Source organism: Chryseobacterium barbadense, from assembly GCF_042849955.1.
Lineage (GTDB): Bacteria > Bacteroidota > Bacteroidia > Flavobacteriales > Weeksellaceae > Chryseobacterium.
In genome coordinates, this window is record NZ_BAAFHL010000001.1 from 402,338 (window position 1) to 460,008 (window position 57,671).

Sequence of the window (57,671 nt, forward strand, 5' to 3'; positions counted from 1 at the left end):
AATATTTCGAAGGCTCCTAAATCTGTAATAGCGGTAAGTACAATAGCTGTTAAACCTGCAGCTGGCCCTGAAACTGAAATATTTGAATTACTGATAGTACCTACTACCAGACCGCCTATAATGCCCGCAATGATGCCGGATAATGGCGGAGCTCCCGATGCTATGGCAATTCCTAGACATAAAGGAAGTGCTACTAAAAATACAACGAGTCCTGAAGGGAAATTTTCTTTAATTCCTCCTATTAATGATGTTTTTTTCATGATTGTTGAAAAATACTTATGATTATAAATGATTGATAAAGAAGCTTTACCATCAATTATAAAAGATTGGAAATTTAATTGTAAGACACACCCATCCGATATCAGATCTGATATGAATGATTATAAATCGTGAATAATAAAATTAAGCTTCCGGAGGCGGAGAAAATATGGTGAGTAATGGTGACAGATGAAAAGAGTCATCGATCAGCATAAAAGACCTGCCTTCCAAATCAGGAACAAAAAACCTCAGATAATCATAAACATCCAAAGTTTTAGGAAGAGTCTTTTCATAAACAGTAAAAGAGGTGGGGTGAGAATGCGGTTCTTCTTCGTTCACTATTACATTAGTCTGAGGTATATCCCAACCGGCAACCGTAGCAATGCCCGGTAACGCCGTAAAGTTGAAAAAGATCAATAATGTAATAATACTCCAAAATTTCATTCCAAAAATGTTTAAGAAGATTACTTCTTTCTACTCATCACCCAATCAGATTCCGTAAGGTTATAGATTTTCTGGATATCTTTCAAAAGTTTCTCGAAATCGATTTCCAAATCAATAATCTTTCCGGTTCTAAGGTCAAACACCCAGCCGTGAACAATAGGAAATTCTTCTAAAATATATCTTTCCTGTACACAAGCCATTTTAATCACGTTGATGCACTGCTCCTGAACATTCAGTTCTACAAGCCTGTCATAACGTTTACTATCATCTGTAATAGAATCTAATTCTGTCTGATGCAGCCTGTACACATCGCGGATGTTTCTCAGCCACGGGTTTAATAATCCCAGATCCTGAGGCGTCATTGCTGCTTTTACACCCCCGCAATTGTAATGTCCGCAAACAATAATGTGCTTTACTTTCAAATGTTCTACAGCATACTGAATAACAGCTGTTGAACTCATATCCAAAGTATTGACAACATTGGCAATGTTTCTGTGGACAAACACCTCTCCCGGTTTGGCTCCCATCAGTTCCTCTGCAGTTGCCCTGCTGTCTGAACATCCAATATATAAATAATCAGGATGCTGCGTCTTAGCAAGCTCTTCAAAGAAATTTGGGTTCTGTGCTACCTTAGATTCTACCCATTTTTTATTGTTTTCAAAAATAACTTCGTACGACTGTGACATAATTTAAAAATATATAATTATTTATTTCGTTAAAATTATTTTCAAATTCAATAGACCAAATCAATAATTGTGCAAAAATATAATTTTTGCCGAAAAGTCAGCTACTTTTAACAAAGTTTAATAATGCAACATGCGTAAAATCATATCAACATTGAAAATTGGGTCATCAAAAAATAATTTTAATGCTGTTTAAAAGATAAAATTACAAACTAAAAATCAGGAAAAAAAGAATCAGAAATTAAAATTTTATTAATATTGAAGGGTTGCCTAATCAATCGATAGGTTTAAATTTTATGATTAATATAACCTTCTGTAGCGTTTTCTTTTGGAAAAATTGTAGCGGGATTTCCAGATACAACCGAGTTTTCAGGAACGTCAAAATTAATATAAGAGTTAGGTGCAATAAGAACATTCCTTCCGATAGTTACCGCGCCTACAATCACAGCATTTGCGCCGATCCATACTTCATCACCGATCACCGGGTACCCTGCATTTTTACCCCGGTTCTGCTGTCCGATAGTGACTCCCTGCGCGATATTGCAGTTCTTTCCGATTTTTGCCTTCGGATTAATGACCAAGGCGCCCCAGTGTCCCAGATACAAGCCTTCCCCGATCTCCGTTTCAGGGTAGATCTGAAAGCCATATTTAATCTGATGCCGTCTTAATACCAGCCTCCAGAAAATTCCCGGTAAAGATTTTTTCCTATATTTTTGGGTCTGCCTCAGAATATAGATAAAATGAAGGTTCGGATTAACACATTTTGCCCAAATTTCGAATGTTGAGAGCCATTGGCCACTTTCTCTGTAAAAATCCTTCTGAAGAATAGAATGCTGATCTGCCATACAACAAATTTAAAAATCACAATTTAATTACCTGTTACAACTCATCTAAAATGGAAGTAATCTTGTTTACGGAATTTTCGAGATTGAAAGGCATCTCATAATCTTTCAGTCTTACCGAATATTTTTCAAATGACTCCGGTTCAGACAACGCCTTTTTCATCCCTTCATAAATCCCTTCTTCTGAATTTTCTACCACAAGCCCAAGCTCGCCGTTATTTAGCATTTCATTGGCTCCTGAAACCTCGGTAGCAATTATCCGCTTTTTTAAGGTAATGGCTTCAAACAGTACTGTTGGAAAACCTTCATATCTCGAACTTAATATATAATAATCCGCATTTTTAAAATAAGGATAGGGGTTGTCTGTAAAGCCGAGCATGGCAGCAGTTTCATTGACGCCAAGATCTGATTTCAGTTTTTTAATATTTTCAAAATCATAACCGTCACCAATAATCAGCACTTTATGTTTAAAACCCTCATCCAAAAGTCTCTTATGAACCTTCAGCAGCCTGTCAAAGCCCTTTTGGGGAAATACGGTTCCTACGGAAATAAAAGTCGGAGCAGTTATGTCAAACGTATAATTTAAAACAGGCTGGTTTGCTTTTGTAACGAATTCTCCCGTATCTAAAGGATTGTAAATTTTTACGATTTTCTGTTTTTCCGAATCATTTTGGGCCAGGCCATGAAAAAGCTGCTCAATTTTTTCAGAAATCACCATAATTTTATCGAAGCCAAAAAACTTGCGGATTTCGGTATCTGTGTAGCCTTTTACCTGAGAAAGATCATTATGAATCCATACGATTTTTTTAGAAGATTTTAGTGGGGAACCCAGAATTTCATCTCTCATCCCATGAATAGCGGCAAACTCAATATCGTATTGTTTGTTTTTTAATTTGCCTTTATAAAGAAGATTCGGAAATTTTTTTAATATTTTTTCATGAATTACCCTCGCTGCCTTTCTTGGAATATCTTGTGGGCGGTTAGTGGTGATCATTTCACCTTGATGAAGGTAGATAATATTGATCCAATCCGGAATTTCAGAGAGGTATTTCCCGGAATGTAAATTTAAAAGTAAATCAATTTCGTAATAATGTTGAGGGATATTTTTCAGAAAAGTTGCCAATACTTTTTCAGCACCTCCGTGACGCAGAGAGCCGATACGGATCAGTATTTTCTTTTTTTCAGCCATTTATTTTTTTACAGGTTTATAAATATGAGGGAGATGTTCTTTGATGTAAGCGTCTAATTTGGAACGCGTAGGTTCTAGTTCTCTGGGGTAAATGGTGTTATTTTCCAACGCTTTATCTCCATACTGTTCAATGGTGCATATGAATTTGGCAGGAACGCCTGCGTACACCGAATTGTCGGGCATGGAAGAGTTAAGAACAGAGCCTGCACCTAAAATACAATTATTCCCCATTTGCGAGCCGGGAAGAAAGGTGCAGCTGTTTCCTACAAAACAATTTTCACCAATTTTAATTCTGCCGAAATTTCTTGCATCTTCATATTTTTCCATGCTTCTGATAACATACATGGCTCCGTCATGGGTAATGAAACGGCATCCTGCGGTAATTTTTGTCCTGTTTCCGATCTCTATTAAATAAGGTTCAGAGCCGAAATCGGGTGCTTCCACGAAGATCACATCATTTCCTACTTTCATTCCGCGTTTTTTGGATACTTCAATATAAGCCCTGTCATAAATATTTTGGGAAATAGTGTGCAGCTTTAAAATGATTCTGTACAAGAATGTCATCATAGAGTATAAATGTAGGCTTAATTTTTTACTAAGTTAGTAATGATATTTTCAACAGCATCAAATATTTTCTGATTATCGAATTGCTTTTCAATATCCGTCAGATTATTTTTTATTTCAGAAATCAATTGCGGTTCTGTTAGAAACTTTTTCATCGCGGTATACATTTCATCTGTTTTATAATTGATGAGGTATCCTGTTTTGCCATGAGTGATCATTTCCGGAATTCCACCAACATTGGTAGAAATGATAGGCTTTTGAAGGATCAGGGAGTCTGCAATAATGAGAGGCCAGCTTTCGGATTCGGAAGGAAGAATAAAAAAGTCGGCATTTTTTACATATGGATAAGGATTCATTAAAGATCCCAGAAATTCAAAACTATCGGTAACGTCTAATGCTTCCGCCTGCTTTTTTAAATTTTCCTTTTCTTCACCGTCTCCAATGATAATGATGTGGTGATCAAATCCGTCTTTCAACAAACGGGAATGTGCTTCCATCAGCTTATGAAATCCTTTTCGGCTGTGCAATCTTGCCACGGATACAAAAACGGGTTTTTGAGGCAATTCAGGTATGAAGGCTAACGCTTTCTGTTTCAATTCCTCTATCGGAATGGCATTCAGGATCACCTGGTTTTCCGGAATAGGAAGATCAGGATAGGTTTCAAGCAGAATATCTTTTGTCTGCTGCGATCCGAAAATAAAATAATCAAACTGCGGAATCTGCTTTAAAATTCCAGGAACCAATGGTTGAAGCTTCGGTAATGTAATATCTGAGTGAAACCAGCCTATTTTCTTTGATTTGGGATTGGTAGAATTTAAAACGGAATCAAATGCAGCATAAGTCGGTGCAATTTCCACATCATAGCTTTCATTCAGCAATTTATCGGCAATCGACGGATTTTTCTGTGCCTTTTGAAGTCTGAGTCTTCTTTTGGCTAATTGTACTTTTTGGAGGATTGTGTTTTTGGAAAAATCTTCTCTTCCATCGGTAAGGTAAACTTTTCTTACATATTTCGGGAATTCATTACGAAGTTCACCCTGGTTCATATTTAAGCAGATCGTCATCTCAAACTTATCTTTGTTGAGGTGATTCAGCATACTTAAAATCACTTTTTCCACGCCGCCCATTTCCATAGAACGATGCCTGAAAAGCACTTTGATCTTTTTGAATTCTGCCATTACCCGAAAAGTGTTTGAAAAGAGATGAGGATTTTTTTCTTTATTCTAAAGGTAATGCTATTTTGATATTCCAACAAATCGTAGATTTCCTTAGGATTCTGATAAGATTCCGGAACAGGTTTTCCATTGATGGTTTTTAGATTCCTTCGTTTCATGGCATTAAAAATCACCTGGGCAAAATACTCGCGTGATTTCGGTCTGTTGTCGTTCTGGGAAATTCCTCCGGAATGAATTCTATACAGGTAATTGGGTTCGTCGATGAACTGAACTTTTCCTTTTTCATACATTTTCAGGTACAGATCCTGATCTTCTGCAATGCGCATGGAAGAATCCATTTTGGTAGTCTGTTCATAAATGTTTTTTCTGAAACATACAAAATGGACAATATGAACCGGACAGTTGAAAAAGTAAGGCGAGTTGTTTAAAACCTGCATCGGAGCCGTGGAAACTTCAACCGGATTAAGGTTTTCGTCACATTTTACAAACCTGGAATAGGTGAGAACTACTTCTTTACTCTTTTTGAAAATATCAATACTCGACTGTAAAGCATTCGGTGTAATGGCGTCGTCCGGATCTACAAAACCACAGATTTCTCCGGTGGCAAGCTCTATCAGTTTACTTTTGGTAATCCCAACTCCGCTGTTCACTTCATTTTGGTAGATCCTGAAGCGGGAATCTTCTCCAATGATCTCTTTAATAATTTCGAGAGAATTATCCGTAGAAGCATCATCAAGGATCACAACTTCCCAATGATTATATTTTTGTGCTATGATGGAATCATAACACTGCCTGAAAAATCTGCCGTTATTATAATTGGCAATTAAAATGGAAAACGTCATCATTTGTTGTGTACAAATTTATGCAAAGATAATTATTCTTAAAAAGTTAGGGAAAAATCTTTATTTTTGTGGCTTAAAATTAACACAGTGAGCGAAATAGTACGAGTTCTCAAAACATTAGTGGCTTATCTCAAAAGGCCCGATCTTTATCCCGAACTGGGAAGGAAAATCGTAAAAAACACCATCAACAGAGGCAATGCTTTTAAAGGTAAAGAAAAAACCAATTCATGGGCTTCTTCTAATGCCATTTCCCAACAAGAAGCAGTTTCCCGGCTTTTTGGATTAGATATAGCTCCTTTTCAGTCTAAGTACCAGGATATTCTCAGAACATCCGCGCAAAAAGAAAAGGAATGCCCTATAAAAATGGGGGGAGCAGGAGCATTAGAGCTGATCTATTATGCATGCGAATTCACCAATGCCCAAAATGCAGTGGAAACGGGGGTTGCATACGGTTGGTCATCGTTAGCGGCTTTGCTTTCCCTTGAAAAGAGAAATGGAACGTTGTACAGTTCAGATATGCCCTATTTAGCACAGGATGGAGATCAATATGTAGGATATGTGGTTCCTGAAAACCTTAAAAAGTTCTGGAAATTGTTCCGTTTTGCAGATAAGGAATCCTTACCAAAAATTTTTGCAGATCAGTCTGATTTTGATGTGGTACATTATGATTCGGATAAGAGTTATAACGGGCGATATTGGGCCTATAATGAATTGTATAAGCATTTAAGAGGTGGGGGAGTTTTCATCAGTGATGACATTGGAGATAATTCCGCGTATCAGGATTTCTGTGAAAAGAATAATATAGCAACAACCGTAGTGGAATTTGAAGGTAAATACGTAGGAGTCTTCATCAAATAAACTAAGATTTTCAGTGAAAATAAGTCAGATTACCTTTACCCGATTTGTCGCGGCGATTGCCATTGTCATTTCGCATTTTAATAAAGACTTGTTTTTATATCAGATCGATTATATTTCGGATATTTTTCTTCGCGCTAATGTAGGGGTAAGCTACTTTTTTATCCTTTCCGGATTCATTATGATCGTAGCTTATCACAAAAAGGATAAAATTGATTATCTTGATTTCTACAGGAACAGGTTTGCGAGGATTTACCCATTATACATTGTAGGATTATTATTGTATCTCATTACAAAATCATCTAATTTCAGTGTATACAAATTGATGCTGTATTTATTCGGCATTCAGAGCTGGATTCCGGGAGAAGCTTTAGTCCTGAATTTTCCGGGATGGTCTATTTCTGTAGAATTCCTTTTTTATTTATTATTTCCATTGTTATACAACCGATATTATTCCCAACAGAATAAAAGTATTTGGGTTATTGTGATTATCATTTGGGTGATTACGCAGGTTTTTTCCAATTTTTATGTGGGTTCTTCATGGTATGAAGGTCCACATACCAAAAGCCATGAATTTGGATTTTATTTTCCGCTCATGCACCTCAATGAATTTTTAGTGGGAAATTTAGCAGGAATGTTTTTTGTAAGGCATCATAAGCAAAGAAATTATGATCTTCCGGTTGTCCTACTTTTTGCAACGATATTGCTTGCTCTTATTTTCATTCCGCTTAATTTCCATAATGGTCTTATGGCGGTGCTTTTTATTCCTCTGATTATATTGATCTCATATAACAATGGACTGCTCTCCAGGATATTCTCTTTAAAGCCTTTGGAATATCTGGGAGAAATAAGTTATGCAATCTATATCGTACATATCCCGGTTTTGTACATCATAAGGGAAATTCTGAAATGGCAGCATCTATTGCCTGATATCAATATAGTTTTCAGTATCTATATTGTTGTTTTATTGATCGTCTCTGCATTATTTTATCAGGGCATTGAAAAGCCATTAAGAAATTGGCTGAAAAAAATCAAGATAAAATAAAATATTTTATTTTTGTAACAAACTTAAACACTAACACAATGAATGAAATTATGTTTTCCAAATCACAGGTTACCCGTGTATTTTTTATTGAAAATACAAGTTTTCTGAAGATTTTCAGCAGAACATATTAGCAGAATACAACTACTTTTTTTAATCCTTAAACATTTTTTATGAAAAAAGTCTATTTCATTATTTCTGCATACAATGAAGAGGAAAATATTGGTATTCTGATTAATTCCCTTGAGACTGAGCTTACTAAAATTCAGTTCGATGATTATGAGTTAGTATTTGTTAATGACGGATCTAAAGATAAAACCATTGATATTTTACTGGAATCTCAAAAAAATAATGACAAAATCACAGTTATTAATCAGTCTAAAAATTTCGGACATGAATTGGCAATGACTGCCGGGCTCAATTATGTAGTATCCGAAAATAAGAGTAAAGATTTCAGTGTTTTGTTCATGGATGCCGATATGCAGCATCCACCTGAAATTGCAGCTTATATCATTACCCTTTGGCTGAAAGGTGAGAAGTTGATCCTTACCAAAAGAATCAATAATGAGGATACAGGTATCAGATATAAAATAATGGGTAACTTTTATTACTGGATGCTTAATTTTCTTTCAGATATAAAAATTCCGAGGAATATGCCTGATTTCAGATTGCTGGATAAAAAATATGTTCTTTGGATGAACGGGCTGAATGAAACCGACAGAATGTTTCGGGGAATGCTCTCCCTGATTGGGCTCAGAGATGCCCATATCATAGAATTTGAAGCTCCTAAAAGAAATGCGGGAAAGTCGAAGTATAACTTTCTGAAGCTCTATAAATTAGCTATAGACAGCGTGATCCAGTTCTCTATAAAGCCTTTGAGAATTGCTACTTTTATTGGATTGATGGGGTGTCTTTTCTCATTCTTATTTCTGATATTTTCCATTTACAGAAGCCATATCAATCATGAGCCCAAAACAGGTTTCCTTACCTTACTTTCTGTAACGATTTTCTTTAGCTCACTCACCATTCTTTTTCTGGGAATTATTGGGGAATATATTGGAAGAATCCACATTGAAGTAAAAAACAGGCCATTGTATTTCAACGAAATCATAAAAAAGGATGAACAGTAAATACCTTTCATATTTTGTTCTTGCATTTATCAATATCTGCTTTATCCTTTCAGTTGTTTTTTACCCTCCTCTGAGAGATGAGCTTTATTACCTAGCGCCTGCCAATCTGAATGTTTTCCAGGAATATTATAATGCTTATTTAGCCGGAAATCCCAGAATAGGACAGTTTTTTTGTAATGCAATATCCAGAAATATGGTTTTTAAGGTCATATTCGAGCTTGCTTTATTTAATGGTTTTATAACGGGTCTTTTTTTATTGGTTTTCAGGAAGCTTCCGGCTTTGGGAAGCAAAAATGACCTGGTAAAACTTATCATTATGACGGGAGGGTTTGTATTTCTTATCAGGTATTTCGGGGAAATGTTTTACTATACTCCCTTTAGTACAAATTATTCCTTTTCGGTTATTATTTACATGGTGTACATCTATATAATGTCTGAATATTATTGGTATGAGAATAATATTTTGAAAAAATATTCTGTTAATGTGCCTGTCATTATTCTTTTTGGCATTTTTACCGGGATGTGTAATGAACATGTTCCGCCGGTACTTATAGGAGCTTCGTTATTAGCTGCGGGATGCTATGTATTGGTTAAAAAAAGGATGGTGAACTATAAAATCCTTATAGCTCATATCTCATTGATCATAGGGTACTTACTGTTGTTCTTTGCTCCGGCCAATAGAGTGAAATTTAAAGTGGTAGGGAAAGAATCTTACGGATTTAATATAGCGGATTACCTGAATAATTTCAAAAGCATTCTGAATTTATACAGGTATTATAACCCTGAGCTTGTTGCTCTGACAATTCTGTCCGTCATATTGGCTGTACTATTATATCGCAAAAAAATTATTGGAAGAGATTTTATCATAAGGACGAGTATCTTGCTTATATTGGGTTTGCTGTGCGTTCCTATCATAGCATATTCTCCACTATTGGGGACAAGGTTGCTGTTTTTTACGAATACGATGCTTTTTGTTGTTGTTTTTTCAGTGTTTTTCAAATGCATAGAAGTATATCAAGCGGAAAAGATTAACAAGGGTTTTTATATATTTACAACATTATTTTCAGTTATATTCTTTATGATAAGTGTAATATTATCATATAACGGAGGCAATAATTATTTGCTGATCACATCACAGATTGCAGAAGCAACAAGGTCTTCTAAGAGTGTGGTGATCCAGGAATCTTTTAATTTCCATACTCCTGCTTTTGGACATTTCAACAGAAGGATTTTTTTGGAAAACGGAAAAGAATATATTGATGACGATGTTCAGACGGATACCAACGAAGAAAAGAATTTGAAAGGCTTTTATCAATTAAATAACCTGGGGGTAAAGAAGCGCTAATCATGAAAAAAAGGATAATTGTAAATGCAGATGACCTGGGATTTACGTTAGGAATTAATGAAGCCATAAAAAAGTCTCATTTGGAAGGATATTTGTCCCATGCAAGCTTAATGTGCAATACAGATTTCTTTGAACATGCCATAAAGGAGATAATACCAGCTTGCCCCGATCTTAAGATTGGGCTTCATGTAAACCTTACCTGTGGAAAATCGTTGTATCAGGGAAATGTTTTGGCAAAAAATGGCAGATTGCAATCCAATTTTATCAGACTTTTGTTCATGAGAAAAACCAGAATGGTTTTAGACTCCCTGGAAAAAGAAATTGAAAGCCAATTATTGGAAGCCAAAAAAAATAATATACCCTTAGGTCATATTGACGGGCATGAACATGTACATGTTATCCCCTCCATTAATAAAATTGTGGTTAAGCTAGCTCAAAAACATTCAATAGGAAGAATCAGAGAAATCAATGAGAATCTTTTTACCAGTGCTAAGTTTAATTTGCGAACCGCCAGTGCGGCCAATATCATCAAATTGTTATTATTGAAATTTTTAAGTCTTTTCAATAACAATAAAAAGAAAATTAAGTTTTACAGCATTCTGAATACCTGTGAGATTAATGAAGAGAATCTTTTTAAATATCTTGAAAACAGCAAAGATGATAACATAGAAATCATGCTTCATCCGGGAATTGTAGAATTGGATAAAGATTATAATGGATTGGATGAGAGGTTTTTGAGTTTTCTGAGATCAGAATTCAGAACGCAGGAATATAAACTATGCTTTAACGAAAAATTTAAAAACTATGAAACATTGGTTTAAGTTTGCTGAAAAAGAAGATTGGAAAAACATTGTTTCTAAAACCTACCGTCTGGATATTAAAACAATGAATGTTCAGGGAAATACAGTCAATCTGTATGGGAATGGCTCTTTATACTCTAATTCACCGTACATCACGGATGGAGGCTCGTTTGATTTCGGAAAACCATTATCCAAGAATGATTTTGGAACCATTGACAAGCCTATTTTGATCAAAACCAGAAGCAAGATAGAAGTTTCTAACGATTTTGATCACGTTCTTGTTCAAGATTACTTCACATATCTTTTGGACCTGAGCCAGGGAGAAGATTTTGTATGGAACAACAAAGTAAAATCAAAAACAAGAAATCAGGTAAGAAAGGCAGAAAAGCTGGATTATACAGTGAAAACCGGTAAAACAGAACTATTGGATGACTTTTATAAAGTGATTTCAACGGCCTGGAGAGATTTGGGAACCCCTACGCACAGCAAAGATTTTTATAAGAATATCGTAGAAGGATTCACAAAAGAATCGGGATACAATGCGGAGTTTATGATTATGTATCTCAATAAAGAACCTGTTTCCGTAGCCTGTCTCATTTATGATGATCATGCTATACACCATCCTTACGCCGCTACATTGAAGGAGTATAATAAACATTCTCTGAACAATGCCCTTTATTGGAATATTATCCGGTTCGCAATCCGTAAAAATATTCAGTTTTTTGATTTAGGAAGAAGCCGCAATGATCAGGGAACGGCTATCTATAAGCTTTCGTGGGGAGCAGAACCTGTTCAGCTTTATTACTACTATTTTAATAAGACCACCCATAAAAATGATGAAGACGGAAAATTGGTTAATTTCCTGATTGACATGTGGAAAAAGCTTCCTCTTTCTCTTGCCAATTTTATGGGGCCAAAGATTATCTATAAAGTTTTAAAATAATGATCATAAAACTGAACCAAAGCCATATTCCACAAATCGCAAAAATCCAGAAAACCAATCTGCCCAGTTTTTTGTCTGCCTATCCTTTGAAGTTCATCGAAACATTCTACGAATTTCAGCTGAAGCAGAACGATTATATTTTATTGGGAGAAATGGAAGGTTCTCAGCTTTTGGGATTCGTTTTCGGAACTTATGATGTAGAAAAGCTTTATGATACGTTTATTGACCGGAAGAAGGGGTATTTCATCTGGAACACATTCATCACGCTGATTTTTAATCCTAAATATCTCTTGCTGATCTTTGCCAAATATTTCACGAAGCAGTATTCTTCGGATTGTAAGACACAGCTGGTATATATTGCTACAGATAAAAGCATGAAAAATAAAGGAATAGGGAAGAAGCTTTTACAGGCATTTGAAAAAGAACTGAAAAATACAGAATACTACGAACTCGAAGTTGAAAGTAATAATGATGCGAACCATTTTTACAACAAAAACGGTTTTTTTATCGTGCATACGTACAATAACTTTTTTGAAAAGAAATATTTAATGGGAAAGAAAATTTCAGCAGAATAAATAATTCCTGAAATTAATATTATAAAGACCGGAGCGGATACTCGGATAGTCTGTAACGAGATATTTCAGAATCATTCCCCATTTTTTAAGTAAGGGAGCATCGGCAATCTCAAAGCTGCGGTGCATTCTTTTAATATGAAGCTTTATATCCGCAGGAATTGTATTTTCTGTTTCTGACCAGTCTTTCACCTCTTTCCAAAGTAAAACTCTCGTCGTGGAAGGTTTTATTTTCTTAGAATCTACTTTAGTAATTCGATTGTCTTCATGTACTCCCCTTACCGCAACGGCTTTATCCAAAATACCTGGGTAAAGATCAAGGTAATACGATAAACGGAATAAAAACTCAGTATCCTGATGCAGCCTCAGGCTTGTTTTAAACAAAGGCTTAACCTTACGCAGTAAAGATTCTTTCCTTATCGTTAAAGCATCAATACTGAATAAACCGAAGCTTCCCAGCATATTCATCTGCCCCGGAAATACATTTTTGGGATCATGGATTTTGTAAACAGTCGTCAGACGATCCTGAAACAGTTTGTAATACTGTTCTTTCGCTTTTTCTGAATAGTAATGAACACCAAGAGCCCCGTAAACACCCTCCACTTTGGGGTTTTTGAAGAGTTCTTTCTCAGCATCAAATCTGTTGGGAAGATAATAATCATCGGCATCCAGAAATGCAATAAAATCTCCTGTGGACATCTCGATTCCCAGGTTTCTCGTAGGCCCGGCTCCATGGTTTCCTTTATCAGGATGCTGGTACAATTGTACACGGTCATACTTCGATGCAAGCTCTTCACAGACCTGCAGAGCATTATCCGGAGATTTGTCCTCTACTAAAATGACTTCGTGCACTTCTTCAAACTGAAGAGCAGATTCTACAGCCTGAGAGACATATTTTTCAGCATTATACACGGGAATTATTACAGAAATTTTCATAACATCAAATAGGGTTTAGTTTCGTCCGTAAGAAATCGGTCACTTTTCTTTCCACAAAATAATAAAGAATAGCAGCTACGAGTATAACAACCACAATAAGCAATACAAAGTAAAAGATATTCCCAGAGGTTTCAAATTTTAATTTTTTGAATAAGATCCCTACAAAAGGATGAGAAAGATATAATGAATAAGAGATATCTCCTAAAAAAACTAAAAACCTATTACCATTAAAATGAAAATTATAATCAAAAAGTAAAAATGAAAATACAAATAAAGATACAATTATCAGAATCAAAAATAGATTATTAACATGAATCACATTAAAAAGCATAAGAATAAAAGCTAATATTCCCACACTGGAAATGATGAGAGCAATGTTTTTAGGTATAAGAGGTATTTTATTTAATGCAAGGCCGAATATAATTCCTACCACAAAATATAAGTTTAAATTACTCGTTACCATTTGTAAGTAAGCATTTTCAGGCTTAAACACTAATCCGAGACAATAGGTTGCCATAAAAAATGTGATAACCAAAAAATACCTCTTGTTCTTAAAGAATATAAAAAGGCCAAATACCAGGTAGAAAAACATTTCATAATTCAGGGACCATCCCAGGTAAACTACCGGGAAAACACCTTTCTCTGGCAGAAATAATAAAGAATGTATGAGTCTTGAAAGACCTTCCTCTTTGAAATAATACATCACACTTCCCCCAAGAACAATCCAGGCGAAAGTAAGCAGGTAATAAAGCGGAACAATTCTGATGATCCGTTTTTTAAAGAAAGAGATGATATCTTTGCACGGGTCTTCCGTCATTTTCTGGGAGGTAAAATACATGATAAAACCACTAATGACAAAAAAAACAGGAACTCCTATACTGCCTCTTTCGAATAAAATATCACCTAATTTCAAATCAGGGAAGTTAAGGTATTCCCTAAAGTGAAAGCAACATACCAGCAATGCTGAAATTCCCCTTAATATTTGTAAGTTATTAAGCTTCATGGATATTGATGGTGCTATTGAATTGGGATGTGTTTTTTCTCATTGTTTTATGTTTTTTATATCTTTCGGATCAATATCGGCCTTAGGATTTTCGTTAGAATTTTTTTGATTAATTTTTACGAACTGTGTTTATTTAGAGCGTGGAAACGATATCTTGTTTTTAAAAACTCAGGATATAACAGGCTTATTTTTAAAAAGGAAAGCCATTTTTTCGGGATATCCTGGTTGGCTATTTTAAAGCTGAGATAAGTCAGTTTTATTTTTTTTGAATATAATGAATCAAGGGGTAAAGATTTGCTCCATTGATATAACGATTCATGTAAGAGAAGATTATTCTTATAAAATTTGGCTGAATAAGGCTTAATCTTAGTAATTCTATTGTTATCATGTACACCTCTTACTGCGATAGCTTGATCAATGATTCCCGATTTCAGATGGCAATGATAAGCCAGCTTAATGATGAAATCCGAGTCCTGATGTACACGAAGACTTTCGTTGAAACGTAAGCTGTTTTTAATAATGGATTCCTTTTTGACGGTTAAAGTATTCAAATGAAAGAATGTGCCGAACGTCTTAGGTGTTAAACCCAATAATCCTTTGAAAACCTCTTCCCCTTCTGCCGGGTAATTGACAGTTGTAAGTGTTGAGTTGTTGAATTTGGTCAGATATTCTTTTTTCCCTCTTTCTGAAAGATATTCTACTCCGATAGCTCCAAATGTCCCTTCTATCTTAGGATTATTAAAAATGGTTCTTTCCCCGTCGAAACGGTTGGGAAGATAGTGATCATCAGAATCAAGAAACGCTATGAATTCACACTGCGCTTTTTCCAATCCTAAATTTCTTGTGGCACCGGCTCCATGATTTTCTTTATCGGGATGCTGGTAAAGTTTAATTCTTGAATTTTCAGAAACCAGTTTGCGACAGATTTCCAAAGAATTATCCGTGGATTTATCTTCAACTAAAACCACTTCCTTCACTTCTTCAAACTGTAAAGCAGAATGCACTGCTTTTTCCAGAAATTCAGAAGCATTATAAACAGGAATAATAACAGATAGGGTTAAATTCATAAAGTAATTCTAAATTTTTGTATGGCTTTCTGCTTTCATTCATTTACTTTTCGTTCTATCGTTATAAATATTTGCTGTTATTTTCAGCCCAAAGAGCCAGCTGTAATATATTCCAGTGTTTCTGGCCCTTATCCAGGAATTTTTGCGAAGCATTAAAATCAATGAAATCAAAAACTTTATGATGCGGATTTTTCAATAGATCATCGGAAAGACGGATCAGGCTCTCTTCTTCAAACCAATTTGAAACACTCATTCCAAAACCTTGTTTATGCCGGTTCCTGATGGTTTCCGTCCAATAAGAGCCCATCGCTTCACGAAGAATGATCTTGTCATTTTCGTTATTGAGCTTTAATTGTTCAGGCAACTGAATGCAAAATTCTGCAAAATCGATATCTAAAAACGGAGTTCGTACTTCCAAAGAGTTGGCCATTGCCATTCTGTCTGACTTCACCATCATATTACCCGGCACGAATTTCTCTAGATCCACCCTCATAATATCATTCAGGGAATCCGGATCAGGAGTGAAGCTATAGGGTTGCTGGTATTGTGCTGTTATTCCCAATAGCTTTTTATCTTCCTCTGTAAAGAAATTCCTTACAGAATTTTGATGAAAATCCAGGATATCGGGGTGTTCTATATTCTTTTGGGTAATATAAGAAGTCTGCCTGATATTCTGATAAAGTCTTAAGCCAAACTTAGCAACGGCATTTTTATAACTGAAATGGTTTCTTAATTGGTTTTCAGTGTTATAAAAACTGTATCCACCGAATAATTCATCACCCACATCACCAGAAAGTACTACAGTTAGACTTTTTCTGGCATTTTTACAAATTTCATAATGAGGGATACATGATCGGTCTGCAAACGGCTCGTCTAAAAATGGCGTGACTTTTAGTAAAGAAGTTACGAGATCTTCTTTTTTTTCATGGATCTCAATATGGTGAGTCTTGTATTTTTCTGCAATTTCTTTGGCATATTTCAATTCGCTGTCCTCATGGTCATATCCAAAGCTGATGGTGGTTTGATGAGGTAGAAACTCATCTACAAGGGCAACAATAGAAGAGGAGTCCAGCCCGCCGCTTAAAAAGCTTCCTACTTCCACATCCGCAATCAGCTGTTTTTTTACTGCATTTTTAAGCAGATAGGTGAATTCTTCTTTTGCATCGGATAAACTGATGTTTCTGTCTCTGACAGGAAGACTGTAATATCTTGAAACCTCCGGTTTACCGTTTCTTAAGATGAGCTGGTGAGCAGGGGGTAAAGTGAAAATATTGCTGTAAATACTTTGATAAGTGCTTACATACCCATATTGCAGGTAGTGGGAGAGGGCTTCCTGACTTACCTTCGGCTGAATTAAGCCTGAAGCCAGAATCGCTTTGATTTCCGACGCAAAAATAAATTCATTATTAGGGCCGAGAGCATAGTAGAACGGCTTTTCCCCAAACCGGTCTCTTGCGCAAAACAATTGCTTTTTTTCTTCATCCCAAATGGCAAAAGCAAACATTCCCGGAAGCTCATGAATCAGTTTTTCCTGTTTTCTCTGATACATGGCAAGAATCACTTCCGTATCAGAAGTTCCGCGATAAGGGTATTCCGGATATTGGCTTTTAAGGGCTTGGTAGCCATAAATCTCGCCATTCAGAACAATACATTCATTTTTATTACCGGAAAACATAGGCTGTTTTCCATTTTCCGAAAGATCTATAATGGAGAGTCTGCGATGGCCTAAAGCAGCATTTTCATAGAATTCATGATGTGAAGAATCCGGACCACGATGCGCAAGGGCATCGGTCATCTTCCGTATTTCCTCCTGATAATTTTCTGCATTATTGGTAATAATACCAGCTATTCCGCACATAATACTGACTTTTTAATGATGATTACCCGGCTTTTCACAGAAGAAAAGGTCTTCTTCGGGATTCACTCCGAAATTTTTATATTTTTCTGAAATATTAATTCTGTGTACGATAAAGCCTACACTTTCTAAACGGCTGACATAATCCTGTCCGTAAATTCTCACATGATCAAATTGTCCAAAAAGCTCTTCTCTTTTTTTACGGTCAGAGATCGTGAAATCTTCATGCGTAACCTGATTGTTGGCGGAAATAGGAACCTGAAGGATTGCTTTACCGCTCGGTTTCAAAACCCTGAATATTTCTCCCATCGCTTTGGTGTCTTCCGGAATATGTTCTAATACGTGATTGCATATCAACAGATCAAAATGATTGTCTTCATAAGGAAGGTTTAGAACATTCATATTTTGAACGTAGTCCGGATATTCATAACCTTTGGTAAAAAGATCTCCACAGATATATTCTTTGAAGTTCTTTTTTAACAGAACCTGTGATAATTTAGGCTCGGGAGCAATATGTAGGATGCTGCTTTCTTTAGGCAGTTGTAATTCTTCCACAATAAAAGCATATAAAAGTCTTTCCCGGTCTCTTGAGTGGCATTGATAGCATCCTGCAGCTCTTCTTCCGCCACCGATCACATGTTTTTCCCTTAATACGGGCAGATCATGACCTACAACTTCAAGATCTTTGGAATTATAGTCACAGAAAGGACAGTGATAAGCAGTTCCTGAATGGGAGTATAGTTTAATTTTATTTCTAAGTCTGTTTATAATAGACATTCTATTTGTGTTTTAAGTTATTTTATAAAAATACGGGAATAAATTTATACTTTCAAAAAGGTGGGACCGGTTTGCTTTACCTGATTTTGAATTTCGAGTAGTTTTTTCTCCTCTCCGGTGATCTTTTTGTATTTTTTCGACAGCCTTTTGGAGTTTTCAAAATTTCCGGTCAATGTATTTTTGAGGATACTTTGCCTGAGCGCTTTTTTCTCGTTCTGAAAAGCATTCGGAAGATTAGGATTTAAAATATTGGTTTCCACACTTAGGTCTTCATATTTGTTATAATCTACCTTGTTCAAGAATTGTTTGCCGTCATGAACAACCCTGCTGCCCGGAACCAAAATTATTTTCTTTCGATGAAAGTGTACGCGGTTAGCATACTCAACATCTTCTCCGTAATGGAAGAAGTAAGGATTAAAGCCTCCTACCATTTCTATGGTATGTTTTGGGATGAGCCAATGGGCTGCGTTAATGAATTGTACTTCATAAAATGGCTTTAGATCCTGAAAATACAAATCTGAAATCAATCTCGTTTTTTCAAAATTGATGGCAATGTATTTATCAAGGAAAATATCGAGCTGCTTCTCCGTTCCGTTGATGTGCATCGGGCTTAGTATCCCAATTTCTTCCTGAACCGGATATTTTTCATACACGTTCAGTAGGGTTTCTATACTATCCGGATAAAGCCAGGCATCCTGGTTCATCAGATAAAAAAAATCGGAATTGTTTTTATAAGCTTTTTCAATACCGATATTATTGGCTTTGCCGAAGCCTAAATTCTCTTCGGACTGAATGAAATCTACTTCGGGAAAATGAGTTTTTATATAGTCTTGTGTGCCGTCTGTGGAACCATTATCAATCACAATGCCATGTATCTGAACGGTAGACTGTCTCAAGCTGTTAAAACATCTTTCTGCCCATTTCATAGCGTTGTAAGTAACGATAATACAAGAAATTTTCGGCATAGGTTATATATATTTTTGGGCTAAATTATGAAGATAATCATTTGGACTTATCCCTGAAAAGAATTGAGCAATGGTATCATCAAAAGCTACCTTATAGAAATCCCCTTCATTAATTTCATTGTAATGAGCCTGCCTATTAATCTTCTTCTGGATTGCTCCAACGATTTCTTTCAGATCATAATAGTACGGATATGCCAGATTAATAGTTTCATTGGTCAAATGGGTACAATTTGAATCAATGAACCTGGAAATATCATCAATATCCAATAAGAGCCTTCTGGCTTTCTGATGGATTACAAATTGGTTGTCATTGGATATCTGAGTTTTAAGAAAGTTAAACAGGGTATTCGGATTTCCTCCGTTGCCAACAATATTTCCGATTCTCAGTATCAAATATTCCGTACAATTGTTTTTGATATAATTCTCAATGTTCAGTTTATGCAAAACGTAATGGCTGTTTTGTTTAGACTGGTCATGGATACTCAGTGTTGAGAAATACACGAGTTTTCCGTCATTATTTTCAAGGGTATTTCTTAAAAGAGAAAATTCCCTTTCAAATTCTGAACTTCTGGTTTCAAGTGAATTAGAAACTCCGGAAGCGAAAAACAACATGTTTTCCGAATCAATATTTTTTAATGAATTGGCAATAAGCCCATTTCCTATAATCATATTAAAGTCTTGTTTATATTTTAGACAAAACTATGCTTTTGTTTTTTAATTTCATATTTCTGTTTGATGGTATATTGAGTCCATTTCAATACAGAATATAATTTTAGCGGATTTACTGAAAATTTAGACAAAACGTTATAGAAAAAATATCCCGTGCCTGCCTTGAAAAAGTTTAATCTGGAGATAACGGTAGGGTAAGACATCAATGTATAGTAAAAATACATTTTAAGATTAGCTGTTTTATATTGTTGGCCATACTTTTTAATAAAAGGGATAATGGAAAAATCCTTTTTCATGACATCGTAGCTTACATTTTTGGAAATGCTTGCGCTGAATTGTCGGTATGCGCTGGTTTGATCGGGAAGTACTTTTATCTTACCATAACAACCGGCTAAAAGATAAAGGCATCGGTCTGCAGATATAATATCTGTTGGGAAATCATCTTTTAAGATGTCTTTTCTAAAGAAAAAGGATGAAGTCTGGCATATTTTCGTATCCGTAAGATCATTTTGGGTCAGCTCCCTTCCCAGGTGGTTGGAAAAACCATGGCTGGGGGTCGGGGTATCTTCATAAATAACTCTGGAGTCCGATCCTACTGCTGAAAAATCAGGATGTGATTCCAAAAAGTCAAATTGTTTTTGGAGTTTTAAAGGATCTATCCAAAAATCATCTCCGTCCAGAATTGCAATATATTTTCCGCTAGCCTTTGAGAAAGAGAATAATGTATTTTTTACATATCCTAAATTGGGAACATTTTTGAAATATTTGATGCGGTCACCTTTAGGATGGGCAGCCATCATTTGCCGGATAATAGCTTCCGTATTATCCGGTGAATTATCATTACAAATGATAATCTCATAACGGCCGCTGAATTCCTGAGCAAAAATACTGTTCAGGCATTCTTCAATATACTTTTCGTGCTTGTATGTTGTGATACAGATGCTTACTTCCATACTTTTAAATCTTAAATAGATCTGCCGGCTGCAAATCAAGATACTTGTGACGGATACATTTTGCAATATAAATCTTTTTCTCCGCAAAGCTCATTTTGTTCAGATAAATGTTCCGGTGGGAAATGAACTTTGAATATAAATCCGTTCTCTTTATATTTTCGTTCGGGAAGAGCTCTTCAGCTCTTTTCAAAGCAATTAAATAGCTGTAAACATGGTTTTTAAAATATTGTCTGCTTTCTGAAGCTTCTGTTTGTTCACTCGTATCCTCTGATTTATATCTTAAACCGTACACCTGATTAGAATGAAGCCTGTACGATGATAATGATTGAGGAATAAAGCCCAATGTATTTTTCATGCTCAGTTTCTGAACAATGAAATAATCATGGGCCACCTGAAAGTCTTTTAATTCATACTTTTTCAGTGCTTCTTTTCTTATGGCTAAACAACAGCCTAAAATAAAGCTGCCTTTAACAACCAAAGCTGTAAAAAGCTCTCCCTCCCTGATTTCCTTTTTAATGGTTTCATGTGAAATGTTCTTCCAGTTCAGGTAAGAAGGCAGAGTTGTTTCTTCGTCCATGAGTTTTAAATCATGAAAAACACCATCAAATCCGGCATTGTTTTCAAAGAAATGAACAGTTTTCGATACTTTATCTTGTTCCCAGATATCATCCTGATCACTAATAATAATCACTTCATGGGAACAAAGATAGATTGCCTTTTCGAAATTCTTTACGAACCCTAAATTGTTTTCATTGACAAAAATTTTAAAAATTTCCGGAAATTTGGACTGATACGCATTGAGAATTTCAATCGTTGTATCAGTTGACCTGTCATCACAAATAATAATCTCATCCGGCAATACAGTCTGATTCATAATTGAATCTAACTGGTCGGATAGATATTGCTCTCCATTATAGGTACATAAAGCTACAGATACTTTCATCGTTTCAGGAAATTAAAAATTTTGTTTACTAAAAGATATCTTTTGCTGTTTAAAATCTTTTTTAAGTGATTATTTTCGGCGGTGAGTTTTTGATTGTTTTCAAACAAGGTTTCAAATGTCCCCAGTTCTTTTGTGAAAAACTCAATATGCTTTTTATAAATGATATTATGAGTTAGTTTTTTCTTATCACCATTGTCTGATGACATTTCCTTGATCATAGAATTTTTTTTGACTCTGTAATAGAAGCAGATTTGATTAATTTTGTGGACTTTACCGCCATTCTTAATCAGGGATATCCAGAAATCCCAGTCTTCCCAGCCGTAAATTAAGCGGGTATCATAGCCATTCACTTTTTCCCAGTCTTTTTTTCTGAAAAACGCGGTACAGAAAATAACGTTTTTTACAGCAAGTACCTGTCTGCTATATTCCGGAAGTATCCATTTTTCATTTTCTGCATCAAATTTTTGAGCTTCACAATAAATAATAGTATATCCCTTATTAAATTCTTTTTCAGCCAGCTCTACATATTGAGCGCCAATTTTATCATCTGCATCCAAAGGTAATATCCACTCTCCTTTGGCAATTTCTATTCCTGCATTTCTTGCTGAAGATAATCCTCCGTTTTCCTTATAAAGGTATTGGAAGCGGGAGTCTTTTTCCATCCATTTTCGGACAACTTCTTCAGTATTGTCCGGAGAGCCGTCACTTACAACAATGCATTCCCAATCCTGATGGGTTTGCTCAAGAACAGATTGCAGGCATTCATCAAGATAAACAGCCTGTTTATAGCAAGGGACAATAATTGAAATCTTCGGCTTCATTTCTAAATGATTTTGTTTAAAAATGTATAGATGAAAACCGGAATTTTGTTTTGTAACGCAAAATTAAGTCTTTTCATATTGTATGGATATTGCTTATAAGCATCAATATATTCTGATGGAAGCTCACTTTTGTTTAAATAAAACTTCTGGGTCAGACTGTTAATCTTATTTTTTACTTCACCTTCTTTGTCAAAAAGCATTTGAAGAATGAGGTTTTCAATCTCAATTCTTTGTTTTCTTGCAGAGGAAAGGTTGGAATCGTGGATTCTGTAATAAGCTAGTTTTTCAGGGATATAGGCAATATAATAGGACGCACTGATCTTTAGCCATCTGTAATAATCTTCGATTAGAAAATCAGATTTATATTCACCGGTTTTTAAAAGAGCTTCTTTCCTCATCAAAACGGTTAAAGCTGCAATTCTATTACTTTTTATCAATTCTTTTCTGAAAACATCTTTGTCAATATTCCCTAAAGCATCATAGTCTGCAATATCTTCAATAATGTCTGAATGATCGTTAATGGCATAGGTGTCGGTGTATACCATTCCATATTCGTCGCCCAGCTCCTCTAATCGGGAAACACATTTTTCTATAGCTTCCGGATGTAAAAAGTCGTCAGCGGCAATTACTTTTACATATTTTCCTTTTACAAGCCCGACACATTCATTTAACATTGTAGCAAGGCCTGTATTTTTTTGATGGAAATTTGTGGACGCAGGGTAATTATTGCCCTGAAGCCAGTTTTCAAAAGCTTGTACAGAACCATCTTTTGAAGCATCATCAGCAACAATCAGTTGAATGTTGGAATAGGTTTGTGCTTTGATGCTGTCCAAACATTCCTTAATATATTTTTCCTGATTATAGCTGCTGACTATTATACTGACTAGATCTTTTGTTTCCAAAATATAATGATTATTCTAATTGTTCTTTTGCACCTTCAATTCCCAATAAGCTTTGTACTTTTTCTCCCTGTTCATCCAAGGAATAAATAAGTTCTTTCCGATCTCCCTTGACAAGGTAAATTTCTGAAGGAACTATATTGGCATTATCGATATTTTCCGGGATTACCAATTCCAAAGTATATCCTTCAAGGAATTTTTCATTCAAAAAATCCGGTTTTATGTGAATAGTGGGATTTAATGAGTCCACTGAAACCCGGTTAAGCTTTGTGGCAACCAACTTCGATTGTATTGGGCTCATTCCAATACGGAAAAGTTTATTTTGCCTAATATACTGAAATCCATTCTCTTCAAGAGTTACGGGATTATGGAAAACCATTTTTTCTAAATGTTTTAGGAGTCCTTTGGAGTGATAAATCGTTCCGTCTACAGAAAAAGGGTATGACCAGTGATGTATGGTAGTATCTGTATAATAATCCCATTGATAGTAGCCGTTTTTTTTCTCAAGATAAGCGGGTTGTCCTTCCAGGTTTTCTCCTACATATAATCTATAGGATGCATTTTCGGGATTATTTCTGATGGTATTGAAGACTTCTTCGGGAATTACCACGTCGTCAAAGAAAACACCATCATCAGTATTGAACATCAAAAATTCACAGTTGCTGTTACGGATGACTTTTTGAAGCAGTCCTTTAAAATTATCTCCATTTTTATTGAACAAGTTTTTTTCTTTAAAAAATTTCCAGTTCTTTTTAGAATGGATTGCCTTAATATAGGATATGTCAAAAAGAACATTTTTTCTTTCAACAAAAGCGATATCGGGATATTTTTTCTTCAGGAGATCATATCCTTTTTGATGTTCACCACTTGTATGATAAATGATTACAACCTTTGAGTCTATTTTGAAACATTTCATAATAGACTGTAATAAGTAATCTAGCTGAACGGCCCGGTTATAAGAAAATATGATATTGAGAAGCATCGTTAGAAAGAATTTATAATTTGTATAACCTTTGAAACTTCCTCAATTGTCATTACAGGAGAGATAGGCAAACTCATAACTTCTTTATGGATTTTTTCTGTAATAGGTAACTGAAGATCTTTTAAATCAGCATATGCTTCCTGATGATGAGGTGGGATCGGATAATGAATCAGCGTTTGAATGCCATTTTCTTCCAAATGTTTTTGAAGATCATCTCTGTATACTGTCCTGATTACAAAAAGATGATAGACGTGGCTATTTTCCTCTATTTTGTGACGGGGAAGTATAATTTTAGGATTAACAATTTCATTTAAATAACGTTGAGCAATTTCTTTTCGTCTTAGATTCTCGGCATCCAGGTATTTCAGCTTTACAGACAGCACGGCTGCCTGAATCTCATCCAATCTGGAATTATAGCCCTGATATTTATTAACATATTTTTTTTGTGAACCATAATTCGCCAGCGTTCTTATACAATCTGCCAATCCCTGATCTTTACAGGTAACTGCACCGGCATCCCCTAAAGCTCCAAGGTTTTTCCCCGGATAAAAGCTAAATCCTGCAGCATCTCCCAGGCTTCCTGATTTTTTATGATTCCATACAGCACCAATTGCCTGCGCATTATCTTCTATTATTTTTAAATCATATTGTTCAGCAAGCTGATTTATTTCTTCTGAAAATACAATATTTCCGTATAAATGAACTAACAGAACAGCTTTGGTTTTTGGCGTTATCTTTTCTTCAATTTTAGTGATGTCAATATTGTAGGTGTCAATATCCGGTTCAACTAATACAGGAACCAGTTTATTATCAGTAATGGCAAGAATAGAAGCAATATAGGTGTTGGCTGGAACTAGAATTTCATCACCTTCTTCCATCATTCCCAGTTCTATATAAGCTCTGAAAATTAACCTTAATGCATCCAAACCATTGGCTACGCCAATAGCATGAGGGACATCGCAATATCGGGAGAGCTCTGCCTCAAAAGTTTTGATTTTTTCACCCAACAAGTACCATCCGGAACGGAAGGTCTCCAATAAGACGGATTCAATTTCCTGTTGGTGCGTTAGATTTATTTTTTGTAAGTCAAGGAATTTAATCATCATTGTTTTTCTTTAAAAATTTTGCCGGATTCCCAATCCATATTTCATTGTCGGGAATATTTTTGGTGACCACACTACCTGCTCCTATCAGTGCATTTTCACCTATGATAATTCCGGCTAATAGGGTAGCGTTTGCACCAATGGAAGCTCCTTTTTTTATCAAGGTTTTTTCCAGTTTGAAATCTTTGTTTTTGGATTTGGGAAATAGATCATTGGTAAAAGTTACATTCGGACCGATGAAAACATTATCTTCAAGGGTTACACCATCCCATATTTGAACACCGGGTTTTATCGTGACATTATCTCCGATATTCACCTGGTTTTCTATGAATACCTGACAATTGATATTGCAATCCCGCCCTATGGTGGCTCCTTTGAGAATCACACAGAATTGCCATACATTTGTTCCTTCTCCTATATTTTGTGATTGTACATCTGCTAAAGGATGAATCATTGGTTGTAATTTATAAATTCATCAAAGTCTCTAAAGTAATCTTTCTCGTCATAAAGCTCTGAAGCCAGGCATAATAATACAGCACTATGGCTAAACTTAATGTCTCTCCAGATCAGTCTGGGAATATATAACCCCTTGGAAGGGGAATCTAAAATGAATGTCTGTTTGTTGCCGTTCAGGTCTAGGGTGTTAAATTCTATAGTTCCGGAAACGGCAAATATAATCTGCTGTAATTGTCGGTGTGCATGTCCTCCTCTGGTTACATCCTGTGGAGTATAGTAAGTCCAATACACTCTTTTTATATCAAAAGGGGTGTCTTTTTGAGCTTCTGCTACTGTGATGTATCCTAAATCCTGGGAACCTATCCTGGAAAAATCTATAATATGAGGAATATCCATTGATGAATATAAATTATTAATAAAAATTTTTTCAATTAAAAGTATAAATTAAATACCAATCAGCCAATTGCGGAGTTTAGACTTTTTCAACTTTATGTGTGATTTGTGGAAACAAGATTCCCGGTGACTTTATAATTTCGCCAAATTGATTCTGCATACCACTAACTTCAAACCCGAAAGTTTCGGTTCTAAATGCGATTTCAGATCTGTTAATACCCCAGAAAAAATCAAAATAATAAGAATCTTCATTGATAGTATAGGGTGGGATTTCAAACGTGATGGTATAATCTCCCTTCTCCGCATCTTTATTCTCACATACCATCAGTCCGGTACTCATCACCGTTAAATCATGGCTGTTCTTAAGAAAAAAAGAAAGATCAATATTTACATGTTCAAGTTTTGACATGAAAGTAACTGTTACCCGTACACCGGATTTAATAGTAATCATATCTCCAACAATAGGTTCTGCCGTAAATGTCTTTACCTGTATTTTATCATTTTCGATCTTCTCAGAACTGTCCGAATAATCATAAGACACTTTAATCTGACTGTTTTTTTGATATTCAATAATAGTTCTGTTAACTTCTCCTTGAGTGATCAATTGCCCTTTTTCTAAAAGGATGCCCGTATTACAAAGCTCTTTAATTGCTGTAATATTATGGCTTACGAATAAGATCGTTCTTCCTTCGCCTTTCGTTACATCACCCATTTTTCCCAGGCATTTCTTCTGGAATTCCGCATCGCCCACTGCTAAAACTTCATCTACGATCAGGATTTCAGATTCTAAATGAGCCGCAACAGCGAAAGCAAGACGTACATACATTCCTGAGGAATATCGTTTTACAGGAGTGTCAATATATCTTTCCACTCCGGAAAAATCAACGATCTCATCAAATTTGCGCTTAATTTCTTTCCGGGTCATTCCTAAGATAGCCCCGTTAAGAAACACATTTTCACGGCCTGTCATTTCAGGATGAAAGCCGGTTCCTACTTCCAATAAAGAAGCAATTCGGCCTTGGGTATATATTTTTCCGGTAGTAGGTTTGGTCACCTTACTCAGAAGTTTTAAAAGCGTGGATTTTCCGGCTCCGTTTCGTCCAATGATACCTACCGCATCCCCTTGTTGGATTTCAAAATTAACATCACGAAGAGACCATACATATTCTGAATCCCCTTTTGTAGTTCTGTCATTAGCTTCACCAATTTTCAGATAGGGATCTTCTTTTCCTCTTATTTTGTGCCAAAACCTGTTCAGGTCATGAGAAAGTGTTCCGGTTCCCACTTCTCCCAAACGGTATTGCTTTGATATATTTTCTGCTTTTAAGGCCAGCATGTTTTTGATTTTTTAGAGTTAATTACTTTATACAGTATCCATAAAAGTTTTCTCAACCTTGTTGAAAATAACAATTCCCACAGCTAAAAGAACCAAAATTATCATTGAACTGATTCCCAGCATTAAAGGAGAGAATTCCCCCACACCCATCCAGGCATATTTGAAACATTCAAAAATACCGGTCAATGGATTGTACATAGCAATTTTTTTAAAAGGATCAGGAAGTGAAGATACCGGATAAATAACCGGAGTGGCATACATATATAAGCTTACCCCAAAGCCTAAAAGCATATTCAGGTCTTTATATTTTGTGGTAAGAGCAGAAAAAATCATTCCTACTCCCAATGCAAAAAGTGCCATCAAAATGATCAGGAATGGAGTGGCCAAAATCCACCAGTTAGGGTGAACTTCACCTTTCGTCAAATAGTAGGCCCATCCAAGAATGAACAATAATAACTGTACGGAAAAACGCATAAGATTGGAAATGACCACAGAAATAGGCGTAACGAGTCTAGGGAAATATACTTTTCCGAAGATATTGGCATTTCCGGCGAAAGTATATGAGGTGCCTGTTAATGAACTTGCAAAATAGTTCCAAAGTGTTACTCCGGCAAGATAAAATAATGGCTGAGGGGCACCATCTGTGGGTAAATTGGCAATTTTCCCGAAAACTATGAGATAAACAATAGTCGTTAAGATAGGATTGATAAAAAACCAAATCGGCCCCAGAACAGTTTGTTTGAAACTTGATACAAAATCTCTTTTTACAAACATATAAATAAGGTCTTTGTATCTCCAGACCTCATTTAATCGTAAATCAAACAAAGAGTGACTTGCCTCAATGGTTTCTGTCCACTTTTGTTGTGGTTCATTCATCAGTGTTATGTTTTATGCAAATTTATAATAATTAATTCGATCATTACTTCTCAATTTATGAATTATTCATCGAAATAAATCGAAAGCAACAACTAATATATTGATATTTGTGATTATGAACAAAAAAACTATTGGCCATAAAGCCAATAGTTTGTGATATTTTAAATATTTATGCTTATTTCTTTACAAGCTGCTTCAGATATTGCCCATATCCGCTTTTTCCATATTTGGCAGCAGTTTCAAGAAGCTTTTCTTCATTAATGAATTTATTTCTGAAAGCAATTTCTTCAATACATCCGATTTTGAATCCTTGTCGTTTTTCAATAACGCTCACAAATTCGGAGGCATCGTGAAGCGAATCGAATGTCCCGGTGTCCAACCAGGCAGTTCCTCTGTCTAAAACACCTACTTCCAGTCTTCCCTTTTGCAGGTAAACATTGTTAACGTCGGTGATCTCCAGTTCACCTCTTGCAGAAGGCTGAATGTTTTTGGCAATCTCCACTACTTCGTTATCATAAAAGTAAAGGCCTGGAACAGCATAATTCGATTTAGGTTGTAAAGGCTTTTCTTCAATGGAGACCGCTTTGAAGTGATCATCAAATTCCACAACGCCATATCTTTCCGGATCTGCCACGTGATAAGCGAATACTACACCACCATCAGGGTTAGTTTTATTTTTCAACAAGGTTCCCATTTCAGAACCGTAGAAAATATTGTCGCCCAACACTAAAGCTGCCGGATCGTTGCCTATGAATTGCTCTCCCAATATAAAAGCCTGTGCTAATCCGTCAGGACTAGGCTGTACTACATATTCGATATTACAACCGATTTGTGAACCATCTCCCAAAAGCTTGATAAAGCCAGCCTGATCATAAGGGGTAGTGATGATTAAAATATCCTTGATCCCTGCCAGAAGCAAGGTGGAAAGAGGGTAATAAATCATGGGCTTATCATAAACCGGCATTAATTGCTTGCTTACAGCAATAGTAAGCGGATAAAGCCTTGTTCCTGAACCTCCGGCTAAAATGATACCTTTCATCTTGTCGTGTTATTAATTATATTGATTTTCGTAATACTTCTGATAATCTCCGCTTGTTACATTCTCAAGCCATTCTTTATTCTCAAGATACCAGTCGATGGTTTTGGAAAGTCCTTCTTCAAAAGTTACAGATGGTTTCCAACCTAAATCTTTATTTAATTTGGAAGCATCGATAGCGTAACGCTTATCGTGTCCCGGTCTGTCTTTTACAAAAGTGATCAGCTTTTCAGAATACCCCTCAGCTTTTCCTAATTTATCATCCATCTGCTTAATAAGCTCCTTAACAAGATCAATATTCTGCCACTCATTGAAGCCTCCAATGTTGTAGGTTTCTCCTGTTTTGGCTTCATTGAAGATCTGGTGGATCGCCCTTGCATGATCAATCACGAATAGCCAGTCTCTCGTATATTTTCCGTCACCGTAAATTGGCAAAGGTCTTTCGTTGATGATATTGGAAATACAAAGGGGGATCAGCTTTTCAGGGAAATGATTCGGGCCGTAATTGTTAGAACAGTTGGATACAATAAATGGCATTCCATAGGTATTTCCATAAGCTCTTACCAAATGGTCAGAAGCCGCTTTGGATGCTGAATATGGAGATTGCGGATCATAAGGAGTTGTTTCCAGGAAGAAACCGGTTTCTCCTAAACTTCCATATACTTCATCTGTAGAAACGTGATAAAATAAATTGGTTCTTTTTTCATCCGGAAACCTGCCGTGGGTATGATCCGGATTTAATGTCCAGAATTCTTTACAAAGATTAAGGAGATTGGCCGTTCCGTGAACATTGGTATTGATGAATGCCATCGGATCCGTGATGCTTCTGTCTACATGGCTTTCAGCTGCTAAATGTATAACCGCATCCGGATTATATTTTTCAAATATTTTTCTTAATTCTTCAGGTTTTGTAATATCTGCTTTTTCGAAAACATAATTAGGCTCATTTTCAATATCTTTTAAGTTTTCCAGATTTCCTGCATAGGTAAGAGCATCGAGATTGATAATGGTTGTATCAGGATTGTTTTTTACAAACTCCCTTACAACATGAGAACCAATAAATCCTGCTCCACCTGTGATAATTATATTTTTCATCTTATTATTTTATGATTGTTTTTCTGCCTATACTTTTATAATAAAATCCATTTTGCTCAGGAATTTCCAGTGGATACATATTCCTTCCGTCAAAAATAACCTTGTTTTTCATTTTTTCGCCCATAAGCTTGAAATTAGGATTCTTAAACTCCGGCCATTCTGTTGCGATAAATAATGCATCAGCATTCTCTAAAGCTTCATACATGCTTTTTGCATATTGGATCTTATCTCCAAGAATTTTCTGAACGTTATTTTCTGCCACTGCATCATAAGCAACAATTTTTGCGCCCTTCTTCAATAAAAGATCTATATTGTCCAGAGAAGAAGCTTCCCGGATATCATCTGTATTAGCTTTAAAAGCTAGCCCCCATAAAGCAATTGTTTTTCCTTCCAGGTTTCCGCCGAAATAATTTTCAATATCAGAAACCAGGATTACTTTCTGTGCAGTATTTACATTTTCCGTCGCTTCTAAAATCTGAAAATTGAAATCCTCTTGTTTTCCTGATTTTATCAAAGCTTTCACGTCTTTAGGGAAGCAGCTTCCCCCATATCCTATTCCCGGGAATAAGAATCTGTGTCCGATCCTGTCATCGCTTCCCATTCCTAATCTCACTTTATCTACATCCGCACCTACTTTTTCGCAATAGTTGGCAATTTCATTCATGAAGGTAATTTTCACAGCCAGAAATGAATTTGCAGCATATTTGGTAAGTTCTGAGGACTTTTCATCCATAAAGATAATCGGAATACCGGTATTGGTGAATGGCTGGTAAATTTTAGCCATAATTTCCTTTGCTTTCTCGGAGCTAGATCCCACAACCACTCTTGCGGGATTCATAGAATCTTCTACCGCAAAACCTTCTCTTAGGAATTCAGGATTTGAAACTACATCAAAAGGAATAGCCGTTTTAGAAGAGATCACTTCTTTTACTTTATCAGCAGTTCCTACGGGAACCGTACTTTTATTAACGATGACCTTATATTCTGTCATCATCTCTCCAATATTATTGGCTACCTGTAACACGTAAGAAAGATCGGCAGATCCGTCTTCTCCCGGAGGAGTGGGAAGAGCCAGGTAAACGACTTCACTTTTATCTAAGGCCTCTTTTAAATCAGTGGTGAAAAATAACCTTTCAGCCTGAATGTTCCTTAAAAACATTTCTTCAAGGTTCGGCTCATAAATGGGAACAATGCCGTTTTTCATCCCTTCTACTTTTTTTTCATCAATATCAACACAGTATACTGAATTGCCAAGTTCTGCGAGAGTGGTGCCCGTAACCAACCCTACATAACCTGTTCCTACAATCGTTATATTCAAAATGTTTTGTTTTTAAAAATTCAAGACAAAAATAGTAAAAATACCATCATTGTGTTTTAATTTTAAGGATAAATACAAACCTGCTTATTTGCTTGATACTAAGATGATTTTGCTTTTTTAGAAAAAATGCGTATATTTGCATTGGATTTACGGAAAAAAATGAGAAGGCTTCGGAAGAAAGCCTTTTTTCGTACAGGTAAACCAAGATAATTATATGGAGTTTAGAAAAAGAATTGAAGAACTGTTACAGGAATTCCTTGAAACCAGAAAAGACTTATTTCTTATTGATTTAAAGATTTCTGCCGGGGATGATATTACGGTAATTTTAGATGGTGACAATGGAGTTTCTTTGCAGGATTGTCTGGATGCAAGCCGTGCCATAGAATTCAATATGGATCGTGAAGAGCATGATTTCAGCCTACAGGTAATGTCAGCAGGATTAAGTGAGCCATTATCAACACCGCGACAATTCAACAAAAACATCGGCCGGGAAGTTGAAGTTCTGCTGCATGACTCTTCCAAGATCGAAGGAGAATTGTCTAAAGTGGATGAAGAAAAAATCACTCTTATCCTGCGATACAGAAAACCAAAAGACATAGGGAAAGGTAAAGTGGACGTGGAAGAAGAAAAGGAAATACCTTATACAGAGATAAAAAAAGCATTAGTAGTAATTAAATTTTAAAAAAAGAAAAAAGATAAATGGATAATATAGCGTTGATTGAATCCTTTGGTGATTTTAAAGACGAAAAAGGGATCAGTAAGATTGATCTTATGGCAATTATTGAAGATTCACTGAAAACTCTTTTGAGAAAAAGATTTGATTCAGATGATCATTTTGATGTGATTGTAAACCCGGATAAAGGAGATTTTCAGATATTCCTGAATAAGACGATTGTAGAGGATGAAATGTCTGAAGATGATGACTTGGAAATTGAAATTTCTGAGGCTAAGAAAATAGATCCTACTTTTGAAGTAGGGGAAGAGTATACTATGGAAATCCCTGTTGCTCAATTGGGAAGAAGAAATATCCTTACTTTGAAGCAGATTTTAGCTACAAAATTGCAGGAGCATAATAATGCAATGCTGTATGAGCAGTTTAGAGACAGAATCGGGGAAATTGTAGTAGGGGAGATCCACCACATCCGTCACAAGCACGTTATTTTGCTGGATGACGAAGGAAATGAATTTATTCTGCCAAAAGAAAATCAGATTCCATCCGATTTCTTTAAAAAAGGTGAAAATATCAGAGCTATTGTAGAAACAGTAGACTTTAAAGGTTCTAAACCACAAATTATTATTTCCAGAACTGCGCCTAAATTCCTGGAGAAATTATTAGAGCTGGAAATTCCTGAGATCCAAGACGGAACCATCATCCTGAAAAAAGTGGTGAGAATTCCTGGAGAAAAAGCGAAGATTGCAGTAGATGCTTATGACGACAGAATTGATCCGGTAGGAGCTTGTGTGGGAGTGAAAGGATCAAGAATCCATGGCGTTGTAAGAGAGTTGAGAAATGAAAACATCGATGTGATTCAGTGGTCTAAAAACCCTGAGATTTTGGTGAAGAGAGCGTTAGGAAATGTTACCATCAATAAAATTGACATCAACGAGGCAGATACTTATGCATTAGTATATACTCCGGTTGAAGAGATTTCCAAAGTGATCGGAAAACAAGGTCAAAATATCAGACTGGCTTCTTGGTTGACAGGATATGAAATTGATGTATATAGAGAGTCCAGCGAGGATGATGACGTTGAATTGAAAGAATTTAATGACGACATTGAAGAATGGATTTTGGAGGAATTTAAAAAAGTAGGTCTTACTACTGCAAAATCTGTCTTGGATAAAGATACCGAGAGTCTTTTAAATATGGTTGACCTTGAAGAGGAAACAATTGAAGAGGTAAAACGAATATTAAGAGAAGAATTTGAGGATTAAAATTTTAAATAATTTTAATAAACAGTAAAAAGGAAATACTTTAATTTTAAAAATTAAAAAATAGTAAATAATATAAATGCCAAAAATTAGATTAAATAAAGCGGTCAAGGAATTCAACATTTCGATGTCCAGATTAGTAGAGTTTTTACAATCCAAGGGCTTTGAGGTTGAAAGCAATCCTAACGCTCAATTGGAAGAAGCGGCATATTCTGCATTGGAGGCTGAGTTTGCCAAGGATGGTGAACAACGTAAGGCTTCCCATGAAGTGGTGATCACCAAAGTTCCGGAAGAAAAACTGGAAATTGAAGAAAAGAAAACCCCTGAAGTCATAAGAGCTAAAGCTAATTTAAAACCCGAAACCAAAATTTTAGGTAAAATAGATTTAGAAAATAAAAAACCTGAAGCTGAAGAAGCTCCGGCTCCTGCACCTGTTGCAGAAGAGAAAAAAGAGGAACCAAAACCGGCTCCTACTCCTGAAGTTACTCCGGCAACACCTGAAAAACAGGAGTTCAAGGTTTTAGATAAAATTGATTTATCTCAAATAGAAAGCAGAAACAGACCTGCTAAGAAAGAAAAACCTGTAGTGGAAGAAAAGAAAGTGGAACAAAAACCGGTAGAAGAGCCTGTGAAAGAAGCTCCTAAACCTGTTGCCGCTGTTGAGCCGAAACCAGTTGAAACAAAACCTGAAGCTCAAGCAGCTGACGAACCGCAAGAACCTCAAAAAATTGAGACCGTTTATCAAAAACTTGACGGACCGAAAATTGTTGGGGAAAAGATAGATTTAACTCAGTTTGCGGATAAATCAAGATCTTCTTCTGCGGGAGCTAAAAAGAAAAGAAAAAGAATTGAAAAGCCGGGTTCTAATCAACAGAATCAAGGTAATAACCAACAGTCCGGAAACAACCAAGGTGGCGGTCAAGGAAACCGTCCTCATGGAGGAAATCAAGGAAATCGTCCACAAGGTCAGGGTGGTCAAGGAAATCGTCCGCAAGGTCAAGGTGGCCAAGGCGGAAACCGTTTTGGAAACAACAATCAGGGTAACCGTCCACAAGGTCAAGGCGGAGGATTCAAGAAAGGAGGACAGAATAACAGACCTGGGCAAAGAGTAATGCCTGTTGAGTTAACGGATGAACAAGTTAAAAACCAGATCAAGGAAACTCTTGAAAAGCTTACCAATAAAGGAGGTAAATCTAAATCTGCAAAACACAGAAAAGATAAAAGAACTTTCCGTAGAGAACAGGATGAGCGTCAGCAAGAACTTGAAGCACAAGACAGAACTCTGAAAGTTACTGAATTTATTACCGTAGGAGAATTGGCAAGCTTAATGAACGTTTCTCCAACTGAAGTTATCTCCGCTTGTTTCTCACTAGGAGTAATGGTTACCATGAACCAGAGACTTGAAGCTGATACTTTATTGCTAGTGGCTGATGAATTCGGATATAAGATTGAATTCTCTGATGCGGATCTTGAAGAAAGCGATGCGGAAGAAGAAATCGACAGCGAAGAAGATCTTAGCCCAAGAGCTCCGATCGTTACGGTAATGGGACACGTTGACCATGGTAAGACCTCATTGCTTGACTATATTAGAAAAACCAACGTAATTGCCGGTGAATCCGGAGGAATTACACAGCACATCGGTGCATATAATGTGAAGCTTGAAAATGGTCAGAGAATTACATTCTTAGATACGCCAGGTCACGAAGCATTTACGGCGATGAGAGCCAGAGGTGCTCAGATCACCGATATTGCGATTATCGTGATTGCAGCGGATGATGATGTGATGCCTCAGACAAAAGAAGCGATCTCTCACGCGCAGGCTGCAGGAGTACCAATGATCATTGCCTTAAACAAAGTGGATAAGCCGAATGCTAATCCGGATAACATCCGTCAGCAGCTTTCCGGAATGAATATCTTAGTTGAAGAGTGGGGTGGAAACGTTCAGTCTCAGGAAATCTCTGCTAAGTTTGGTAATAATATCGATCTTTTATTAGAGAAGGTTTTACTTCAGGCTGAGTTATTAGAGTTAAAAGCTAATCCAAATAGAAATGCTCAAGGTGTTGTTATTGAAGCATCATTAGATAAAGGGAGGGGATATGTATCAACAATGTTGGTACAATCCGGAACTTTAAGAGTTGGAGATTATGTTTTGGCCGGTAAAAACCACGGTAAGGTAAAGGCAATGCTTGATGAAAGAGGAAGAAACCTTAAAGAAGCAGGACCTTCAATTCCGGTTACTATTTTAGGATTGGATGGAGCGCCAACTGCAGGAGATAAGTTTAAAGTATATGAAGATGAAAGTGAAGCAAAAACTATTGCCAACAAGAGAGAGCAGCTTCAAAGAGAACTTTCTATCAGAACTAAAAAGCATACAACCCTTGAAGAGCTTGGAAGAAGAATTGCTCTGGGTGATTTCAAAGAATTGAATATTATCCTGAAAGGAGACGTGGATGGTTCCGTAGAAGCATTATCTGATCAATTGCAGAGATTATCTACAGAAGAGATCAACGTCAATATTCTTCATAAAGGAGTTGGGCAGATCACGGAATCTGATGTGAACCTTGCGACAGCATCTGATGCCATCATTATCGGATTTAACGTAAGAGCCGGAGCGAATGCTAAAGATCTTGCGGATAGAGAAGAAATTGAGATCAGAACGTATTCTGTAATCTATGCAGCGATTGAAGAAGTGAAAGAAGCTATGGAAGGAATGCTTTCTCCTGAGATCAAAGAACAGGTAATTGGTAATGTAGAAATCAGAGAAATATTCAAGATTTCTAAAGTAGGAACAATTGCCGGTTGTATGGTGCTTTCAGGTAAAGTAACGAGAAACTCTAAAGTAAGAGTATTAAGAGACGGAATCGTGAAATTTGACGGGGAATTGGAAAGTTTAAAACGTTTCAAAGATGACGTTAAAGAGGTTACAAAAGGCTACGAATGTGGATTAAACCTTAAAGGATATAACGATATTGAAGTAGGAGATATTTTAGAGGTGTATGAAGAAGTTGCTGTTAAAAAGAAGTTGAAATAAAGCTTTTAAATTTAAATACATGAAAACCACTTGTTTAACAAGTGGTTTTTTATTTTGCTTATTTTAATTTATAACGATTCTAAATAATATTTTCATCATTGCTTTTTTTTTGTTAAAAATGTTTTTTACTATGGCTATTTTAAAGTTTATTAAATAATAACCGCCTATTATTGCTAAGTTTTATTTATTTTATCTATAATTCACTATATATTGTAAAAAAATAGGCGGTATAACTGTTTAAAAAACTTGCAAGTGTTAATATTTATTAACATATTTGCCTATTAAAATATATTAAAATTTGTTAATATGAATGTTAAATTACGTGTATTGAGTGCTGGAGTATTGTTCTTTATGGGTGGGCAAACACTATTAGCGCAAGCAAAACAGGATACTATTCCAAAAAAAGAAACTAAAATCGATGAGGTTGTAGTAGTTGGATATAGAGCTGTATCTAAAAAAACTGCAGTGGTATCTACTGCGCAAATTAAAGAAGAAACTATTAACGGTAGACCAAACTCAAACCTTATGAACGTTGTTCAGGGGCAGTTGGCTGGGGTTAATATTAGTACAGGAACTGGGCAGCCGGGTGCTAAACCTACTGTAATCATCAGAGGGGTGGGTACTTTCAGTGGTAACACTGACCCCCTATATGTAATCGATGGTTTCCCTACAAACAGTGACTCATTTAGATCATTAAACCCTAATGATGTTGAAAGTATGGAAGTATTAAAAGATGCTTCTGCTACAGCTCAATATGGTAACAGGGGTTCTAACGGGGTTATTGTTATCAAAACGAAAGCAGGTAGATATGGTGATAGAACAACATTTAACTATAGATCTCAGATCGGGGTTTCAATGTTGCAAGACGCTAGATATAACTTAGCTAATGCCAGAGAATTGTTAACTCTTGAAAACAGATATGGTGCTGGTGTAGGAGCTGGTATGACTCAAGAGGAGATTAATAATTACCAGACTAATACAAATTGGTTAGATATTTTCTTCAGACCTTCTTTCTTACAGAGTCATGACTTCTCTATAACTACAGGAGCTAAAAATATTAATAGCTATACCAATGTAGGATACTTACAACAAGATGGTATCCTAGAGAACAGTGGAATGAAGAGATTTACTGTTAGAAATACAATTAACGGTAAAACTAACGATAATAAATTTAAATATAGTTTAGGTACTGCTATCGGTTACACTAGAAATGATCAAATTGGAAGTTTAGGTACAGGAGGTGTTAACCAGAATATGATTATTGGTGCGTACCAAGGAGCACCACACCTTTCTCCTAGCATGTATCAAAATTCTCAGCAATTATGGGATCTATACCAAACTGAAGGAACGTTATTATTTACTCCACTATTCTTGATGGATAAAATGAAAACATTCTACACTGGTTTAGATGAGATGAGATTAGATGTTACTTCTGAAATGTCTTATCAAATTCTTCCTGCCCTTACTGCGAGAATGAGAGCTAACGCCCAGTTGATTACTCAAAACGGATTAACTTGGCAACATCCAATCTCATTCAACTCTTTCTTATTCCAGAATGGAACAGAAGCAGTGGGTACAGAAACAATTGCTGAATCTAGACAATTCTACTTCAATAACTTATGGCAATTAGAATATAGCAAGTCTTTCGGAAACCACACTATTAATGCTGCAGCTGCTTTCGAATTTAACAATGCTATGTTAAAATCAAGTACATTTACTCAAAGAGGTCTTAACCCATTAACTTGGGTGCCAGGAACTGGATCGGGTTATGTTACAGATACAAGCGCTGATGACTTCAACGTACCAACAGTTGGAGCAGGACAATCCAGACTTAACATGTTCTCTTTCTTTGGTAACATTGATTATGACTATAATAAGAAATATGGTATCGTAGCTAACATCAGACGAGACGCTTCAAGTAGATTCAGCCCGGATCAAAGATGGGGTACTTTCTGGTCTGTGGGAGGTAGATGGAATTTAGATGAAGAAAGCTTCATGGACAATGTGAAATGGGTTAACTCATTTAAAATTAGAGGATCTTATGGGGTAACTGGTAACCAAAGAATTGTAGACGGTACTGTTTGGGCTGGATTAAATCCTCCTCCATATCTAGATACTTTCTCTATTGCTAATAACGTTTATAACGGATTAATGGGTATGGGAATCACTTTAGGATATGCTGACCTAAGATGGGAAACTACCAAGCAATGGAACATAGGTACTGACTTTGAATTATTTAACAGAAGATTAAGAGGACAGTTTGACGTTTATGATAGAAAAACAATTGACCTGTTTGATGACTGGGCACAATCTCCAACAAGTGGGGTTTTATCTATCAGACAAAACACTCCGCAAGATTTAAGAAATAGCGGATATGAATTATCTCTTGCTTATGATATAGTTAAGAATGATAACTTTACCTTTACATTAAGAGGAAACGGATCTATCAACAAACAAAGAGTATATGATTTACCAGATGGAATCTTACGTGAAGGTACTCAACCAATGGTTTACTCTCAAAATGGATCACTATACCAAGCACCATATGTATACCATTACTTAGGTGTTAATCCAAATAATGGTAACTTATTATTTGAAGATATCAACGGTAATCCTACTGAAACTCCAACAACTGCAGATTTAAGACCACTTAAGTACAACACAGTACCTAAATATCAAGGTGGTTTCGGATTTGATTTAGATTATAAAGGTTTGTATTTATCAACTACATTTACATATGTTGCAGGTTTATATAGATACGATTATGATCTATCTGGATTCTACGATCCAACAGATTTAGGTCAATTTAACGTTTCAAAAGATCTATTAAACGCATGGACTCCTACAAACACGAATACAAATATTCCTTCACTTACAGCTACTAACTATGAAGCTCAGGCATTGTCAGACAGATTCTTGGTTGATGGTTCTTATGTAAGACTTAGAAATATCCAATTAGGATATAATATTCCAAAATCTGTATTAAACGGAACATTTGTAAGAGAATTAAGAGTGACATTACAAGCTGAGAACCTTGCAACATGGACTAAATGGCAAGGGTATGATGCAGAAAGTAATAGAGCAGCGGATCAAGGACAATATCCTTCTCCTAAAACATTTACTTTAGGATTTGATGTTAAGTTTTAATTAATGAATAAGAATTTAAAAAAAATGAAAAAATTAGTTTATATATCACTTATAGCCTTAGCAGGATTATCTTCTACATCTTGTAGTAATGATATGCTAGATACTTATGCGCCGGGGGCTTTGACAGAAGATGTAGCCTTCCAGACAAGTTCTGACCTGAGGTTATTGCTTAACTCGGTATATGCGGCAGCTTCAGGCCGTTCTGAGGCAGAATTTGTATCTGTATTTACAGATGAGTGTGGAATCGGAGTTGCAAACGGAGGACAAGGTTTAACAGACGACTATGTATTCTTCTTAACTCCTACATCAGGTGGACCCTCTGCTTTATGGGCAAATACATATATTGCTTTAGCAAGAATTAATAGGGTTCTTGAATATTCTAATAAAATAGCACCTAAGGATGCTGAAGATGCAAAAGTTATCGCTAGAATTAAAGCGGAAGCTTTAACAATGAGAGCTTATTGTCACTTAAAAATCTTAGCATATTTTACAACAGATATGAAAAGTGACTCTGCTTTAGCAGGTATTATTTCAGACAGAATTTTCCCAGCTGAAGATAATGATCGTCCAAGAAACACGAATGGAGAGTTTTATGCTTTCATTCACAGTGACTTAGATCAGGCAATTGCTTTATACACAGCTAACCCTGCTGCCGGACTTGATCCAACTGTAGCTAACGTTAACTTTACAAGAGGGTTAAAAGCTCGTGCTTATTCTTATAAAGGAGATTATGCAAATGCTGAAAATTGGGCTAATCAGGTAATCAACACTTCAGGTGTGAGTCTTGCAACTAAAACTCAATATCAGGGAGTTTTCTTCAACGAATCTAATGGTGCAACTCAGGAAGTTATCTTTAAATTAAAGAGAACTGCTCAACAAAATGCACAGGCTTCGAACTTACACAATGCATGGTGTAGTGTAAGACCAAACGCAGCTGGTTCTCCTTTCTATGAAGTAAGTAGAGCTTTATATAACTTAATGGCTCCAAATAGTGCAACTGATGTAAGGTTTAGAACTATTGTAGCTCCTTCTTCAATTGTTGACCCAGGCTATGCTACTTCTCCTAATTATAGAGATTCTGACGTATTGGTAATCAACAAACATGGGGGTGTTGCAACAGGTACTGCTACCTGGGCAACTACAGGTACAAATGGAAATAATAATGATTTTAAAATCATGAGAATTTCTGAAATGTATTTCATCAAAGCAGAAGCGAGAGCTGCTGCTGGAGATTTACCAGGTGCTGCTGCTGCTGTTAAAGCTGTAGTAGATCAAAGATTTGGAGCTAGTCAGACTGTTGCTTATGGCAGTGCAACTGCAGCTTGGAAAGGAATCTTAGATCAAAGAAGAATTGAATTTGCTTACGAAGGTTATAGATTTATAGATATAAAAAGATTGGGTACTTTAGCTAATGCAGGAATTGATAGACATCCTGTAGATTACTCTTCTAGTACTTCAAACTTCCCTGGAGGTAACCCAGCGAACTTGCCTTTAAGCAGCCATAAGTGGGCTTTACCAATTCCATCTTTGGAACTAAATGTGAATACAGCTATTCAGCAAAACCCAGGTTATTAATTTTATAAATAGACTAAAATGAAAAATATGTTAAAATATCTAATGCTTTTTGCAGCCTTCTTCTCTGTATTTTCATGTGCTGATGATGAAGGTTTGCCAAACCCAGAATATGATAGAGGAAGTTTTCTAAATTTTGATAAAGCAGCAGAAAGCAATTATTTTGTAAGTGTTGGCTCTACTTATCGCGATGTAGAACTTTCTTTTGGTACCATTGGAAGTGTTGATGGTTCTCATCAAGTTAAATTGGTAGTTGACGCTGCTAAATCAACAGCTGTTGAAGGAGTTAACTTTCAAATTGTTCAAAACCCTGTAGAACTTGCTGCTGGTCAAAATGGAGGGACTTTTAAAATAAGAATACTAGAAACCGGAGCTACAACAGTTCCTAAAGTTGCAGTCTTTAAACTTCAATCAGCTACTTTACCGAACGCTGTTTTTAACCAGGAGCATAAAATGTCAATGTCTTTAACTTGTCCGGTATCTTACTTTATTGGAACTGGGACATTTAAAAATACTGTTGCATATTGGATGGCACCTGCAGGAACAAACTATATTGTGGAAAATGTTACAACAGGAACAACGCCGCAATTTAAGATTAAAGGTTATATGGATGATGGAAGTGATCTTGTTGTAAATTACAACCCTACTACTTATGAGGTTAATATACCTTTACAACCAACAGGATATGCAATACCACAGGGGAATGTATATGCTTCTGATCATGCTACAACTAAATCAAGCTTTAATCCGTGTACAAGAACATTGAATCTTAATGTTTACTGGCATGTAAGAAACGCAGCAGGTACTATTGTTGCACACTATAATGGTGGTAATGCAGCTAACGAAGTATTTGTAGGACAATAATTAAAGTATTGAAAAATAATAAAAAAACCTCGTCTTTCAGACGGGGTTTTTTATTTCCTTTTATTTCTTATTTTTGCTTTACAGAATCAGGAAATGGAACCACGTGGTAATACATTACCTTTTTGAACAATATACAAGTCCATATGAAATATATATTTCTCATCATACTTTTCTCAGGCTTTTTTGCTCATGCACAAGTAGTCAATAAAACAGACTCAAATAAACTGGATAAAAAGCTGGAAGATACATTGGTCATAGATTCGGGGAGAAAAGACTCTTTGAAAATATTTAAGCCAACCATTAATGATTATCAGTTTCAGACGCAATATGCTGAAAAGAAAATTTTTGATACGGTAATGACCTTCGATAAAACCTATATCTTCTCACAGTATAACAATAGAGATAATTTTGGGAGAATTCAGTTTGCCAATGTGGGTTCCGGATTTAATCCTTTATCTTATGAAGTCAACTCTGAACAAAATCTATCTTTATTGCCTACCAATAAATCTTATGGGATTATTGGAATTAATGATGTGCAATATTATGATGTGAAAACCCCAACTGCCACATTTGTTTATCATAACTCAATGAGGAATGGAGCAGCTTTGAAATCTACCTACACCCAAAACATAGGGAAGAGATTCAATTTTGCATTGGAATACATGGGGCTTCGTTCTCAAGGACTTTACAGGAACTCTTTAGCTTCGAATAATAATACTTTGTTTTCAGGGCACTATATTACCAAAAAAGGAAATTATGAGATATTTGCCCATTATTTGCACCAAAATGTCAACAACCAGGAAAACGGTGGGATTTTCGAAGACGATCTGTTCCAAAATGGAGATAGTGAATATAGAAACAGGCAGAATGCTCAGGTAAATCTTGCTTCTACCAGTTCCCAGTTCTCTTACAGAAGATATTATTTGAGCCATCAGTTTACCCCTTTTAATTCAGAAAAGTTTCCTTTCAGAATAAGACATACGATTTTCCATCAGGGTAATAAATACTTCTATCATCAGGATGCGTTAGAACCGTATTGGTATACGAATGAAGATGAACTGATCAGCGGTTTTCCGCTTTCTACAAAAAAATATTCTGACAACTTAAGCAATACAGTCAGTTTGGTTTTGGATAATGAAAAATTCAGGCTTGATGCAGGAGTTCGTTATCAGATGTTGAAATTCGGAATAGAAGAAGGTGTTGTCGTGAACGACGTTGCCTGGCCTACTGAAATTAAAGAAAACAGGCTGGGTGCGGTAGGAAACTTACAGGTTAAGCTTTGGGATAAAGTTCAGTTGAATTCATTCCTTGAATTTTCAAATGGAAGCGAGTTCGGCACTTATGTAAAGACCACTAATAATTTGAAATTTGAGCCGATCAAAGATTACTTCGTCAATGCAAAAGTAAACTTTCAAAGTGTTTACCCTACATTCAATTATTTACTGAATACTTCGGTTTATAAAAACTTCAATTATTATCTTCAGGATGCAAAGAATCAAACCATCACCGAAATTGGCGGAAACATCAATCTGAAATGGTTTAAAACAGAACTATTTGCCAATTATTTCAGAATAGATAATTATACTTATTTCGACAGCAGTGCGACACCAAGGCAAAGCGAAACGCCTTTGAATATTTCTCAAATTGGAGGCGATGCCACATTTAGCTATGGTAATTTTCATTTGAATACAAGATTGCAGTTTCAGAACGCTTTAACGAATAAAGATTTATATCCAATGCCAGGTTTCATAGGAAGAGCCAATATTTTCTACCAGACCCATGCATTTAAAAAAGCAGCAGAAATTCAGGCGGGGATCAAAGTATATTACTTCTCTAAATTTGCATCAAGAGATTATTTCCCGGTGCTTAATGAATATATTCTTCCGAATGCTAATTCATTCTCCATCGGAGGGCAGCCGATTGCGGATGTTTATTTTAATATGAAAGTTAAAAAAATGTTCTTTTTTATAGAAGGGCAACAAATCGGGACACTTGCGTCTCATAATAAAGCATACGCATTTCCACACTATCCTGTATACGACTTCAGATTGAATATAGGAATTGTCTGGTATTTGTTCAACTAAAAGTACAATCAGGTTGAAAACAATAAATAAAATATCATTTAATGATATAGAAAGCATTCCTCAATTAATTAAGGACTTTTTAAGCCATAGAATTGAAGGATTTGAAGAAAATACATTTTCTTTAGATAATTTCAGAAAGCAGATTCACTTAAAGCAGCAATCTTTTACCACAGAGCAAAGAGAAGTTTTATCTCATGCTATTCAGAATCAGCTTTCTGGTCTTACACTTTCCTCAAAACAGAAAGAAAATCTGCAAGACCTGAATGCACCTAATACATTCACTATTACCACGGGGCATCAATTGAATTTGTTTTCAGGGCCTGTTTTCTTCATATATAAAATATTGCAGACCATAAAAACCTGCGCGTATTTAAAGGAAAACTTCCCTGATTTCAATTTTGTACCGGTATATTGGATGGCTTCCGAAGACCATGATTTTGCAGAGATCAATCATTTCAAAACACAGAACGGCTACTATGAAATAAATGAAAAATCGGGAGGGCCTGTTGGAAGAATACCTGTAACGGATACTTTCTTTATTTCTGAATTTGAAAAAGAATTTAAAGACTATGTTTTCGGAACAGAGCTTATATTAATGCTTAAAGAAGCCTATAAAACAGGAAATACTCTTACGGATGCCATTAAAATCTTAGTGAACAGACTCTTTTCAGAATTTGGGCTCCTCATTTTAGATGGGGACTCTAAAGAATTAAAGACAGAAATTAAAGAAGTGTTTAAAGATGAGCTTCTTCATTTCAGTCTGCAAAAAATATCAAAGCAGAAAGTAGAGTTTCTTACAGCGAAATATGGCAAAGTTCAGGTAAATCCAAGAGAAATCAACCTGTTTTATCTTTCTGATACAAGAGACAGAATAGATTTTGACGGACAACAATACATTGTTGTTGATAAAGATATTCAGTTCAGTCAGGAACAAATCATCAATGAACTGGAAAGCACTCCGGAAAAATTCAGCCCTAATGCGTTGATGCGTCCTGTTTATCAGGAAAAAATATTGCCTAATATTGCTTATATCGGTGGGAATGCTGAGATTATGTATTGGCTGGAACTGAAAGATTATTTTTCTCACATTGATATTCCGTTTCCTATTCTTATTCCAAGAAACTCCATGCTGTTTCTACAGGAAAAAACAATAAAGAAAATTGAAAAATTGGATTTGAAAATTGAAGACTTTTTTCAAAATTTCACAACTATTACCAATAATAAAATTTTAGATAATAATGCCATTCTTAAATTATTGGAAGAAAAAGAAAATGTATTGGTCAATAATTTTTCTGAATTAAAGTCTATGGCAGAAACTACTGAGAAATCTTTTGGGAATATGGTGAAAGCAGAAGAAGTGAGACAGCTTAAATCATTCAAAAGAATGAAAAAAAGACTTCTTCATGCGGAAAAAATAAAGCAGAAGGAATTGCTCGAAAGACTGGAAAATCTCTTCCTGGATGTGCACCCTTCGAAGACATGGCAGGAAAGAATTTATAATTTTAGTGTTTTTTTTGCTGACCAAGGCTATTCATGGCTTGAAACTTGTTTAGAGGAAATGGTGGTACAAGAATCAAAATTAATAATTGTTGCCATTTAATTTTAAAGAAGTATTTTTGTAAATTATAAGTATCGAACATGATCAAGAGGTTTTTTATTTTATCCGGTTTATGTATGGTTTTGGGTGTTTCTGCTCAAAAATCCCACACTGTTGTAAAAGGAGATAATCCGTACAATATTGCTAAAAGATACGGTATGACCGTGGATGAATTGCTGAAACTGAACCCAAAGTTTAAAGACGGCAAATTAGCAATTGGAGACGTTCTTGCAGTAAAATCAGATAAAAAAACTGTAGCCGTTGCAAAACCGGCTGTAGTTGAAAAAAAACAAACGGGTACTGAATTGGGGAAGATTGTTTTGCAGCCTAAGCAAACTATTTACGGAATCACCAAGCAATACCGAATTTCAGAAACCGATCTAAGAAAATTAAATCCTGAATTGGATTCCCATATGAAAATTGGGGACGAAATCACGTTACCTCTTGAAAGCATTAAAAAATATGGTGGAACTCAACAGGTAGCTGTTGCAGCAAAACCTGTAGAAACTGCCGTTGACACAGCTACTCCTACTACATCTTCTGATACTGAGAATTATACGATTCAATCTAAAGATAATTATTACAGGATTTCAAAGCAGTTTGGAATCACTCAACAGGAGCTATTTGCTCTAAACCCTGGTTTGGAAGAAAAAGGCTTAAAACCTGGAGAAACTATTAAAGTAAAAAGATCAAATACAAATGCAGTTGCCGAATCTGCTGCCAATTCCAAAACGACGATTGATTCCGGAAACGACAAATCTTCTCACACATCTTCCAATACAGAAGCTGCTTCAGCAGAGGAATATGTAACTTATACCGTTCAGCAGGGAGACACTGTATTTTCTATCGTTAATAAATTCGGAGTTACCATTGATGAGCTGATTGCTTTAAACCCTGAATTATCCAACGGTTTAAAAGCCGGTATGGTTCTGAAAATTAAAAAACTGGATCCGGCTTATGTAAAGAAAAGTGGAGATGCATTAAGCGTTGTCATGATGTTGCCTTTCGGATACAGCACCAACGAAACCCAATACAGAAGTATGGCAATGGATTTCTTAACGGGAGCCCAGCTTGCCGTTGAAAGAAATGCCAGAAACGGACAGAAATTGGATATTAAAATCGTGGATTCAGGAAATGAGGCTACTTTTAAAAATTCATTGACGCAGATCAATCCTAACAATACAGACCTGATCATAGGGCCTTTCTTTAAATCTAATGTCGTAGATGTGCTGGATTTTACGAAAAACCAAAAAATCCCGATCGTTGCTCCATTTGCCAATTCTCCGGAACTATACAATTACAGCAACCTCATCATTGTTGAAACCAATGATCAAACCTACGCAGACAAAATAGTTGATGAAGTAAAAGCGGTATATTCTGACCAGAAAATATATATCGTTGCAGACGGCAAAAAAGACAATGCCAATTACATAAAAGCAGGTCTTGAAAAAGCGGTTAAAAATTCAAATGTGAAGATTGTAAGCTCACCTTCAGAAATTCAACTTGATCAGAATATGATGACAGGACAGGCCGCTCCGGTAATTGCTGTTTTGGCAAGTGATACTGATAATACTGGTGAAGCATTTTCCAATAAGATTATTGCATTATCAAAAGAAGTACAAGGAGTGAAGGCTTTCAGTATGTACTACGTTCCAAGCTTCGAAAAAAGAGTGGATGAACTAAGCCAGGCCAATCTGGTGTATTTGATGGATAGGAAGATCAACACAGATGGGACTTTTGAAAAAGAGATTTTGGCAGCGTATAAAAGCAAATACTGTAAAACGCCGGGCAAATATGCCATCATAGGTTTTGATGTGGTAAATGATATGCTGACAAGAGAAAATAAAAAAGGAGAAATTTTTAAACAAATGAATAAAGTCCAGACCCAGTTAGCTACCAAATTTGAATTTGTGAAATCAAAAGCGAATGGGGCATATGTGAACACTGGTTACCGTGTGATCAGATTGGTTCCTTAATGACTTTTATCGCTTACAGAATATTTTTCAACATTATATTTATATTTGCATAATATTTTAAATTAATACATGAAAGCACTTGTATTTCCTGGGCAGGGATCTCAATTTGTGGGGATGGGAAAAGAATTGTACGATTCTCGAAAAGACATAAAGGATTTGATGGAATCTGCCAATGAAATTTTAGGGTTTGATATTCTTTCCATTATGTTTAATGGAACAGATGAAGATCTTAAAAAAACAGAAGTAACCCAACCTTCAATTTTTATACATTCAGTAGCTGCATTGAAAGCAGTGAATGGTCTTGGTGCCGAAATGGTTGCTGGGCATTCATTAGGAGAATTTTCCGCATTGGTTGCCAATGGCGTTTTATCATTTGATGACGGTTTGAAGCTCGTGGCCGAAAGAGCCAAGGCAATGCAGGAAGCTTGTGATGCCAATCCAAGCTCTATGGCAGCCATTTTAGGATTGGAAGATGCTAAAGTGGAAGAAATATGTTCAACGATCAGTGGGATTGTTGTTCCGGCGAATTATAACTGTCCTGGTCAGCTTGTGATTTCAGGAGAAACGGCAGCAGTAGAAGAAGCTTGTGCTAAATTGAAAGAAGCAGGAGCAAAAAGAGCATTGTTATTACCAGTGAACGGAGCTTTCCATTCACCATTAATGCAGCCTGCACAAGAAAAATTAGCAGCAGCTATTGAAAATACAAAATTCAGAAAAGCTACGATTCCTGTGTACCAAAACATCACTACAACAGCGGTAACCAATCCGGATGAAATCAAACAAAATTTGATTGCACAATTAACGGGGCCAGTAAAATGGACACAGTCTGTACAAAATATGGTCAAAGACGGTGCTTCTAATTTTGTGGAAGTAGGACCAGGTAAAACTCTTCAGGGATTGATTAAAAAAATCGATTCTTCTGTAGAAGTAGCATCTGCAATCTAAATAAAAAAATATGACCGGAATATTCTCTCCAGGAAAGCTGATGCTTACTTCCGAATATTTCGCAATGGATGGAGCTCTTGTCTTAGCTGTACCTACCAGGCTGGGACAAGAGTTTTTTTTTGAAGAAAAAGAAGATTTGGAATCTTTGATTTTCTGGGAAGCCTATCATCAGAATACATTATGGCTGAAAGCTGTTATTGATTATAAAAACTGGCAGATCTTAGAAACCAACATTCTTCCGAGCGCTGAATTCATAATGAAAACTCTAAAAAATGTTCAGCAGCTTTCGGAAGTTAAATTACAGCATGCAAATTCTTATTATTTAAAAACCAATCTACAGTTTCCTGCTGATTACGGGCTCGGAAGTAGTTCCACTTTAATGAATAATCTTGCAGAATGGGCAAAAATAGATCCGTTTCATTTAAATGCAATAAGCTTGGGTGGAAGCGGTTATGATATAGCGGTAGCTAAAGAGAAATCTGCCGTTCTTTATCAAAGTAAGCCGGAAATCAGATATGAAAAGGTAAACTTTAGTCCTTCATTCAAAAATGAGTTGATCTTTATTCATTTAAATCAAAAACAAGATAGTCGGGAAGGAATTAATTTGTACAAGTCCAAAAAGAAGTCTCAAGATTTAGTTGATGAATTTTCAAATCTTACAAGAAATATTTTGTTATGTAATGAATTGCAAATTTTTTCTCAGTTAATGTTGGAACATGAACAAAAAATATCCAATTTTCTTGAAATTCCCACAGTTAGACAGCGTTTTTTCCAGGATTGCCCTGTTTTTGTCAAAAGCTTGGGAGCATGGGGTGGAGATTTTGTAATGAGTGCTAAATTTGACGGCTTTAGAGACTATTTTTGGGGAAAAGGTTTTTCTACTATTTTTGAATGGGGTGATTTAATTTCCTTATAATCAGTGGTTTACAAGGCTGTATTTTTCTTTGTCATTCTGACTTATATCATTATATTTAACCACCTTTAACAATTAATTAATATTTAATTTTGTTGAACCCAAAAAGAATATAGAAAATATAAGTAAAATGAAAAACGCTAAAATCATCCAGGATTTACAAAAATTAGGGATTAAAGGAGACTACGAGGTAATTTATAATCCTTCTTACGAAGAATTATATCAGGCTGAAGTTTCTCCTGAAAATCAAGGCTTTGAAAGAGCTGAGCTTACAGAATCTGGTGCGGTATCAGTAAAAACAGGAATTTTCACAGGTCGTTCACCTAAAGACAGATATATTGTTCAGGATGATGTTTCAAGAGACACTATTTTCTGGGATGGTAAAGTAAACTTGCCTACCACTCCGGAAATTTTCCAATCTTGTAAAGGATTAGTGTTAGATCAGCTTTCTACATCTAAGAAAATTTATGTGGTTGACGCTTTTTGTGGAACCAATGTAGATACCAGATTAAAAGTGAGATTCATTGTTGAAGTGGCTTGGCAGGCTCATTTCGTTACGAATATGTTCATCCGTCCTTCTCATTATGAATTGGAAAACTTCGGTGAACCAGATTTCACAGTAATCAATGGTTCTAAAACGACCAACCCGAATTGGGAAGCACAGGGATTGAACTCTGAAAATTTCATTATGTTTGATCTTACTGAAAAAGTTCAAATTATCGGCGGTACTTGGTATGGTGGAGAAATGAAAAAAGGAATGTTTGCCATCATGAACTATTACCTTCCGCTAAAAGGTATGGCTTCTATGCATTGTTCGGCAAACGTTGGTGAAGATGGGGATGTAGCTCTATTCTTCGGTTTGTCAGGAACTGGTAAAACAACCTTATCTGCAGATCCTAAGAGATACCTGATCGGGGATGATGAGCACGGTTGGGATAACAACGGAGTGTTCAATTATGAAGGTGGATGTTATGCTAAAGTAATTGATCTGTCCGCAGAAAAAGAACCGGATATTTTCAGAGCGATCAAGAGAGATGCTCTTCTTGAGAATGTGGTCGTAAACAATGGGGTTGCTGACTATACGGATGGTTCAATCACTGAAAATACAAGAGTTTCTTATCCGATTTATCATATCAATAAAATAGTTTTGCCTTCCAAAGCAGGACATGCTAAGAAAATCGTATACCTGTCTGCTGATGCATTCGGAGTATTGCCTCCGGTTTCTGTTTTAGATGAAAATCAGGCGCAGTATCACTTCTTATGTGGATATACTTCCAAATTGGCAGGTACTGAAAGAGGAATTACTGAACCGGAACCATCTTTCTCTCCGGCGTTTGGTGAAGCGTTCCTTACCTTACACCCAACGATGTATTCTAAAACGTTGATTGGTAAAATGAAAGAGCACGGAGCTAAGGCATATTTGGTAAATACAGGATGGAATGGGACAGGAAAGAGAATTTCTCTTAAAGATACAAGAGCAATCATTGATGCGATCATCGACGGATCTATCGAAAATGCTCCTAAAACAAGAGTTCCAATTATGAATCTTGAAATTCCTACAGCATTGCCAAATGTTTCTGAAGGGATCCTGGACCCAAGAGAAACTTATGCTGATGTTGCAGAATGGGAAGAAAAAGCAAAAGATTTAGCTTCAAGATATATCAAAAACTTCGAACAGTATTGCAATACAGAAGAAGGTAAAAAATTGGTTGCTTCCGGACCTCAATTACAAGAACAAACTATCTAATCATACAACTAAAAAAGCCTCATCAACGATGAGGCTTTTTATTTTATTTATTTTCAGTGAGGCTTTGTATTGCTAATCTATAGCCATGCATTCCAAAACCGGATAAAACGGAATCAGTATGAGCCGCTGTCACCGATTTCTGTCGAAACTCTTCCCTTTTGTAAATATTGCTGATGTGAACCTCTACTTTGGACTTCTGAATATTCTTTAAGCAATCAGCAATTGCATAAGAATAATGTGTATAAGCTCCCGGATTGATAATGAGAGCATCAAAATCATCTTGTTGAAGCCTGTCAATAATTTCCCCTTCAATATTGGATTGATAATAAGTAAGATTATAGGCTGGAAACTCTGATTTCAACTTTTCCAAATAATTTTCCATGGAAGTGCTTCCGTAAATTTCAGGCTCCCTGGTTCCTAAAAGATTCAAATTAGGGCCGTTAACAATTAAAATTTTCATAGTATAAAAATAGAAAATTTTTTAATTGAAGCTTTAAAATTTAAGAAGAATACTATAAGTGTCGATTATATTATTTTTAATGATTTTTGTCATGTTTGAGAATTTTTTAATGGCCCTAAAGGGCTATTTTATCGCGTTTTAAACAATTTTAAGTTAATTTTTCATAAATGAGTTCAATGGTATTTTAAAAGTCTACTTGTTTTGTAGACTTTTTGTTTTTAGCTTTGCAACATATTTCGATCGGCTTATAAAGAAAGATGGAGGGAACTGAACCTGTGAAATCTTAACAACCTGCCTATATGCAAGGTGTTACATTCAGCCTTTAAAAGGAAAAATAAGCATTAGGTGAATCATATCTATGGATGCCCTTTGCTGTTTTTTCTGCAAAGGGTTAAATTTTAATATATGATAAATAAAATTGATTATGATTAACAATAAATTAATTATTTCGAAATCTTGGCTGCCTTCAATTGCTGTATTCTTCTTTGGAAGTATATTGCAGGGTCAGGAAATAAAATCCGATAAGGATACAATCCAGGAGAAAAATATTGATGAAGTGGTTATTGTAGCTTATGGTAAAGCTAAAAAAACAAGTTACACGGGATCAGTAGCAACCATTTCCAGTGAAAAAATCAATAACAGACCTGTAACGAATATAACAAAGGCATTGGAAGGACAGGTTCCCGGACTTCAGGCGGTGAGTGCTTCGGGGCAACCGGGTTCTGTAGCATCCATCCGGATCCGTGGAATAGGATCGGTAAGCGCATCCAGCAATCCTTTATTTGTAGTAGACGGAATTCCTTTTGATGGAAATATCAATTCCATAAGTCCAAATGACATCGAATCCATAAGTGTGCTTAAAGACGCAACGGCAAGTTCATTATATGGATCAAGAGGAGCCAATGGAGTGATTATTATTACCACAAAATCAGGCAAGAAAGGAGAGGCAAGAATTAACTTCAATATCAGTCAGGGTTTTTCAACAAGAGCGGTGAAAGACTATGAACAAGTAAGTACAGATCAGTACTTTGAGCTGTATTGGGAGGCATTGAGAAATGGATATAAATCCAGTCAGATCTCATCGCAGCAAGCAGCGCAAATGGCAACGGACAACCTGGTGAATGCTTTGGGAATTAATCCCTATGGAGTAAACTACGCCAAACCTGTAGGAACCGATGGGAAACTTTTACCTGGAGCAAAAGCATTATGGAATGATGACTGGAGAGATATTCTGCAAAGAGTGGCTTCGAGAAACCAGGTAGATCTGGATTTCAGTGGGGGAAGTGAAAAAAGCAACTATTATTTTTCATTAGGATATCTGGATGATAAAGGAATCGCTATTGAGTCCGGTTTCAGAAAGTACAGTACCCGTTTAAAAATAAATACGGAAGTAAAAAAATGGTTAAATGTAGGAGCTAATTTAAGCTATACCAACAGTCTTCAACAAGCACCTCCTTCTTCAGATTCCAGAACGGATAATATTATTAATGCAGCTAGGGTAATCCCTTCTTTCTACCCTTATTATGAAAGGAATGCAGATGGAAGCTATAAGCTGGATGCCAATGGAAATTATATCTATGATTTCGGAAAATACAGACCTACAAGTGCATTGCAGAATGAGAACGCAGCAGCCACTTTACCTTTAGACAAAAATGAAAACAGAGAAGATAATTTTTCGGGAAAAGGATTTTTAGACTTTACTTTTTTGCCTGAACTAAAATTTAAGTCGAGTTTTTCCATTGATTTGGTTAACTATAATGGACATTATTATACAAACCCTTTGATAGGAGAGGGAAGCGAAATCGGGGGATCAGTTACCAAGACTAATTCAAGAACACTATCTTACACCACAAGTAATATTTTAACTTATGATAAAAAGTTAAGCCAGCATCACTTTAACGTTCTGGCTGGTCAGGAATTTTATCATTATGAATATCAAACCATATCCGGAAGCAGAAGCCAATTCTCACTTCCATATTATTATGAGCCGGATGCAGCCGCTTTATTAGGCAGTTTTAGCGGGAATAGTGATAAATTAGGATTACTGAGCTTTTTAGGAAAAATAGAATATGATTATAAAAATAAATATTTCGTTTCCGGATCAGTAAGAGCAGATGGGTCATCAAGATTTTCTCCGGATAACAGATGGGGAACATTTTGGTCTGTGGGAGGGTCATGGAAGGCGTCAAATGAGGATTTTATCAAAAACCTGAATGTTTTTAATCAGCTTACCCTGCGTGCGAGTTATGGAGGACAAGGAAATGATAAACTAAGTACCTATTATGCATATCAAAGCTTATATGCATTTTACAATAATCTTGGAGAACCGGGAACTGTTGCAAGCAGACTTCCTACTCCGGATCTGAAATGGGAAACCAACCTCAATTTAAACGTCGGGTTAGAATTTGCCATCCTTAAAAACAGAATTAAAGGAAATGTAGAATACTTCCAGCGTCAGAGTAAAGACCTTCTGTTTGAAATGCCTTTAGCACCATCTTTAGGCTTCAGCGGTTTCCAGGCAAACATCGGAGAATTAAAGAATACAGGATTTGAGTTTTCCCTATTCACAACACCAATTAAGAATGATGATTTCCAGTGGGATGTTGATGTCAACTTAAGTACTTTGAAAAATGAAATTACGAAACTTCCGAAAGGCTCCATTGTCAGCGGAACAAAGCTTTTACAGGTAGGAGGTTCCATTTATGATTTCTTCATTCCTGAATGGGTAGGAGTAGACCCGAGTAACGGAAAACCTTTATGGAGAACCATCTCTAAGGATGCCAATGGAAATACTGTGGAAGGAACTACTTCAGAATATGCAAAAGCGACCAAAACGTTACAGGGTTCCTCCCTTCCAAAATTAATAGGTGGAATTACGACCAGTATCATTTATAAAAACTTTGATTTCTCAGGGTTATTGACATTCAGCATCGGTGGAAAAATTCTGGATACCGATTATACGATGATTATGCATAACGGAAGCTCAGGCGGTAGAGCATGGAGTTCGGAAATTCTGAACAGATGGACTCCTGAAAATACGAATACCGATGTGCCTGCTTTAAGTACAACGACCAATAACTGGACGTCAGTATCTTCAAGGTTTTTATATTCCGGAACGTATGCGAGAGTGAAAAATGTAAGCCTGGGATATACTTTGCCATCCGATTATTTCGAAAGAATAGGACTGAAAAAATTCAGGATTTACCTTCAGGCGGAAAACCTGTTAACATTCTACAAGCATAAAGGAATGGATCCGGAGCAAACATTAGACGGAACAACTTATTACAGATATCCTGCGATGAGAACGATAACTTTTGGCCTTCAGGCAACTCTTTAACAATCTTAAAATTTGAAAACATGAAAAAAATAGTATATCTGTCCTTATCATTATTACTTAATCTTTCTATATTGAGCTGTGAAAGTGATCTGGAAACAGCACCTACCAACCAGGCCAATGAAGCAGAAGTTTTTAAAACAGCAGAAAGTGCGGAAACCGTAATCAACGGAGCCTGGGCAAAATTAAATGATGATGGACCTACGTATGCCAATATAGGGTATTCCACAGTACTGAGAACGAGCGATGCCATGGGAAGTGACGTTGCTGTTTTAACGAATAAGTACGGTTTTCCTTCTGCTTATGCATTCACGGACTTGGTGAACAATACCGGGAGCCGTTCACTTTTCATTTGGAATGCACTGTATTCTACTATCAATAATATGAATAATGTAATAAGCAGAATAGATGTAGTGGAAGGAAGCCAGGCAAAAAAAGATCAGGTAAAAGGTCAGGCGAAAGCATTGAGAGCATTTTGTTATTTAAATCTGGCAAGCTTTTATCAGTTCAGTTATCTGAAAGACAAAAACGCTTTAACCGTTCCGGTATATACAGAGCCTACCACTATAAATTCCGTTGGAAAGCCGAAAGCAAGTCTTGAAGAAATCTATACGTTGATTAAAAGTGATTTAACGGATGCTGATAATCTACTGCAAAACTATACAAGAAATAACAAAGATAAAATTGACCGCTCAGTGGTGAATGGATTGTTGGCTAGAACCTATTTAAATACAGGAGAATGGAGTAAAGCCATTGCTGCAGCAAAAGTGGCCAGAACCGGATATCCGTTAATGGTTCCCGAGAAATATAAAGAAGGTTTCAATGATATCGGCAATGGAGAATGGATTTGGGGACATGGCCAGACTCAGGAACAGTCAGGTGAAAGTTATGCTTTTCATTATTTAGATGTTTCATCTTCAGGAAGCTATTATTACAGCTTTATGGCAGATCCTTATTTTAAAGATTTATTTGACACCAATGATATCCGTTATCAATTATTCCAATGGGATGGTTTACCCGGAAGAGAAGGACTGTTGAGATATGCTAAATTTAAATTTAAAGCCACCCTGATTGCCGATATTGTATTGATGAGATCCGCTGAAATGTACTTGATAGAAGCCGAAGCGGAAGCCAGAAACGGAAACGTTACCAATGCTGTAACCGTTTTGAACCAATTGAAATCTGCCCGGAATGCAAATCTTTACAGTGGCTCTTTAGCACAGGATGCAGTGATTAAGGAAGTTTTAATTGAACGAAGAAAAGAGCTCTTCGGAGAAGGATTTTCATTATCAGATATTATCAGAACACAGGGAACCGTGGTGAGAAAACCTTATGTCAATGCAAACGGGCAGCCGATACAGGTTCAGGTAACCACACCAAACGGGACTATAAAGACAGTTAATGGAAGAGGCCATACCATTTTTGCTTTTCCGGATCAGTCTGCATTTGCTCCAAACAGCAGGTATTACCTTTTTACCATTCCACAGAAAGAGATTGAGAACAACCCGAATTTATAAGAAAACAGCCATTGCATTGCAATGGCTGTTAAAATTATTTTAGAAGCTTACGTTTATAGATTCAGGATCAATTTTCTTTTTCATTATTATTTTCGCTATTAATGCTTCTAAGTTTACAATTTTTTTGTAAGATCTATTATTGAAATTATCTTTATAATGGTAATTATCAAAAATAAAATATTGTTTTTTACCGGACTTATATAATATTGTAATTTCTGAAAGACAAGCCACTTTACATGATTTAATAAACTTTAAAGAATCTTCTAATTTATATATATCTTCTTTGATAATTTTTTTCTTAATTAAACTAATATCATTAGCTGTCATTGTTAGGCTATGCTTGCCAGGATTCTTAAATCTCTTATCAAGAATATAGTAATTGCCG

General features: G+C 36.0%; 51 protein-coding genes and 1 riboswitch (2 of these 52 running past the window's edge). Of the genes, 21 read left to right on the plus strand and 30 right to left on the minus strand.

Translation table 11 applies throughout. The features are described from left to right. The 8 genes from ACGHIN_RS01880 to ACGHIN_RS01915 all read right to left on the minus strand — a co-directional run. A protein-coding gene (locus ACGHIN_RS01880; RefSeq protein WP_390450319.1) for a SulP family inorganic anion transporter crosses the window boundary here: on the minus strand, positions 1-260 show its 5' portion. It extends 1,333 nt beyond the left edge of the window; the window shows 260 of its 1,593 coding nt (coding positions 1-260); its start codon is at positions 258-260; its stop codon lies beyond the left edge, outside the window. 142 nt (positions 261-402) lie between these two features. Then, positions 403-702, minus strand: coding sequence for a hypothetical protein (locus ACGHIN_RS01885; protein ID WP_390450320.1), 300 nt, complete (start codon positions 700-702; stop codon positions 403-405). Between the two features lie 20 nt (positions 703-722). Further along, positions 723-1,388 carry a carbonic anhydrase gene (locus tag ACGHIN_RS01890; protein WP_390450321.1) on the minus strand — a complete coding sequence of 222 codons (666 nt, stop codon included), beginning with the start codon at positions 1,386-1,388 and terminating at the stop codon, positions 723-725. A 284-nt stretch (positions 1,389-1,672) separates the two neighbouring features. After that, a complete protein-coding gene (locus tag ACGHIN_RS01895) occupies positions 1,673-2,230 on the minus strand; it encodes a serine acetyltransferase (protein ID WP_390450322.1) in 558 nt (185 codons plus the stop codon). A gap of 34 nt (positions 2,231-2,264) precedes the next feature. Next, a complete protein-coding gene (locus ACGHIN_RS01900; RefSeq protein ID WP_390450323.1) occupies positions 2,265-3,416 on the minus strand; it encodes a glycosyltransferase in 1,152 nt (383 codons plus the stop codon). Next, the gene (locus tag ACGHIN_RS01905; protein ID WP_390450324.1) at positions 3,417-3,983 is read right to left on the minus strand and encodes an acyltransferase; all 567 of its coding nucleotides are present in this window, start codon (positions 3,981-3,983) and stop codon (positions 3,417-3,419) included. Positions 3,984-4,000: 17 nt separating this feature from the next. Continuing rightward, positions 4,001-5,158: a glycosyltransferase gene (locus ACGHIN_RS01910; protein WP_390450325.1), complete on the minus strand. Its 1,158-nt coding sequence runs from the start codon at positions 5,156-5,158 to the stop codon at positions 4,001-4,003. Beyond that, entirely contained in the window at positions 5,158-6,000 is an 843-nt protein-coding gene (locus tag ACGHIN_RS01915) for a glycosyltransferase family 2 protein (protein WP_390450326.1), read from the minus strand. The genes ACGHIN_RS01910 and ACGHIN_RS01915 overlap by 1 nt, the downstream gene beginning before the upstream one ends. Positions 6,001-6,084: 84 nt before the next feature. Between ACGHIN_RS01915 and ACGHIN_RS01920 the strand changes: the two genes are divergently transcribed. From ACGHIN_RS01920 to ACGHIN_RS01950, 7 genes are all read left to right on the plus strand, one after another. Next, complete coding sequence (locus ACGHIN_RS01920; RefSeq protein WP_390450327.1) at positions 6,085-6,855, plus strand: class I SAM-dependent methyltransferase; 771 nt, start codon at positions 6,085-6,087, stop codon at positions 6,853-6,855. Positions 6,856-6,868: 13 nt separating this feature from the next. After that, positions 6,869-7,897, plus strand: coding sequence for an acyltransferase family protein (locus ACGHIN_RS01925; RefSeq protein WP_390450328.1), 1,029 nt, complete (start codon positions 6,869-6,871; stop codon positions 7,895-7,897). Between the two features lie 170 nt (positions 7,898-8,067). Beyond that, on the plus strand, positions 8,068-9,024 hold the full coding sequence (locus ACGHIN_RS01930) for a glycosyltransferase family 2 protein (protein ID WP_390450329.1): 957 nt from the start codon (positions 8,068-8,070) through the stop codon (positions 9,022-9,024). After that, positions 9,014-10,369, plus strand: coding sequence for a DUF6056 family protein (locus ACGHIN_RS01935; protein WP_390450330.1), 1,356 nt, complete (start codon positions 9,014-9,016; stop codon positions 10,367-10,369). Before ACGHIN_RS01930 ends, ACGHIN_RS01935 begins: the two co-directional genes overlap by 11 nt. A 2-nt stretch (positions 10,370-10,371) precedes the next feature. Continuing rightward, positions 10,372-11,190: a carbohydrate deacetylase gene (locus ACGHIN_RS01940; RefSeq protein WP_390450331.1), complete on the plus strand. Its 819-nt coding sequence runs from the start codon at positions 10,372-10,374 to the stop codon at positions 11,188-11,190. After that, on the plus strand, positions 11,174-12,112 hold the full coding sequence (locus ACGHIN_RS01945) for a GNAT family N-acetyltransferase (RefSeq protein ID WP_390450332.1): 939 nt from the start codon (positions 11,174-11,176) through the stop codon (positions 12,110-12,112). Before ACGHIN_RS01940 ends, ACGHIN_RS01945 begins: the two co-directional genes overlap by 17 nt. Further along, entirely contained in the window at positions 12,112-12,687 is a 576-nt protein-coding gene (locus tag ACGHIN_RS01950; protein WP_390450333.1) for a GNAT family N-acetyltransferase, read from the plus strand. The genes ACGHIN_RS01945 and ACGHIN_RS01950 overlap by 1 nt, the downstream gene beginning before the upstream one ends. On the opposite strand, the gene ACGHIN_RS01955 is transcribed toward ACGHIN_RS01950, so the two are convergent. The 20 genes from ACGHIN_RS01955 to ACGHIN_RS02050 form a co-directional block, all read right to left on the minus strand. Next, entirely contained in the window at positions 12,676-13,620 is a 945-nt protein-coding gene (locus tag ACGHIN_RS01955; RefSeq protein ID WP_390450334.1) for a glycosyltransferase family 2 protein, read from the minus strand. The two genes, ACGHIN_RS01950 and ACGHIN_RS01955, sit on opposite strands and share 12 nt — an antisense overlap. Positions 13,621-13,624: 4 nt before the next feature. Then, a complete protein-coding gene (locus ACGHIN_RS01960; RefSeq protein ID WP_390450335.1) occupies positions 13,625-14,623 on the minus strand; it encodes an acyltransferase family protein in 999 nt (332 codons plus the stop codon). A 116-nt stretch (positions 14,624-14,739) separates the two neighbouring features. Then, positions 14,740-15,690 (minus strand): glycosyltransferase family 2 protein, encoded by a 951-nt coding sequence (locus ACGHIN_RS01965; RefSeq protein WP_390450336.1) that lies wholly within the window; start codon positions 15,688-15,690, stop codon positions 14,740-14,742. 61 nt (positions 15,691-15,751) lie between these two features. Beyond that, entirely contained in the window at positions 15,752-17,548 is a 1,797-nt protein-coding gene (asnB, locus tag ACGHIN_RS01970; RefSeq protein ID WP_390450337.1) for an asparagine synthase (glutamine-hydrolyzing), read from the minus strand. A gap of 12 nt (positions 17,549-17,560) precedes the next feature. Beyond that, the gene (locus ACGHIN_RS01975) at positions 17,561-18,322 is read right to left on the minus strand and encodes a class I SAM-dependent methyltransferase (RefSeq protein WP_390450338.1); all 762 of its coding nucleotides are present in this window, start codon (positions 18,320-18,322) and stop codon (positions 17,561-17,563) included. 44 nt (positions 18,323-18,366) lie between these two features. Then, complete coding sequence (locus tag ACGHIN_RS01980; RefSeq protein ID WP_390450339.1) at positions 18,367-19,287, minus strand: glycosyltransferase family 2 protein; 921 nt, start codon at positions 19,285-19,287, stop codon at positions 18,367-18,369. A 3-nt stretch (positions 19,288-19,290) separates the two neighbouring features. After that, positions 19,291-19,956 (minus strand): NAD-dependent epimerase/dehydratase family protein, encoded by a 666-nt coding sequence (locus tag ACGHIN_RS01985; protein ID WP_390450340.1) that lies wholly within the window; start codon positions 19,954-19,956, stop codon positions 19,291-19,293. Positions 19,957-19,976: 20 nt separating this feature from the next. After that, positions 19,977-20,909: a glycosyltransferase family 2 protein gene (locus ACGHIN_RS01990; protein ID WP_390450342.1), complete on the minus strand. Its 933-nt coding sequence runs from the start codon at positions 20,907-20,909 to the stop codon at positions 19,977-19,979. 4 nt (positions 20,910-20,913) lie between these two features. Beyond that, entirely contained in the window at positions 20,914-21,852 is a 939-nt protein-coding gene (locus ACGHIN_RS01995) for a glycosyltransferase (protein WP_390450344.1), read from the minus strand. Next, positions 21,849-22,673 (minus strand): glycosyltransferase family 2 protein, encoded by an 825-nt coding sequence (locus ACGHIN_RS02000; protein WP_390450346.1) that lies wholly within the window; start codon positions 22,671-22,673, stop codon positions 21,849-21,851. Before ACGHIN_RS02000 ends, ACGHIN_RS01995 begins: the two co-directional genes overlap by 4 nt. 2 nt (positions 22,674-22,675) lie before the next feature. Continuing rightward, a complete protein-coding gene (locus ACGHIN_RS02005) occupies positions 22,676-23,575 on the minus strand; it encodes a glycosyltransferase family 2 protein (RefSeq protein ID WP_390450348.1) in 900 nt (299 codons plus the stop codon). Between the two features lie 10 nt (positions 23,576-23,585). Beyond that, positions 23,586-24,488 carry a hypothetical protein gene (locus ACGHIN_RS02010; RefSeq protein ID WP_390450350.1) on the minus strand — a complete coding sequence of 301 codons (903 nt, stop codon included), beginning with the start codon at positions 24,486-24,488 and terminating at the stop codon, positions 23,586-23,588. 68 nt (positions 24,489-24,556) lie between these two features. Beyond that, positions 24,557-25,657, minus strand: coding sequence for a DegT/DnrJ/EryC1/StrS family aminotransferase (locus tag ACGHIN_RS02015; RefSeq protein WP_390450453.1), 1,101 nt, complete (start codon positions 25,655-25,657; stop codon positions 24,557-24,559). After that, positions 25,650-26,111 (minus strand): acyltransferase, encoded by a 462-nt coding sequence (locus ACGHIN_RS02020; protein ID WP_390450351.1) that lies wholly within the window; start codon positions 26,109-26,111, stop codon positions 25,650-25,652. Before ACGHIN_RS02020 ends, ACGHIN_RS02015 begins: the two co-directional genes overlap by 8 nt. Beyond that, complete coding sequence (locus tag ACGHIN_RS02025; RefSeq protein ID WP_390450353.1) at positions 26,108-26,509, minus strand: sugar 3,4-ketoisomerase; 402 nt, start codon at positions 26,507-26,509, stop codon at positions 26,108-26,110. Before ACGHIN_RS02025 ends, ACGHIN_RS02020 begins: the two co-directional genes overlap by 4 nt. A 76-nt stretch (positions 26,510-26,585) precedes the next feature. Continuing rightward, positions 26,586-27,842 carry an ABC transporter ATP-binding protein gene (locus ACGHIN_RS02030; protein ID WP_390450355.1) on the minus strand — a complete coding sequence of 419 codons (1,257 nt, stop codon included), beginning with the start codon at positions 27,840-27,842 and terminating at the stop codon, positions 26,586-26,588. Positions 27,843-27,869: 27 nt separating this feature from the next. After that, positions 27,870-28,718 (minus strand): ABC transporter permease, encoded by an 849-nt coding sequence (locus ACGHIN_RS02035; RefSeq protein ID WP_390450357.1) that lies wholly within the window; start codon positions 28,716-28,718, stop codon positions 27,870-27,872. A 175-nt stretch (positions 28,719-28,893) separates the two neighbouring features. Further along, the gene (gene rfbA / locus ACGHIN_RS02040; protein WP_390450359.1) at positions 28,894-29,757 is read right to left on the minus strand and encodes a glucose-1-phosphate thymidylyltransferase RfbA; all 864 of its coding nucleotides are present in this window, start codon (positions 29,755-29,757) and stop codon (positions 28,894-28,896) included. Between the two features lie 12 nt (positions 29,758-29,769). Further along, positions 29,770-30,849 (minus strand): dTDP-glucose 4,6-dehydratase, encoded by a 1,080-nt coding sequence (rfbB, locus tag ACGHIN_RS02045; RefSeq protein ID WP_390450361.1) that lies wholly within the window; start codon positions 30,847-30,849, stop codon positions 29,770-29,772. A 4-nt stretch (positions 30,850-30,853) separates the two neighbouring features. Beyond that, entirely contained in the window at positions 30,854-32,167 is a 1,314-nt protein-coding gene (locus ACGHIN_RS02050) for a UDP-glucose dehydrogenase family protein (protein WP_390450363.1), read from the minus strand. Positions 32,168-32,381: 214 nt separating this feature from the next. Between ACGHIN_RS02050 and rimP the strand changes: the two genes are divergently transcribed. From rimP to pckA, 12 genes are all read left to right on the plus strand, one after another. After that, positions 32,382-32,849 carry a ribosome assembly cofactor RimP gene (gene rimP, locus ACGHIN_RS02055; RefSeq protein ID WP_390450365.1) on the plus strand — a complete coding sequence of 156 codons (468 nt, stop codon included), beginning with the start codon at positions 32,382-32,384 and terminating at the stop codon, positions 32,847-32,849. A 17-nt stretch (positions 32,850-32,866) separates the two neighbouring features. Then, positions 32,867-34,102, plus strand: coding sequence for a transcription termination factor NusA (gene nusA / locus ACGHIN_RS02060; RefSeq protein ID WP_390450367.1), 1,236 nt, complete (start codon positions 32,867-32,869; stop codon positions 34,100-34,102). A gap of 76 nt (positions 34,103-34,178) precedes the next feature. Further along, positions 34,179-37,130 carry a translation initiation factor IF-2 gene (gene infB, locus ACGHIN_RS02065; protein ID WP_390450369.1) on the plus strand — a complete coding sequence of 984 codons (2,952 nt, stop codon included), beginning with the start codon at positions 34,179-34,181 and terminating at the stop codon, positions 37,128-37,130. A gap of 306 nt (positions 37,131-37,436) precedes the next feature. Then, complete coding sequence (locus ACGHIN_RS02070) at positions 37,437-40,277, plus strand: SusC/RagA family TonB-linked outer membrane protein (RefSeq protein ID WP_390450371.1); 2,841 nt, start codon at positions 37,437-37,439, stop codon at positions 40,275-40,277. A gap of 93 nt (positions 40,278-40,370) precedes the next feature. Next, positions 40,371-41,852, plus strand: a complete 1,482-nt coding sequence (locus ACGHIN_RS02075) for a RagB/SusD family nutrient uptake outer membrane protein (protein ID WP_390450373.1) — start codon at positions 40,371-40,373, stop codon at positions 41,850-41,852. Between the two features lie 27 nt (positions 41,853-41,879). After that, positions 41,880-42,713 (plus strand): hypothetical protein, encoded by an 834-nt coding sequence (locus ACGHIN_RS02080; protein ID WP_390450375.1) that lies wholly within the window; start codon positions 41,880-41,882, stop codon positions 42,711-42,713. A gap of 143 nt (positions 42,714-42,856) precedes the next feature. Continuing rightward, complete coding sequence (locus ACGHIN_RS02085) at positions 42,857-44,797, plus strand: putative porin (protein ID WP_390450377.1); 1,941 nt, start codon at positions 42,857-42,859, stop codon at positions 44,795-44,797. A gap of 13 nt (positions 44,798-44,810) precedes the next feature. Beyond that, positions 44,811-46,397, plus strand: coding sequence for a bacillithiol biosynthesis cysteine-adding enzyme BshC (bshC, locus tag ACGHIN_RS02090; RefSeq protein ID WP_390450379.1), 1,587 nt, complete (start codon positions 44,811-44,813; stop codon positions 46,395-46,397). Positions 46,398-46,435: 38 nt separating this feature from the next. Then, positions 46,436-48,370 (plus strand): LysM peptidoglycan-binding domain-containing protein, encoded by a 1,935-nt coding sequence (locus ACGHIN_RS02095; protein WP_390450381.1) that lies wholly within the window; start codon positions 46,436-46,438, stop codon positions 48,368-48,370. Positions 48,371-48,439: 69 nt separating this feature from the next. Continuing rightward, complete coding sequence (fabD, locus tag ACGHIN_RS02100; RefSeq protein ID WP_390450383.1) at positions 48,440-49,315, plus strand: ACP S-malonyltransferase; 876 nt, start codon at positions 48,440-48,442, stop codon at positions 49,313-49,315. A 10-nt stretch (positions 49,316-49,325) separates the two neighbouring features. Further along, entirely contained in the window at positions 49,326-50,231 is a 906-nt protein-coding gene (locus ACGHIN_RS02105; protein ID WP_390450385.1) for a GYDIA family GHMP kinase, read from the plus strand. Positions 50,232-50,358: 127 nt separating this feature from the next. Beyond that, positions 50,359-51,975, plus strand: coding sequence for a phosphoenolpyruvate carboxykinase (ATP) (pckA, locus tag ACGHIN_RS02110; RefSeq protein WP_390450387.1), 1,617 nt, complete (start codon positions 50,359-50,361; stop codon positions 51,973-51,975). Between the two features lie 43 nt (positions 51,976-52,018). Here the strand turns inward: pckA and ACGHIN_RS02115 are convergent, their stop codons facing one another. Continuing rightward, positions 52,019-52,435, minus strand: a complete 417-nt coding sequence (locus tag ACGHIN_RS02115) for a type II 3-dehydroquinate dehydratase (protein ID WP_390450389.1) — start codon at positions 52,433-52,435, stop codon at positions 52,019-52,021. Between the two features lie 242 nt (positions 52,436-52,677). After that, positions 52,678-52,776: riboswitch (SAM riboswitch) on the plus strand. An 83-nt stretch (positions 52,777-52,859) separates the two neighbouring features. Between ACGHIN_RS02115 and ACGHIN_RS02120 the strand changes: the two genes are divergently transcribed. Both ACGHIN_RS02120 and ACGHIN_RS02125 read left to right on the plus strand, forming a co-directional pair. After that, a complete protein-coding gene (locus ACGHIN_RS02120) occupies positions 52,860-55,772 on the plus strand; it encodes a SusC/RagA family TonB-linked outer membrane protein (RefSeq protein ID WP_390450391.1) in 2,913 nt (970 codons plus the stop codon). Between the two features lie 20 nt (positions 55,773-55,792). After that, positions 55,793-57,286, plus strand: coding sequence for a RagB/SusD family nutrient uptake outer membrane protein (locus ACGHIN_RS02125; RefSeq protein ID WP_390450393.1), 1,494 nt, complete (start codon positions 55,793-55,795; stop codon positions 57,284-57,286). 39 nt (positions 57,287-57,325) lie between these two features. Here ACGHIN_RS02125 and ACGHIN_RS02130 read toward each other — a convergent pair whose 3' ends face one another. Further along, positions 57,326-57,671: the 3' portion of a hypothetical protein gene (locus ACGHIN_RS02130; protein WP_390450394.1), read on the minus strand. 125 nt of this gene lie beyond the right edge of the window; only the last 346 of its 471 coding nucleotides appear in the window; its start codon lies beyond the right edge, outside the window — the gene reads right to left on this strand; it ends in the stop codon at positions 57,326-57,328.

Bases quoted from the DNA above. Each gene is read 5' to 3' on its own strand.
- fabD (WP_390450383.1), top strand. From the start codon at position 48,440: ATGAAAGCACTTGTATTTCCTGGGCAGGGATCTCAATTTGTGGGGATG.
- ACGHIN_RS01990 (WP_390450342.1), bottom strand. From the start codon at position 20,909: ATGGAAGTAAGCATCTGTATCACAACATACAAGCACGAAAAGTATATT.
- ACGHIN_RS02025 (WP_390450353.1), bottom strand. From the start codon at position 26,509: ATGGATATTCCTCATATTATAGATTTTTCCAGGATAGGTTCCCAGGAT.
- ACGHIN_RS02095 (WP_390450381.1), top strand. From the start codon at position 46,436: ATGATCAAGAGGTTTTTTATTTTATCCGGTTTATGTATGGTTTTGGGT.
- ACGHIN_RS02035 (WP_390450357.1), bottom strand. From the start codon at position 28,718: ATGAATGAACCACAACAAAAGTGGACAGAAACCATTGAGGCAAGTCAC.
- ACGHIN_RS01975 (WP_390450338.1), bottom strand. From the start codon at position 18,322: ATGTCTATTATAAACAGACTTAGAAATAAAATTAAACTATACTCCCAT.
- ACGHIN_RS02010 (WP_390450350.1), bottom strand. From the start codon at position 24,488: ATGAAATGTTTCAAAATAGACTCAAAGGTTGTAATCATTTATCATACA.
- ACGHIN_RS01940 (WP_390450331.1), top strand. From the start codon at position 10,372: ATGAAAAAAAGGATAATTGTAAATGCAGATGACCTGGGATTTACGTTA.
- ACGHIN_RS01980 (WP_390450339.1), bottom strand. From the start codon at position 19,287: ATGCCGAAAATTTCTTGTATTATCGTTACTTACAACGCTATGAAATGG.
- asnB (WP_390450337.1), bottom strand. From the start codon at position 17,548: ATGTGCGGAATAGCTGGTATTATTACCAATAATGCAGAAAATTATCAG.
- ACGHIN_RS01905 (WP_390450324.1), bottom strand. From the start codon at position 3,983: ATGATGACATTCTTGTACAGAATCATTTTAAAGCTGCACACTATTTCC.
- nusA (WP_390450367.1), top strand. From the start codon at position 32,867: ATGGATAATATAGCGTTGATTGAATCCTTTGGTGATTTTAAAGACGAA.
- ACGHIN_RS01945 (WP_390450332.1), top strand. From the start codon at position 11,174: ATGAAACATTGGTTTAAGTTTGCTGAAAAAGAAGATTGGAAAAACATT.
- ACGHIN_RS02020 (WP_390450351.1), bottom strand. From the start codon at position 26,111: ATGATTCATCCTTTAGCAGATGTACAATCACAAAATATAGGAGAAGGA.
- ACGHIN_RS01950 (WP_390450333.1), top strand. From the start codon at position 12,112: ATGATCATAAAACTGAACCAAAGCCATATTCCACAAATCGCAAAAATC.
- ACGHIN_RS02120 (WP_390450391.1), top strand. From the start codon at position 52,860: ATGATTAACAATAAATTAATTATTTCGAAATCTTGGCTGCCTTCAATT.
- ACGHIN_RS01960 (WP_390450335.1), bottom strand. From the start codon at position 14,623: ATGAAGCTTAATAACTTACAAATATTAAGGGGAATTTCAGCATTGCTG.
- ACGHIN_RS01935 (WP_390450330.1), top strand. From the start codon at position 9,014: ATGAACAGTAAATACCTTTCATATTTTGTTCTTGCATTTATCAATATC.
- ACGHIN_RS02000 (WP_390450346.1), bottom strand. From the start codon at position 22,673: ATGAAGCCGAAGATTTCAATTATTGTCCCTTGCTATAAACAGGCTGTT.
- ACGHIN_RS01915 (WP_390450326.1), bottom strand. From the start codon at position 6,000: ATGATGACGTTTTCCATTTTAATTGCCAATTATAATAACGGCAGATTT.
- ACGHIN_RS02070 (WP_390450371.1), top strand. From the start codon at position 37,437: ATGAATGTTAAATTACGTGTATTGAGTGCTGGAGTATTGTTCTTTATG.
- rimP (WP_390450365.1), top strand. From the start codon at position 32,382: ATGGAGTTTAGAAAAAGAATTGAAGAACTGTTACAGGAATTCCTTGAA.
- ACGHIN_RS02105 (WP_390450385.1), top strand. From the start codon at position 49,326: ATGACCGGAATATTCTCTCCAGGAAAGCTGATGCTTACTTCCGAATAT.
- ACGHIN_RS02085 (WP_390450377.1), top strand. From the start codon at position 42,857: ATGAAATATATATTTCTCATCATACTTTTCTCAGGCTTTTTTGCTCAT.
- ACGHIN_RS01890 (WP_390450321.1), bottom strand. From the start codon at position 1,388: ATGTCACAGTCGTACGAAGTTATTTTTGAAAACAATAAAAAATGGGTA.
- ACGHIN_RS02015 (WP_390450453.1), bottom strand. From the start codon at position 25,657: ATGATTAAATTCCTTGACTTACAAAAAATAAATCTAACGCACCAACAG.
- ACGHIN_RS01965 (WP_390450336.1), bottom strand. From the start codon at position 15,690: ATGAATTTAACCCTATCTGTTATTATTCCTGTTTATAATGCTTCTGAA.
- ACGHIN_RS02115 (WP_390450389.1), bottom strand. From the start codon at position 52,435: ATGAAAATTTTAATTGTTAACGGCCCTAATTTGAATCTTTTAGGAACC.
- ACGHIN_RS01985 (WP_390450340.1), bottom strand. From the start codon at position 19,956: ATGATTATAGGAAATGGGCTTATTGCCAATTCATTAAAAAATATTGAT.
- ACGHIN_RS01895 (WP_390450322.1), bottom strand. From the start codon at position 2,230: ATGGCAGATCAGCATTCTATTCTTCAGAAGGATTTTTACAGAGAAAGT.
- ACGHIN_RS01910 (WP_390450325.1), bottom strand. From the start codon at position 5,158: ATGGCAGAATTCAAAAAGATCAAAGTGCTTTTCAGGCATCGTTCTATG.
- ACGHIN_RS01930 (WP_390450329.1), top strand. From the start codon at position 8,068: ATGAAAAAAGTCTATTTCATTATTTCTGCATACAATGAAGAGGAAAAT.
- pckA (WP_390450387.1), top strand. From the start codon at position 50,359: ATGAAAAACGCTAAAATCATCCAGGATTTACAAAAATTAGGGATTAAA.
- ACGHIN_RS01885 (WP_390450320.1), bottom strand. From the start codon at position 702: ATGAAATTTTGGAGTATTATTACATTATTGATCTTTTTCAACTTTACG.
- ACGHIN_RS01955 (WP_390450334.1), bottom strand. From the start codon at position 13,620: ATGAAAATTTCTGTAATAATTCCCGTGTATAATGCTGAAAAATATGTC.
- infB (WP_390450369.1), top strand. From the start codon at position 34,179: ATGCCAAAAATTAGATTAAATAAAGCGGTCAAGGAATTCAACATTTCG.
- ACGHIN_RS02075 (WP_390450373.1), top strand. From the start codon at position 40,371: ATGCTAGATACTTATGCGCCGGGGGCTTTGACAGAAGATGTAGCCTTC.
- ACGHIN_RS02080 (WP_390450375.1), top strand. From the start codon at position 41,880: ATGTTAAAATATCTAATGCTTTTTGCAGCCTTCTTCTCTGTATTTTCA.
- rfbA (WP_390450359.1), bottom strand. From the start codon at position 29,757: ATGAAAGGTATCATTTTAGCCGGAGGTTCAGGAACAAGGCTTTATCCG.
- ACGHIN_RS02125 (WP_390450393.1), top strand. From the start codon at position 55,793: ATGAAAAAAATAGTATATCTGTCCTTATCATTATTACTTAATCTTTCT.
- ACGHIN_RS01900 (WP_390450323.1), bottom strand. From the start codon at position 3,416: ATGGCTGAAAAAAAGAAAATACTGATCCGTATCGGCTCTCTGCGTCAC.
- rfbB (WP_390450361.1), bottom strand. From the start codon at position 30,849: ATGAAAAATATAATTATCACAGGTGGAGCAGGATTTATTGGTTCTCAT.
- ACGHIN_RS01995 (WP_390450344.1), bottom strand. From the start codon at position 21,852: ATGAAAGTATCTGTAGCTTTATGTACCTATAATGGAGAGCAATATCTA.
- ACGHIN_RS02030 (WP_390450355.1), bottom strand. From the start codon at position 27,842: ATGCTGGCCTTAAAAGCAGAAAATATATCAAAGCAATACCGTTTGGGA.